Source organism: Micromonospora sp. NPDC048894 (assembly GCF_040649765.1).
Lineage (GTDB): Bacteria > Actinomycetota > Actinomycetes > Mycobacteriales > Micromonosporaceae > Micromonospora > Micromonospora antibiotica.
In genome coordinates this window covers 113,388-167,992 of the sequence record NZ_JBEZFY010000013.1, presented here as the reverse complement: position 1 = coordinate 167,992, position 54,605 = coordinate 113,388, and the positions used below count along the sequence as shown (strand labels likewise).

General features: G+C 70.9%; 41 protein-coding genes and 4 pseudogenes (1 of these 45 only partly in view). 30 read left to right on the top strand and 15 right to left on the bottom strand.

What is annotated here, in order from left to right:
* Nucleotides 1-100: 100 nt before the first annotated feature.
* Both AB0C22_RS25110 and AB0C22_RS25105 read right to left on the bottom strand, forming a co-directional pair.
* Complete coding sequence (locus AB0C22_RS25110) at nucleotides 101-328, bottom strand: hypothetical protein (protein ID WP_219460154.1); 228 nt, start codon at nucleotides 326-328, stop codon at nucleotides 101-103.
* Nucleotides 329-366: 38 nt separating this feature from the next.
* On the bottom strand, nucleotides 367-591 hold the full coding sequence (locus AB0C22_RS25105) for a hypothetical protein (protein WP_219460158.1): 225 nt from the start codon (nucleotides 589-591) through the stop codon (nucleotides 367-369).
* Between the two features lie 159 nt (nucleotides 592-750).
* Here AB0C22_RS25105 and AB0C22_RS25100 point away from each other — a divergent pair, with 159 nt between their 5' ends.
* The 3 genes from AB0C22_RS25100 to AB0C22_RS25090 are packed head-to-tail and all read left to right on the top strand — an operon-like array spanning nucleotide 751 to nucleotide 2,923.
* Complete coding sequence (locus AB0C22_RS25100; RefSeq protein WP_219460161.1) at nucleotides 751-1,227, top strand: XRE family transcriptional regulator; 477 nt, start codon at nucleotides 751-753, stop codon at nucleotides 1,225-1,227.
* Nucleotides 1,217-1,729, top strand: a complete 513-nt coding sequence (locus AB0C22_RS25095) for a hypothetical protein (RefSeq protein ID WP_219460163.1) — start codon at nucleotides 1,217-1,219, stop codon at nucleotides 1,727-1,729. The genes AB0C22_RS25100 and AB0C22_RS25095 overlap by 11 nt, the downstream gene beginning before the upstream one ends.
* Nucleotides 1,730-1,744: 15 nt before the next feature.
* Nucleotides 1,745-2,923: an MAB_1171c family putative transporter gene (locus tag AB0C22_RS25090; protein ID WP_219460167.1), complete on the top strand. Its 1,179-nt coding sequence runs from the start codon at nucleotides 1,745-1,747 to the stop codon at nucleotides 2,921-2,923.
* Nucleotides 2,924-3,285: 362 nt separating this feature from the next.
* Here the strand turns inward: AB0C22_RS25090 and AB0C22_RS25085 are convergent.
* Nucleotides 3,286-3,574, bottom strand: a pseudogene (locus AB0C22_RS25085) (hypothetical protein).
* A gap of 305 nt (nucleotides 3,575-3,879) precedes the next feature.
* On the opposite strand from AB0C22_RS25085, the gene AB0C22_RS25080 reads away from it, so the two are divergent.
* The 4 genes from AB0C22_RS25080 (at nucleotide 3,880) to AB0C22_RS25065 (ending at nucleotide 11,904) form a co-directional block, all read left to right on the top strand.
* Nucleotides 3,880-5,322: a hypothetical protein gene (locus AB0C22_RS25080; protein WP_357537350.1), complete on the top strand. Its 1,443-nt coding sequence runs from the start codon at nucleotides 3,880-3,882 to the stop codon at nucleotides 5,320-5,322.
* A 72-nt stretch (nucleotides 5,323-5,394) separates the two neighbouring features.
* Complete coding sequence (locus AB0C22_RS25075; RefSeq protein ID WP_357537348.1) at nucleotides 5,395-9,180, top strand: AAA domain-containing protein; 3,786 nt, start codon at nucleotides 5,395-5,397, stop codon at nucleotides 9,178-9,180.
* A complete protein-coding gene (locus AB0C22_RS25070) occupies nucleotides 9,177-10,367 on the top strand; it encodes a hypothetical protein (RefSeq protein ID WP_219460177.1) in 1,191 nt (396 codons plus the stop codon). The genes AB0C22_RS25075 and AB0C22_RS25070 overlap by 4 nt, the downstream gene beginning before the upstream one ends.
* 19 nt (nucleotides 10,368-10,386) lie before the next feature.
* Nucleotides 10,387-11,904 carry a phospholipase D-like domain-containing protein gene (locus tag AB0C22_RS25065; RefSeq protein ID WP_219460181.1) on the top strand — a complete coding sequence of 506 codons (1,518 nt, stop codon included), beginning with the start codon at nucleotides 10,387-10,389 and terminating at the stop codon, nucleotides 11,902-11,904.
* A 151-nt stretch (nucleotides 11,905-12,055) separates the two neighbouring features.
* Here the strand turns inward: AB0C22_RS25065 and AB0C22_RS25060 are convergent, their stop codons facing one another.
* From AB0C22_RS25060 to AB0C22_RS25050, 3 genes are all read right to left on the bottom strand, one after another.
* On the bottom strand, nucleotides 12,056-12,613 hold the full coding sequence (locus AB0C22_RS25060) for a dihydrofolate reductase family protein (protein WP_219460185.1): 558 nt from the start codon (nucleotides 12,611-12,613) through the stop codon (nucleotides 12,056-12,058).
* Between the two features lie 106 nt (nucleotides 12,614-12,719).
* On the bottom strand, nucleotides 12,720-12,950 hold the full coding sequence (locus tag AB0C22_RS25055; RefSeq protein ID WP_219460189.1) for a hypothetical protein: 231 nt from the start codon (nucleotides 12,948-12,950) through the stop codon (nucleotides 12,720-12,722).
* 2 nt (nucleotides 12,951-12,952) lie between these two features.
* The gene (locus AB0C22_RS25050) at nucleotides 12,953-13,252 is read right to left on the bottom strand and encodes a tetratricopeptide repeat protein (RefSeq protein WP_219460192.1); all 300 of its coding nucleotides are present in this window, start codon (nucleotides 13,250-13,252) and stop codon (nucleotides 12,953-12,955) included.
* An 860-nt stretch (nucleotides 13,253-14,112) separates the two neighbouring features.
* Between AB0C22_RS25050 and AB0C22_RS25045 the strand changes: the two genes are divergently transcribed.
* On the top strand, nucleotides 14,113-15,036 hold the full coding sequence (locus AB0C22_RS25045; RefSeq protein ID WP_357537345.1) for an AEC family transporter: 924 nt from the start codon (nucleotides 14,113-14,115) through the stop codon (nucleotides 15,034-15,036).
* A gap of 116 nt (nucleotides 15,037-15,152) precedes the next feature.
* Here the strand turns inward: AB0C22_RS25045 and AB0C22_RS25040 are convergent, their stop codons facing one another.
* Nucleotides 15,153-16,604 carry a transposase gene (locus tag AB0C22_RS25040; protein WP_357537343.1) on the bottom strand — a complete coding sequence of 484 codons (1,452 nt, stop codon included), beginning with the start codon at nucleotides 16,602-16,604 and terminating at the stop codon, nucleotides 15,153-15,155.
* A 547-nt stretch (nucleotides 16,605-17,151) separates the two neighbouring features.
* Between AB0C22_RS25040 and AB0C22_RS25035 the strand changes: the two are divergent.
* Together AB0C22_RS25035 and AB0C22_RS25030 are read left to right on the top strand one after the other, a co-directional pair.
* Nucleotides 17,152-17,667, top strand: a pseudogene (locus AB0C22_RS25035) (AAA family ATPase); the annotation flags it as partial.
* Between the two features lie 392 nt (nucleotides 17,668-18,059).
* A pseudogene (locus tag AB0C22_RS25030) lies at nucleotides 18,060-18,367 on the top strand (transposase family protein); the annotation flags it as partial.
* 102 nt (nucleotides 18,368-18,469) lie between these two features.
* On the opposite strand, the gene AB0C22_RS25025 reads toward AB0C22_RS25030, so the two are convergent.
* A complete protein-coding gene (locus AB0C22_RS25025) occupies nucleotides 18,470-19,384 on the bottom strand; it encodes an alpha/beta hydrolase (RefSeq protein ID WP_308290673.1) in 915 nt (304 codons plus the stop codon).
* A complete protein-coding gene (locus AB0C22_RS25020) occupies nucleotides 19,381-20,070 on the bottom strand; it encodes a TetR/AcrR family transcriptional regulator (RefSeq protein WP_357537340.1) in 690 nt (229 codons plus the stop codon). Before AB0C22_RS25020 ends, AB0C22_RS25025 begins: the two co-directional genes overlap by 4 nt.
* A gap of 284 nt (nucleotides 20,071-20,354) precedes the next feature.
* Between AB0C22_RS25020 and AB0C22_RS25015 the strand changes: the two genes are divergently transcribed.
* From AB0C22_RS25015 to AB0C22_RS24945, 15 genes and pseudogenes are all read left to right on the top strand, one after another.
* Entirely contained in the window at nucleotides 20,355-21,005 is a 651-nt protein-coding gene (locus tag AB0C22_RS25015) for a hypothetical protein (RefSeq protein WP_357537338.1), read from the top strand.
* Between the two features lie 49 nt (nucleotides 21,006-21,054).
* Nucleotides 21,055-21,323: pseudogene (locus AB0C22_RS25010) on the top strand (transposase family protein); the annotation flags it as partial.
* Between the two features lie 362 nt (nucleotides 21,324-21,685).
* Nucleotides 21,686-23,173 (top strand): cell wall anchor protein, encoded by a 1,488-nt coding sequence (locus tag AB0C22_RS25005; protein ID WP_357537336.1) that lies wholly within the window; start codon nucleotides 21,686-21,688, stop codon nucleotides 23,171-23,173.
* Between the two features lie 230 nt (nucleotides 23,174-23,403).
* The gene (locus AB0C22_RS25000) at nucleotides 23,404-23,883 is read left to right on the top strand and encodes an SDR family NAD(P)-dependent oxidoreductase (protein WP_357537334.1); all 480 of its coding nucleotides are present in this window, start codon (nucleotides 23,404-23,406) and stop codon (nucleotides 23,881-23,883) included.
* 1,631 nt (nucleotides 23,884-25,514) lie between these two features.
* Nucleotides 25,515-28,391, top strand: coding sequence for an AAA family ATPase (locus AB0C22_RS24995; RefSeq protein ID WP_357537332.1), 2,877 nt, complete (start codon nucleotides 25,515-25,517; stop codon nucleotides 28,389-28,391).
* 74 nt (nucleotides 28,392-28,465) lie between these two features.
* Nucleotides 28,466-28,702: a DUF5988 family protein gene (locus AB0C22_RS24990; RefSeq protein WP_219460225.1), complete on the top strand. Its 237-nt coding sequence runs from the start codon at nucleotides 28,466-28,468 to the stop codon at nucleotides 28,700-28,702.
* Between the two features lie 146 nt (nucleotides 28,703-28,848).
* Nucleotides 28,849-30,351, top strand: a complete 1,503-nt coding sequence (locus tag AB0C22_RS24985) for an acyltransferase domain-containing protein (RefSeq protein ID WP_357537330.1) — start codon at nucleotides 28,849-28,851, stop codon at nucleotides 30,349-30,351.
* The gene (locus AB0C22_RS24980) at nucleotides 30,348-36,284 is read left to right on the top strand and encodes an SDR family oxidoreductase (RefSeq protein WP_357537328.1); all 5,937 of its coding nucleotides are present in this window, start codon (nucleotides 30,348-30,350) and stop codon (nucleotides 36,282-36,284) included. The genes AB0C22_RS24985 and AB0C22_RS24980 overlap by 4 nt, the downstream gene beginning before the upstream one ends.
* A gap of 17 nt (nucleotides 36,285-36,301) precedes the next feature.
* Complete coding sequence (locus AB0C22_RS24975; RefSeq protein WP_357537326.1) at nucleotides 36,302-37,321, top strand: 3-oxoacyl-[acyl-carrier-protein] synthase III C-terminal domain-containing protein; 1,020 nt, start codon at nucleotides 36,302-36,304, stop codon at nucleotides 37,319-37,321.
* Nucleotides 37,322-37,324: 3 nt separating this feature from the next.
* Nucleotides 37,325-38,779, top strand: coding sequence for a cytochrome P450 (locus AB0C22_RS24970; protein WP_357537324.1), 1,455 nt, complete (start codon nucleotides 37,325-37,327; stop codon nucleotides 38,777-38,779).
* A gap of 10 nt (nucleotides 38,780-38,789) precedes the next feature.
* Nucleotides 38,790-39,998, top strand: a complete 1,209-nt coding sequence (locus AB0C22_RS24965; RefSeq protein ID WP_219460240.1) for a Rieske 2Fe-2S domain-containing protein — start codon at nucleotides 38,790-38,792, stop codon at nucleotides 39,996-39,998.
* A gap of 61 nt (nucleotides 39,999-40,059) precedes the next feature.
* Complete coding sequence (locus tag AB0C22_RS24960; protein ID WP_255597531.1) at nucleotides 40,060-40,950, top strand: 3-hydroxyacyl-CoA dehydrogenase family protein; 891 nt, start codon at nucleotides 40,060-40,062, stop codon at nucleotides 40,948-40,950.
* Nucleotides 40,950-41,252: an acyl carrier protein gene (locus AB0C22_RS24955; RefSeq protein WP_219460244.1), complete on the top strand. Its 303-nt coding sequence runs from the start codon at nucleotides 40,950-40,952 to the stop codon at nucleotides 41,250-41,252. Before AB0C22_RS24960 ends, AB0C22_RS24955 begins: the two co-directional genes overlap by 1 nt.
* Nucleotides 41,245-42,378: an acyl-CoA dehydrogenase family protein gene (locus AB0C22_RS24950; protein ID WP_357537321.1), complete on the top strand. Its 1,134-nt coding sequence runs from the start codon at nucleotides 41,245-41,247 to the stop codon at nucleotides 42,376-42,378. The genes AB0C22_RS24955 and AB0C22_RS24950 overlap by 8 nt, the downstream gene beginning before the upstream one ends.
* Before the next feature lie 74 nt (nucleotides 42,379-42,452).
* Nucleotides 42,453-43,562, top strand: coding sequence for an HAD-IIIC family phosphatase (locus AB0C22_RS24945; protein WP_357537319.1), 1,110 nt, complete (start codon nucleotides 42,453-42,455; stop codon nucleotides 43,560-43,562).
* 43 nt (nucleotides 43,563-43,605) lie between these two features.
* Here the strand turns inward: AB0C22_RS24945 and AB0C22_RS24940 are convergent, their stop codons facing one another.
* The 5 genes from AB0C22_RS24940 to AB0C22_RS24920 form a co-directional block, all read right to left on the bottom strand.
* Nucleotides 43,606-44,274 carry a class I SAM-dependent methyltransferase gene (locus AB0C22_RS24940; RefSeq protein WP_357537317.1) on the bottom strand — a complete coding sequence of 223 codons (669 nt, stop codon included), beginning with the start codon at nucleotides 44,272-44,274 and terminating at the stop codon, nucleotides 43,606-43,608.
* A gap of 94 nt (nucleotides 44,275-44,368) precedes the next feature.
* Complete coding sequence (locus AB0C22_RS24935; protein WP_357537315.1) at nucleotides 44,369-44,749, bottom strand: hypothetical protein; 381 nt, start codon at nucleotides 44,747-44,749, stop codon at nucleotides 44,369-44,371.
* Nucleotides 44,750-45,237: 488 nt separating this feature from the next.
* Nucleotides 45,238-46,938: a helicase-associated domain-containing protein gene (locus tag AB0C22_RS24930; protein WP_357537313.1), complete on the bottom strand. Its 1,701-nt coding sequence runs from the start codon at nucleotides 46,936-46,938 to the stop codon at nucleotides 45,238-45,240.
* 372 nt (nucleotides 46,939-47,310) lie between these two features.
* A complete protein-coding gene (locus tag AB0C22_RS24925) occupies nucleotides 47,311-47,595 on the bottom strand; it encodes an acyl carrier protein (protein WP_357537311.1) in 285 nt (94 codons plus the stop codon).
* Nucleotides 47,596-49,206, bottom strand: coding sequence for an amino acid adenylation domain-containing protein (locus AB0C22_RS24920; RefSeq protein WP_357537309.1), 1,611 nt, complete (start codon nucleotides 49,204-49,206; stop codon nucleotides 47,596-47,598).
* A gap of 277 nt (nucleotides 49,207-49,483) precedes the next feature.
* Here AB0C22_RS24920 and AB0C22_RS24915 point away from each other — a divergent pair, with 277 nt between their 5' ends.
* Genes AB0C22_RS24915 through AB0C22_RS24895 form a run of 5 tightly spaced genes read left to right on the top strand, consistent with a single transcriptional unit; the run spans nucleotide 49,484 to nucleotide 54,217 of the window.
* Nucleotides 49,484-50,443, top strand: a complete 960-nt coding sequence (locus AB0C22_RS24915; RefSeq protein WP_357537307.1) for a hypothetical protein — start codon at nucleotides 49,484-49,486, stop codon at nucleotides 50,441-50,443.
* A 19-nt stretch (nucleotides 50,444-50,462) separates the two neighbouring features.
* Nucleotides 50,463-50,705 (top strand): phosphopantetheine-binding protein, encoded by a 243-nt coding sequence (locus AB0C22_RS24910; RefSeq protein ID WP_219460270.1) that lies wholly within the window; start codon nucleotides 50,463-50,465, stop codon nucleotides 50,703-50,705.
* Between the two features lie 7 nt (nucleotides 50,706-50,712).
* Entirely contained in the window at nucleotides 50,713-52,431 is a 1,719-nt protein-coding gene (locus AB0C22_RS24905; RefSeq protein ID WP_357537305.1) for an AMP-binding protein, read from the top strand.
* Nucleotides 52,428-53,462: a hypothetical protein gene (locus AB0C22_RS24900; RefSeq protein WP_219460278.1), complete on the top strand. Its 1,035-nt coding sequence runs from the start codon at nucleotides 52,428-52,430 to the stop codon at nucleotides 53,460-53,462. Before AB0C22_RS24905 ends, AB0C22_RS24900 begins: the two co-directional genes overlap by 4 nt.
* The gene (locus AB0C22_RS24895; RefSeq protein ID WP_219460282.1) at nucleotides 53,459-54,217 is read left to right on the top strand and encodes a hypothetical protein; all 759 of its coding nucleotides are present in this window, start codon (nucleotides 53,459-53,461) and stop codon (nucleotides 54,215-54,217) included. The genes AB0C22_RS24900 and AB0C22_RS24895 overlap by 4 nt, the downstream gene beginning before the upstream one ends.
* A 120-nt stretch (nucleotides 54,218-54,337) precedes the next feature.
* On the opposite strand, the gene AB0C22_RS24890 is transcribed toward AB0C22_RS24895, so the two are convergent.
* Nucleotides 54,338-54,605, bottom strand: partial view of an FG-GAP-like repeat-containing protein gene (locus AB0C22_RS24890; RefSeq protein ID WP_219460286.1) — the end only. It continues 3,005 nt past the right edge of the window; 268 of the gene's 3,273 nt are visible here — the last part of the coding sequence; its start codon lies off the right edge, out of view; it ends in the stop codon at nucleotides 54,338-54,340.

Sequence of the window (54,605 nt, the reverse complement as noted above, 5' to 3'; positions counted from 1 at the left end):
GCCTTAGGGCGCGGGGGCGGGCGGGGGGGGGGGGCGCGCGCCCCGCCCCCCCCCCGCCCCCCCCCCCCCGGCCCCGGGTGCTGCTACCGCGATCGGGTCATCACTTCGGGACCGGCCTGGTCCCGCCGAGGTTGCGCCCGGCGACGTAGCCGGCGCCGAAGAGCGCCGCCACCGAGCCGACCAGGCCGACTCCGGCCGCCACGGTGACGATGGTCGCCGGAGTGGCAAGCACCGGCATCCCGCCGACGTGGTTGCGCGCCTCGTCGCTGTGGATCGGGATGGTGGCGAGGGCGGGGTCCGCGTTCACCCTGTTGGCGAGAACGGACATGGATCACCTCCTGACTGGGGGTACGGGTTGTCGGGCGACTACTTCGGCTGTGGCCTGGTGCCCTCGGCCATGTTGCGGGCGATGCCCACCATGTAGCCGGCGTGGAACGCCACGGCGCCGACGGCGACGCCGAGCGCCACCGCCGTCGGGGTGGCGAGCACCGGGGTGAGTCCGGCCAGCCCGTGGGCGTTCCGGTCGGCCTCGGTGAGCTCACCGAACATCTCCAGGGAGATGTCGTTGGTGTGGTCGACAAGTGCGGTCATCTGGTTCACCTCCTCCGGAAGCTCTCAGCCAGTGTGAAAGGCGGCGCGCGCGCCGTTCATCTCAGCTAAAAATCGTGAATCGCTAGGATGTCCGAGGGGGTCGCCGCCGTCAACCACGGGAAACGGGGTCCACCCGATCCGACGAGGGGAGGGCACCACATGGACCACCCGACCACGGGCACCCTCGCCGAGAAGATCAACAGACTCTTCGAGGTGGTCCGCCGCCCCGACCGGGAGCAGTACCGCAACGAGGAGGTGGCCACCGCCTGCCGCGCGGCCACCGGGGAGAGCTTCTCCACCACGTACCTCTGGCAGTTGCGCAACGGCCGGCGGACCAACCCCACCAAGCGGCACCTGGAGGCCCTCGCCCAGTTCTTCCAGGTGCCGGCGGCGTACTTCTTCGACGACGAGCAGGGCGCGCGGATCGTCGAGGAGCTGGAGCTGCTCGGCGCGCTGCGCGACAGTGCCGTGCGGCAGATCGCGCTGCGTGCGGTCACCCTCTCCCCGGAGGGGCTGGACACCATCAGCGACATGATCGAAGCCATCGGGCGGCGGGAGGCACGCCGCGCCGGCCCGGCCGGCGTGGAGCTGCCCGGGCCCGGTACGGGCGGGCCGGTGGGGCGCGATGGCGGTTGATCGGGGCATGTGGCGTCGGTGCCAGCGGATTGTCGACGCGCTGTCGATCCCGACGCCGTTCGAGCCGACCCGGTTCGTCGACGCGCTGGCCCACCAGCGGGGCCGACCGGTCGAGCTGGTGCCGATGCCCGGTGGGGCCAGCCAGTGCGGCGCACTGGTCGCCACCGACCAGGCCGACTACCTCTTCTATGCCACCAGCACCACCCGGCTGCACCAGGAGCACATCCTGCTGCACGAGGTTGGGCACCTGCTCTGCGGCCACGTCGACGACCGCTCGCTGGCCGCCCTGCCCGCCCTGCTGCTGCCGAACCTCTCCACCGACCTGGTCCGCCGGGTGCTCGGCCGTTCCGACTACTCGGCCGCCCAGGAGCAGGAGGCCGAACTGGTCGCCTCGATGATCGCCCAACGCGCCCGCCGGGGCCCGACCGGCGGCGTCGGCCCGGTCACCCCCGAGGTCGCCGACGGGCTGGCCCGACTCGGCTCGATCTTCGACACCGGCTGACCAGGGCCGGGCGCCATGCTGACCTGGCTCAACTTCACCGCCCTGGCGCTCGCCGTCGTGGTCGCCGCCTACAAACTCATCCCGGTACCCGGCCGTCGGCGAGCCGCCGGCACCCGGTACCTCTCCGCCTTCTTCCTCTGTATCGGCCTCGGTCTGGCGGTGATGGCCCACCCGGTCCTGATCGCGATCAGCCACGTCGAGCCGGTGCCGAACCTCGGCCGGCTGCTCGGCAACGGCCTGGAGATGCTCGCCGCGTATTTCCTCGGCGCGCTCGGCCAGAGCATCGCCTGCCCGGCCGGCACCCGGCGTTGGCTGCGCCGGCACGGTGTCCTGCTGGTCGGCGCGGTCCTGGTGATGGCGGTGCTGCTGGCGAACGCCGACACCACCTTCACCTTGAACTTCGTCAACGCGTACTCGCGGGATCCGGTCGTCGTCGGCTACCTCGTGGTCTTCTTCAGCTACATCGCGGTCTGCCTGGTCACCTTCATCACCAGCGTGGGCGGCTACCTGCGGCACGTGCCGGCTGGCGTACTGCGGACCGGACTCAGCTTCGTGGTCACCGGCACCGCGCTGGGCATCGTCTGGGCGGCCTGGTCCGGGGTCCGGCCGGTGGTCACCCTCCTCACCGGCCGGTCCCTGGCCACCACGCTGCCGATCGGCGCCACCCTGGGCTCGATCTGCATGCTGCTCTGGCTGATCGGGGCGACCCTGACCGCCTGGGGCGACCGGATCACCGCGCCACTGCGGTGGCTACGTGCGCTACACCGGCTGCGCCGCATCGACCCACTCTGGCGGGCGCTGCGGACCGCGCTGCCGCAGATCGCCCTCAACACCAGCGGCGGCTGGCCGTTGCCCGGCGCGGAGTTCGCGCTCTACCGGCGGGTGATCGAAATCCGCGACGCGCAGTTGACGCTGCGCCCCTACGCCCATCCCGACGTGCCCCGCTGGGTCGACCCGGCGGCGGACCCGGCCACCGTGGAAGCGGCGGTGATCGCCGCCGCCCTCGTCGGTCACGCGCACGGCCGGGACTACCGTGCCGAACACCCCTTCCAGGACGTGGACGCCTCGCTGGCCTCGGAGAGCGCCTGGCTGGCCCGGGTGGCCCGACAGTTCGCCAGCTCGGCGGAGGTGGCCCGGGTCCGCCAACGCGCTGCCGCCGAAGCCACCAAACCCCAGAACGCCGACCAGGCGTAGGCCTCTCGCAACTGGGTTTCGGCTGGCCGCTGAAGCTGCGGGTGTCCTTCGCCCGCGTCAACCCCGGTGATCCCCCCGGGCACACCGGCAGAACCGACGGTCCGGTTTGCCGGAATGGCACGCAGGGATGTCAGCGTGGCTTCCTGATCACAAGCTGCATCGCCAACGGTGAATGCCCGTATTGACCGAGCACTGTCCCGGCCTGATCGCCGCGACGGACTCGCTGATCTGCTGCCGTGCTGCCATCGGCCGCCGGGCACGCCCGTGTGGTGAAGCGCGATGGTGGGGTCGCTCGCAGAGACAGCACCGTACTCTCGGAAGCGAACAGCCTGGCAGGAAACGACTTCGCCCGGCTACCACCCTCAATGGCCTTCATGCGGTTGGCGGCTGCGCGCCAGGAGGCAGCCGGCAAAGGCCGGTCAGCGCCACGGCTGCCAACGTCGCGGACGGACCGACGAGTGCGCGGGAGCCCATCACGGCTCCGAAGGACTGGTCAGCCATCAATGACCAGCGAGACCGCCACGACAGGGCCGACCCGATCGAGAGCGCGACTCCGATGGACAGGACCGATCCGGCGGAGCCGATGCTGCCGACGGAGGCAATCGAGCCGACGCTGCCGATGCCTGCTGTGGAGATGTCGTGACCCGGGATGGGCCATGAGTCGTAGGAAGGGTCCGCGCGCGGACGGGCCGCGAAGCCGGCCCGGCACCGGCAGCCGGGATGTCGGAGATGCCTGATCGACAAGCTGTTTCTGGAGGATCGATCTGCGGGATCGGAGTTCGGTTCCCTGACGGTTCACCAGCAAGGTAAAGCCCTGAACTGGTGATTCCACTGGGTCCGAGCTTCTAGACCTACTGTATCGGCCGAGGTTCCTACGTTGCGCACCGATCACGTTCGAGCCGAGATAGGCGGCGGGTCTTGTCAGGACTACCCTCCGTGGGCTGGAATCATCAGCGATGACCACCTTCCTGCAGAAGCGCGACCGTATGCGGCGGATCTTCCGCGGCGAGGACACCTTCGGCGAGGGGACCGCCGCCGAGCAGGCGACCCGGTTCCGGCTCGCGGAGATGTATCCGGAAGTGATCGAGATAGCCCGACGGAATTCGCGGGACGTGGACTGCCCACAAGTAGATCTGCTGGTGAGCCTGGCCGGGTTTTCACCGGAGACGACCGTGCTGGCCTTCGAGCTACTGCGACCAGCCCGGTTGCTGGTGATCTCCTCGGACAACTCCCGGTCCAAGGTGAACGTCATCTCCGAGATGTTGAGCGGACGGATCACCTTCTCCGACTTCCAGCACCAGTACGTCGATCCTGTCGATGTGAGTGAGATCTACGACATCGTGAAGAAGGCGGTCTTTCCTCGTCCCGGGGCGAGGCCGATCTCCGCGATCATCGACATCACCGGCGGGAAGAAGGTGATGAGCGCGGGTGCCGCGCTCGCCGCCGCCCAGTTGGACCTCAGGATGTGCTACATCGACAGTGAGTTCGACCCGGAGATGCGGCAGGCCGTGCCCGATACCGAGCGGTTGTGTGTGCTGCAGAATCCGACTGTCATCTTTGGCGACAAGGGCATGGATGCGGCCCGGGAAATGTTCCGCTCCGGCGTGTACGCGGGTGCTGCGGCCCGTTTCGGTGAGCTCAGTCTCTCCATGTCGGAGCCGGCGCAGGCCCGGTTCCTGTGCGACCTGTCAGCGCTGTACCAGGCATGGTGTGACCTGGATACGCCGGCACTGCCGGACCTGGTGGCGCGGGTCCGGACCCGGCTGGTCGACCAGCGATCCGGGCTGAAGCCGGAAGTCGGGCAGCGGTTGCTGCAGCAACTCGACTTCGTCCACCGGCTCGTCGAGCGCGACCGCTCTGCCCTGCTGCTCAACTACTTCCTCCTCGGTGAGCACTACCAGCAGTTCCATCGGTACGACTTCGCCGCGCTGCTGTACTACCGGACCATCGAGGAGAGCCTCTCCGAGCGGATGCGCCGGGCATACGGTGGATTCGAAGGTGGGCATCCCGACTACCGACTGCTTGACGCGGACGTCGACGGTTTGACCGCCCGCTACCAGGCGGCCAGCCGGGAGCTCTTCGGCGGCCGGAGGGGGACCGCTGCCCTGCCGTGGAAGGTCGGGCTGATCGACGCCCTGCTGTTACTGCACTGTGTGGATGATGCGCTGCTGCCTGCGGCCAAAGTTGCTGACCTGGGTGGTGTGGGGCACATCCGAAGCCTGGTGGAGGTGCGTAACCGTTCGGTTCTTGCGCACGGTGACATGTCGGTGACGGTAGACCAGTCCCGGATCCTGCGAGCTCGGGCCCTGCAGAACCTGCGTGCCTTCTGGGCCTTGCACCACCCGGAAGAGCGGATCGACCAGTCGATCGGCATCCTCCGCTTCCTCGACGAGGCATGAGGCGTGTCCGACACCCTGTTGGCATGCCCCGGTAGCTGGACGGAGCAGAGGCAGCGCGTCTTGATCGGCGAGATGACGATCAGTCGGCCACCGCATCTGTCACCGCCGCCCGACCGCTCCTGGGACGGCGTGGCCCGAGACCTGCTTGCCGGCTTCTGGTTGGCCCGGCGTCCATCCCGACATGGCAACGAGCTCTTCCAACTCGGCGGCACCGAGTTCGAGCTGCGACTGCGGCGACGGCAGGGCAAGAATTCGGGAGTCTGGCTGGCCGAGGCAGTATCGATCACGACCGCCACTACGGTGCCGCGGACCTTCCGGGCAGTACCCGAGCAGGTGACCTTCGGGATGGTCTGGGACGAGCCGGAATGCGACCTGGTCGAGATCGAAACCGCCCTGCTCGACCGGAAGCGGCAGGTCCGCAGTTCGCGACAACGCCCGTCCAGGCAGGGCAACGGCGACCTCCACGCCCAGGTGCGCCTGCAGTACGGCGAGCTGGGCACGCTGATCGACCTGCTCAAGCAGCGTGCTGAAGAGCCCGAGGAGACGATCGGAGGGCTGGCCCGTCCGACGCACCCGAAGCCGGGCCGACAGGCGGCGATCTTGGTCGACTCGACCGATGACGGTGTGGACGGCTTCCGCGGTAAGCGGGTCCGGCTGACCCGGGCAGATGGCGGGGCGTACAACACCGAGGTTCTGTCGGTGCGGCGCGGCCAGGTCCAGGTGGCCCAGCCGTCCGACTGTGTGTTCGAGCGGGATGAGGCAGTCACCCTGTCGGTCGTCCGCCCCTTCGGCATGCGGCAGAACGCCGAGGCGCTGGCCCGGTTCCGAGATGAGAACGTGGAAGGCGCCTGGGACGACCTGGCCCGGCTGCTCTGTAAGCCACAGGCGTTGTCCCTCCCAGAGCTGGCCCCGCCCCCTGTCTACTTCTGCGACGACGATCCGGATGTGCCGGCACTCAACGACGAACAGCGTCGGGCAGTGGTCGGTGCGATCGGCAGCCCGCACGCCTTCCTCGTCCAGGGGCCACCGGGCACCGGCAAGACCGAGGTGATCGGCGAGGTGATCCGGCAACTGGTAGCCCGCGGTGAACGGGTGCTGTTGCTGGCGCCGACCCACGTCGCGGTCGACGAGGCCCTGCGCCGGATCGGGCGGAAGCCAGGCATCCGGCCGCTCCGGGTTACCTGGAGCGACGACCGGGTGGACGAGGATCTGCACGCTTTTCTGCCGAGCCGGGTCGGTGCCGAGCAGGCTCGGCGGATCATGCGCCCCGGCGACCACGGGCAGCGGGGGCGGTGGGAGCGCGAACTGTCCAGAGTGCGGGAACGGTTGACCGAGGTCGCGACAGCCAGCGCGGCGGTGCACCGGTTGACGGCGGCCCTGGCCAACCTGACGGCGGCCAGCCAACTGGCCAGCGAGGCCGACGAGCGGCTCACCGTCGGGCGGGACCGGCTCCAGCCGGAACTCGACCGCTTGCGGGTGGCACAGGAGCGGCAGGAGGCCACGTTGTCGGCCGCCGCTGACGCGTTCAACCAGGCGGCGGAGTGGGAGGCCAAGGAGCGGGCCGAGATCGAACCGACCCTGAGGATCCTGCGTAAGGCGGCTACCGACCTCGTCGCCGTGAGCGGTGCTCTCCCTCACCTGGCACAGGCGTACCGGTACGCCGACGGGGCGTGGCGAGCGTCGATCTCGCGGCACGAGAATGCAGTGGCCCGGTCGACTGCCGCGATCGTGCAAACGGAGCGTGCCGTCGCCCATGCCGAGGAGGCGCTGTTGTCCGCCCGGGAGGTGGCGATGCAGGCACGGATGCACTTCGACGTGGCGAAGCAGTGGGCGACTCCGTTCGACCGGATGGCGGACCGGCTGGGCCGCGGCCGGATCGCCCGGACACGGCGAGAGGACGCCAGGGCCGAGCGGGACGTCGCCAGATGGCAGGAGGCAGTGGTCCACCAGCAGGCGAAACGGCGATGGCTGGTGGAGACGCACGAACGGCTGCTGCGCGACGGCCGTGCCGAACGGACCCGGCTGGGAGAACAGAACGTGGTCGCTCGGGACAGGCTGCAGACCGCAAACTCCCGGTGCACCGCTGCGGTGGATGCCGTCGAAAGTGTGGTCGCGGCGCTCGGTGGCCAGCTGCCTCGACCCCCTCTCGGCGATGCCGTGGCCGTCCGGCGGATCGGCGATGCGTTGAACGCGCTCCTGGCCGTCGACGGCCGGCTGGCGTACGGGTCGGACCGTCAATCACAGGTCGGTCTGGCACCGGTCGTCGACATGGTGGGGCGACTCCGGCTGGCGGCAGCGCAGCGGCAGGCACACGATGACAGCCTCCACGCGGTCCGTCAGGCGTTCGACGAGTCGGTGACGGCACTGCGTTCGAGGGCGGAGGCGCTGCACGCGGAACTCGTCGACCTGGGTTGGCAGGCGGACATGGCCGTCCAGGGAGTGGCGGCGGCCCGGGCCGTGGTGGAGACGGCCACCCGGGAACGTGATCGGCTGGTGGCGGCCGGCGAGGATCCGGTCGAGCTCGAACGGCAGCTACAGCGCCGCCAGCATGTGCTGGAGCGGCTGCCGGCCCTGGACGCGCGCTGGCGCGAGTTGGTTGCCGAGCGCACCGACGAGCAGTTCGTGGACGATGTCACACAGTCCCTGATCCGAGCCACCAATCTGGTCTGCGCGACCACCAAGGGCATCGTGGGCCGTGGCAGCGACATCGTTCGGCACACCGACTACGACACGCTGATCGTCGACGAGGCCAGCCGGGTGACCGAGAGTGAATTCCTGATCGGCGCCGTTCGCAGCCGCCGCTGGGTGCTGGTCGGCGACGAACACCAACTTCCGCCGTACGTCGAGCAGCGGGACGAGCACTTCCTGCACGCGCTCACCGCGCTGCACCGCCTCGCCCGCACGGCGGCACCGACCCTCGACCGGGCGGTTGAAGACCTCGCCGAGCTGTGGCAGGAGGACGAACGGGAACGCGCCTTCCGGACGGATTCGGTGGGTCGGGAGGCCGCCGCGTTGGAGGCGTCGGGGCAGTGGGCCACCGTCTTCCGGCACCGTTTCGCCGAGGTCCACAAGCGGTTCAGCCGGAACGGGGACGAAACGGAGATCGACCGGCGCCTCCTCCTGTCGATGCGCCGCTACCTGGCGCAGAGCCTGTTCCAACGCGTGGTGGGGGTGTGCAGCCCGCGACTGCGACAGCCTCTGGTACTGCAACGTCGGATGATCGCCCCACTGGCCCGGATCGTGGACGGACCCGTCTACGGTGGCCGTTATCGCTCGCCGTCCGACGCCGAACTCGCCGCCGCCGGGGTCACCCCGCTGGTGCTCCCGCGTCGGTTCGAAAGACCCGCCCTGTTTTTGGACACCAGCCACTACCAGGATGCCGCCGATGAGCAGGTACGCCATGGGTTCGTCAACGTCCGCGAGCAGGAGATGATCGTTCGGGCGTGCCAGATCTACAACGCGGAGCTGCGGGCCCCGATCAGTGTCAGCGTCCTGTCGTTCTACCGCGCGCAGGCCCGGGCACTGGAGAACCGGTTGCTCGGCCTGCGGCTTCCGATGCTCGACTGGGAGGTGATCGACGTCGTCGACCGCATCCAGGGCCAGCAGAGCGACCTGGTGCTGCTGAGCTTCACCCGGGCCAGCCTGTCCCGGGTGGGACCCGGGTACGGCAAGTGGTTGCAGGACATACATCGGCTGAACGTGGCCTGCACCCGGGCCCGCCGCGCGCTGGTGCTGGTCGGCCACGGCCGGACACTGCGGCAGTTGCGTACTGACGACCGCGCCCGTCGGTTCTATGCTCACCTGCTCGACCTGTTCGACACCGACGACAACTTCCAGCGGATCGAGCAGTTGGGATGATCACCTTCAAGTGGACGCCCCCGATCCAGGTGCCCGAGAATGCGACGGTGGTGGTGCGAGAAGCCTTGGTGCCGATGCTGTTCTGGACCTCGGTGCCGGTCGTCCGCCTCGTCTACGAGGAGTTGACGGTCGTCGATCGCCTAGTCGTCGAGTCGGCGATCATGCTGGCACCGATGCGGCCCGAGGACGTCGCGGAGGTGACCGGGATACCGGCCGAGGTGGTCACCCGGATCGCCGAGCGGCTGACCGGACTGGGCCTGCTCGACGTGGACGGCGGCGGGTACCGGGCGGTCGCCGAGGTGGCCGGCGCGGCGCTGGCGCGGCTGACCGTCCCCGAGTACCGGACCGTCACCATGACTTTCCTGTTTCTGCCGCACACCGGTGACCTGGTCGCCTACTCGCCGGGATCGCGCGGCACCACGCCACCGCCGTTGCACCGGGGCGCCCCGGCCGAATATGCACCGATGCCGGGGGAGATGTCCGACTTCACTGATCTGCTGCGATCACGCATCCGGGCCAGGGACGTCATCGGACTGCCGGACGACATCGTCGACGCTGTCGAGCCGGCCGAGCCCATGAGGATCGAGGCCGACTGCCCGGCGTACCGTTGCTCCGGCTGGATCAGCGGTGCCGGTGTCGCGCGGAAGCTGGTCCTCAAGGTGCGGGAGTCTGGCGGGAAGGCACCCGTGTCGCTGCCGCTGGACGGGGCGACCCGGCAGGCGGCCGAGTGGACGGCGCTCGCGGACCAGGCAGCTCACGCGGGCTCTGCCTGGGTCGACTCCGGGGGTACGGTGACAGTCGAACGGGAAGGCCCGCTCGACTGGGTGTACCGCCTCGACGCCGCCGCAGCCGAGGCCGCGGGGTCGGAGCTGCCGCTCACACCCACCGTTGGGCTTGAGATTCGGACGGAAACCTGCGTTCTGGGGGTCAACGTCCGGCTGATCGCGGCCGAACCGGCCGCCCGGCGGGTCTTCGCGAGACACGACGCCGTCCGCCGGCTTCGCGACCCCGGACCCGGCTCACTCGACCCCGACGCCCTGCGCGGCGCTATCGAGCAGGCTCGCGCCGCATACGAGTTGGCGGCGGACGACGTCACCGAGGACGACGTGGTTGACCTGCTGTGGACAAGCGGACACTGGCCGCAGGTCTACGCGCTGCGCCGTGACCGGGACTTCTGCTATGACTGAGGCGGCTACCGACCGGCAGGTGGTCACGCTCGCAGACCGGGTGGTGACCGGTGGTTTCTTCGTCCACCGATCGTCCGCGCCGCGACGGACCCCGTTCGACGGCGCAGTTGCCGACCCGGCGGAGCCGTACCGCCACTGCTGGACGTACCAAGGTGGGGGTTCGACGATCCGCGGAGAGCTGCTGTCGATGCTCGACGGCGCTCGCGAGAAGATCTTCGTTGGCACCCTGTTCCTCGGCGACCGCGCGGTCCGCGAGGCGCTGGTTCGCGCCGCGACAAGGCTGCGAGGCGGCGTGTACGTGCTGTCCGCCCTCGACGACAAGGGCCTGGACAAGGCGATCAACGAGGTCGACGACGGTATGTCGATCGACGACCAGACCGAGTACCGGAACTTCAAGGAACTGACCCGCCAAGGCATCTACGTGCGCGGCCGGCCCGGTGTGCACGCGAAGTTCGTCGTGGTTGACGACCGTGTCGCGCTGGTCTCCAGCGCCAATCTGGTGACCCGGTCCTTCGACGTTGTGGGCGAAAACGGCGTGGTCGTCACCGACCCCGCCCACGCCGGATACCTGGCCCGACTCTTCGCTCGGTTGTGGGCGGAGAGCCCATGGGAGATGCCCCCCGACCGGGATCACTACCTGGTCCAGTCCCGGGCGGTGGACCGGCACGGCACGATCGCTGAGCCAGCTGGCAACGGCCCTATCTGGACGTACGGCAAGCAGTTCGCGATCCTCCAAGCGATCCGGGAGACCGTCGACAACGCCCGCAGCGACTTGCTGCTGGCCACCTTCAGCGTGGCGAACATGACGTACCCGCTGCTGCGGATGACGGCACGACCGGAGATCCTGTTCGAGCCGATTCGTCGGGCAGTCGAGCGCGGGGTGCGGGTCCGGTTGCTGATGCGCGGTCGAAACCACATCCGCGCGGCGCGTGCGGAGGCCACCGCCTTCGCCGCCGCTGGCGTTGAGATCCATGCCGACCGGCTCACGCACGCCAAAGCGGTGATCGCCGACGGCCGCGACGGTGCTCTGTTCTCGGCGAACTTCCTCACCGACTATGGCCTGCTCGGTGGGGCAGAGGTGGGCATGCGGCTAGACGGCACGGCGGCGTTGGCCGACGCGGACCGCTACTTCCGCCACGTGATCGCCGAGGCAGACCTGGAGTTCGTCCGCGATCCGACCCTCGGTCGACTCGCGGAGTCGATCTACGCCGAGGCGCTCAACACTAAGTGGCGGCCGTCGGTGGTCGAGGTGCAGCGCGGTCCGGGGTTGGCGGTGTTGGCTGCCGGCGACGGGCCGGTGCTGTTCGAGCAGCAGCCGGACAGCGCGGAGATCCTTCTGTACAGCGGTCGTGATCAGCTGATCCTGACGCCCTCGCGGGAACCCGGCGGCTATCAGCTCGATCTGCTGCCGGGTAGTACGCGCTCCTCGGCGGAGCAGTTGGAGTTGTGGCTGACTGCCGCCCGCCCGGCCCGGGCTGCGGGACCCAGCCCTCGTCGAGGCCTCTGCGCCTCCCCGTTCAGGGTGCGAACGCCCTGAACGGTTGACGTCTTGCCCAACCGACTTACCAACTTCGTCATTGCCAGTTCGCAGTTCAGGCCGTCCTGCAGGGGTACGTCGCTCCACGGGGCGAGCCGGGGTGCATTGGTGGATGCTCCACCGGTGCTCGGTTGCAGGCGGACTCCGGCGATCAGCCGGCGCGGCGGTAATGCAGGGCCACTACACCATTGCGCATCGGCTTCGCCGAGAGCAGTTCGAGTCGGCGTGTGCTGGGCAGCCCGCCCTGGTACAGCCTCGGGCCGTGACCGGCGATCCGGGGGTGCAGGAGCATCCTGTACTCGTCGATCAGGTCCAGCCGGTCCAGCTCGGTCGCGAGGTTGCCACTGCCGAGGAGGACCCCGTCCGGGGTCGCGTCCTTGAGCTTCTGCACGCCCTCGCGCAGATCGCCGACGATGTGGTGGCTGTTGGTCCACGGGAAGTCCGTGCGCGTCGACGACACCACGTACTTGGCTTTGGCCTCCAACTTGGCCGCCCACTCCTGCATCGCCGGCGGCGCCTCCTGGTCACCGCGGGCGACGGCCGGCCAGGCGCTCTCCATCATCTCGTAGGTGACCCGACCCCACAGCATCGCCCCGGCCTCGTCCATGAGCCGGGTGAAGAAGGCGTGCGTCTCGTCGTCGACGACCCCCTCCTGATGGTCGGCGCAACCGTCCAGGGTGATGTTGAGGCCAAAGGTGAGCAGTCCCATGGCCGGCGAGTCTAACGCCCCCGGTGTCGCAGTTCGGGCGCGACATGCAGCCGAGAACAGCACTGAAGGACGATGCACATAGTCGTGCGTTGCCGGAGCCCGTGAATCACACATCCGCGAAGGCGGGTACCGCCTTCCGTCGGGCCCGGGCAATGCCCTCATGCGCGTTTTCCTGCTCGTCGTGGTCACCGGTCGCGGTGGCGATCGACAACGCAACGGCGTACCGGGCTACCGCCTCGGTGGTACGCCCCGCGGCCGTCAGGACGTCACCCAGGATGTTGAGTGCGCTCGCCTCCCCGTAACGGTGCCCGATCGAATGCAGAATGCGGATCGCCACGGTCAGGTCACCGATCGCCCGCGCGTGGTCGCCGCGAGTGCCGTGCACCGGCCCAGGTTCGTCAGCGCGACTGCTTCGCCGTAGACGTGGCCGGCCGACCGGAAGATGTCACGTGCCGCCGACAAATGCCCGGCTGCCTCGTCGTGCCGCCGGAGGCTGGTGCACACGTCGCCGAGGTTCGTCAGGGCCGCGGCCGCTCCGACTACGGCGCCAGTCTCGCGGAACAGAGCGGCGGCGCGGAGCAACTGGTCGTACGCCTCGTCGAAGTGGCCCGGGCGGGTGTTGGCGTTGCCGAGGTTCACCAGCGTGGACGCTTCGCCGTATCGGTCGCCGACGCGGCGATAGGCGGGGAGCGTTGTCGAGAAGGATGAGCAGCCTGCGGCCTGCGGTCTCGGCCCGGTACCTGGCGGCCCGGCGGTCGAGGTCGGTCGGGATGCTGGTGGCGGGAACGCCGAGGGACTCCAGGAGGTGTCCGAGCGCGGCCCGCCGACGGCGGCCGGCGTACACCGATCCCGGGCAAGGGCATCCTCCGACCGCTGTGGGATGTCGGCAGGCGCACGGCCGCGGGCGATCCCGATCTGCTCGTGGCACGCCTCTGGGTGGAGCCGGCAGCGACGCTGCCACCAGGCGCCACCGGGTCGGTCCGCCTTGGCCCGCTGTCCCCGCCCCTCTGGAGACACCTGCAGCCGGGCATGACCATCACCATGCACGAGGGTCGGCCTGCGGTAGGAACGGCCACCGTCATTGGGGCGTCGAATACGTTTTGACCTTGGCCACGACACCGAGGCGGGAACGATCGGGTTCGGCGACACGCGTAGCGGGCGTTGTCCGGCAGGCGTACACGTAGGTGATGAGCTCGCCCCGTGGAGCTGCGGATGAGTGGATGTTTGCCCGGTCCGGACGGGATGCGACGCTGAAGGCATGGTCTCCCGATCGACGTGCACGTGGGTGGCTTCGGGCTGCCCGGCGACTTCCCGGGCCGTGGATGCGTCGATGTCTCTGACGACCGTGACAGCGTGGTGGAGGGCCAGGGGACCGAGTCCACCCTGCGGCAGGTCGATGACACCCACGCCCGAGCGGAGATCGGGCTTCTCGGCTCGTCCGCCCCGAACACTCGCCGGTCACTGGATCAGCGCGACGTCCGCCCGCCGGTGACACCCGGATGAGCCTGGTGTCGGCGTTCGTGCCGATCTGGATTCTCACCGTGGTCGGCTATGCGGCCTGTCGGTGGGGTCTGTTGGGCGAGGCGGGGGCGGCGGTACTCGGCCGGTTCGTGTTCCAGCTGGCGATGCCGGCCGCACTGTTCCTGGCACTGTCCCGGATGCCGCTGTCCGGGTTCGCCGGCCGCCCGCTGCTCGCCTTCGCGGCGAGCACCGCTGTGGTGGTCGGGTTCGGGTGGTTCGGTGCGAGCCGGCTGTTCGGTCGCGAGCCCGGCGAGCGGCCGATCTGGGGTATGGCCGCCGGGTACGTCAACTCGGCGAACCTCGGCATCCCCATCGCCACCCAGGTACTCGGCGACGTGGCATTCCTGGCGCAGGTGGTGCTGCTACAGGTACTGGTGGTGGCACCCGTGATCCTGGTCGCCCTGGACCGGCACCGCGACCCCGCCGGGCGGATACGGGTCCGGCGGATCGCCTCCCTGCCGGTACGTAACCCGGTGATCCTGGCGTCGCTGCTCGGTGTCGCCTGCTCGGCTGCCGGCCTGCGGCTGCCGTCGGCGGCCGACGCGACACTCACCCTGCTGTCGGGCGCCGCAGCTCCGGCCGCCCTGGTCGCGCTCGGCGCGTCGCTGCACCACACGACGCCGTCGCGCAGCGATCGGGCCGCGCCGGCCGAGCTGGCCGTGATCACCGCGCTGAAGCTCGTCGCGCAGCCGGCCGTCGCGTACGCGGCAGGGCTGGCCCTGCACCTGCCCGCGCCGCAGCTGCTCGCCGTGGTGGTGTGCGCGGGCCTGCCGACAGCGCAGAACACGTTCATCTTCGGCCAGGAGTACGGCGTCGGCGAGGCGGTGACCAGCCGCGCGGTGCTGCTGACCACGACACTGTCGCTGGCCACCCTGGCCGCGGCAGCGGCCCTGCTCAGGTAGGTCCGTCGGCGGAGACGTCCGGTAACGATGCTGAGCGATACCGACCGTGGCGCTGGCGGCCAGACCTGCCGATCATCGCCCGGCGAGCTGGTCCGGAGAATCTGGCCGGGGGGAGCCTAGCCCAGGATCGCCTCGATCAGGCGCATGGTGCCGTCGCGCTCCCAGGTCGACTGGTAGTTGGCGACGGTCGGGCCGGGTGGATAGTGCGCGGGCATGTTCGCCCAGGTGCACCCGGTGCGTCTGCGGTGGTAGATCGCTTCCACGATCAGCCGGCGGTCGTGCAGCCGGCCCCGATGCGAGTCGCCGCCCGGCAGGATCGCCGCGACCTGCCGCCACTGCTCGTCGGTGATGCCGGCCAGAGTCGACGGCCCGTGCTGCTCGACCCGCTCGGGCCGGCGGGACGGTGGTCGCGGCGCCTCGACGGCTCTCGGCGTCTCGACGGCTCTCGGCGTCTCGACGGCTCTCGGCGTCTCGACGGCTCTCGGCGTCTCGACCGGTTCCGGCGGTCCCGCACCACCCTGCCGGCTCTCCCTGGCCGACAGCCGGGCCCGCGCCGCCGCCGCGATCTGTTCCCGGACCGGCAACGGCTGGGCCGGCGGATATCCGGTGAAGCCGGGTTCGAGGGCGGCGGTGAGGAGCCCGCAGGCCTGGCGGAGCTGCTCCCACTGCGGGGCGAGGGCCAGCAGGTGGGCGGTCGCCGGATCGTCGGGCTGCCCCTGCGGCCCGCCGAACGCCTGGAGGCGACCCAGGATCACCGGTTGACGGTGGGCGTACCAGGCCAGGACGCGGGCGATGGCGTCGTGCACCGATGACCGGTACTCCTCCTGGTACGGCCCGGCCAGGCTGAACGCGTACGCCTGCGTGTTGTAGTCGGCCATGTCGGCGGCGAGGTCCGGGCAGTCCGCCAGCACCTGCGGGAACTGGTCGGGGTCCAGGTAGTCCAGCCACCGGGTCGCCGGCTGGTCGCCGCCGTCAGGTGCCGGGTCCCCGGGCTGACCGGGCAGGTCCGGTTGCGCGACGGTGGCGGTCAGGTACCACTGCCGCAGGTGCTCGTCGCAGGCTGCGGCGAAGTACGGCAGGTACGCCCCGGCGATCTCGCCGGCGAGGGCCTCGGCGGCCACCGACCAGAGGGCGAACGTGAACCCGGTGTCCACCTCGAACACCTGCGCCAACCGGGCGACCAGCGCGAACATGTCGTCGATCTGGGCGACCTCCGCGACGAGCGTCGGATCGACCTCCCCGAACGCCACCGCCAGGGGGTGGTCGACCCACGGCGGCCGGACGGTGTCCACCAGCGCGACGATGAGCTGGTCCCGGTCCAGCTGCCCACTGGCGTGCTGCTGGAGCAGCGTGATCGTGGCCAGGCTACGGCGCAGCTGGTCGACGCCGGTGTGGGCGGCCTGCTCGTCGGCCCAGGCATGGAACATCGCCAGGCAGGTGCTGTTCTGCTGGGTGTCGGCCCAGGTGAGGCGCTGGAAGAACGCCGGCTGGTGCTCGGCGATCCAGGCGAAGGTCGTGGCGAACGTGTGTTGCCATGGTGCCGGCTGGACGTCCTGATGCGGATGCACGCCTGTCTCCCGGTCGGTGGGCGGGTCCGCACCAGCGTGCGCCGGATCTACCGGCCCGTTCCCCGGTCGCCGGCCGGTCCTGCGGGCAGTCCGGGTTGCCCCTGCGGGCAGCGCGGCCACGGTCGGTGCGGGCGCGGCGACGTCGAGACACGGTACCCACCGCCGAAGGCCAGCTGGACAGATCCGTCGAGACGAGTAGGTCCGAAGTCGGGCCAGTGGTCGTAGGCGATCCGGACCTGGTCACGGGCTGGCCGTGGCCCGGTTGTGTCAGATCGCGGCGGTCATCGCGAGGAACTGAGGCCGGATGCGTACGCCGAGCGGATGGGCACGCGATGATGGTGGCGTGAAGGCGATCTACCCTGACGACGGCGGTGGCGACCGAAAGGCGGATCCCGGGGCCGTGCCCGGCCTGCGCCCCGCGCCCGAAGTTTCGGCCGACGCCGCGTCCCGCATGCCTGAGGTCGATGGGTAGACGTTTGTGCTCCGCTCGAACGGGCTGGGCGGCACCGACTACGCCTGGGTCAGCGGGATCGTGAAGGATGGGGCAATGAGGGTCGCGATCTCGGGGACGCACGGAATCGGAAAGACCACCCTTGTCGAAGCGTTGTGTGCGTGTCTGCCGGGACATGTCATGCGCGACGAGCCGTACTACCTCCTGGAAGAGCAGGGGTACGAGTTCGATTTCCCGCCGTCGCGGGAGGACTACCGGGCGATGCTGGCCTGCTCGGTGCGGAGCATGCGGTCGCTGTCACCTTCCAAGGTCGTGTTCGACCGCACACCGCTCGACTATCTCGCCTACCTGGCCGCGACCGGAGCGGACCCGGTGGAGGAGGCTGACGCCTCCGCGGTGCGTTCCGCGTTCGCGACGCTCGATCTACTGGTCATCGCGGTGATCACGCTGGAGAGCGAGCGGGTTCTGCCCGCTGCGGAGCTGCCCGGCCTCCGCTCGCGAATGAACGACGCGCTTCGGGAACTCGTCTACGACGACCCCCTCGATGCCTGGAACGACACTCCTGTCCTGGAGTTGGGTGGACCGCTCGACAACCGGCTGAAGGCGGTCCTTGACGTCCTCGAACCACCAGCGGCGGGTCCAGGTCCGGGGACGACCGAAGGCGGGGCAGGAAGGCCCTGGCCAGGGTTTTCACCATCAGCCGCGCCTGTCCCACCCGGTGACCGTCAGCGCGGCGGACCAGCATAGGGATCATCAGCGACAGCCACGAGTCGTCCCGGAAGCGGTCGGACCTCTCTCGCCGGTGCCCGCAGCCGTTGCCCGGGGTTGGGCATCTTGAGCGGTTGTCATCGAGCTCAAGGGTTCCCGAGCAGGTGCTCAGCGGCGCGTCATTGCTTCAGGCAGGACGGAACCCCGGTAGGGCAGCGGTTGGCCAAGACGCGCTGCCGGGCACGGGGGCTTCGGTGCTGACTGTTCCTGCGAACATTCCGCTGTCCACGTGCAGCCTGACCTGCCTGATCGAGCTCATCCGCGATCGACGTCGCACATTCGGCGGCCGCCGGCGCTAGCTACCGGGGCGGCAGCGCGTACTGATGGTCCTGAGCACCTGCGCGACGGCGACATCCCCACCCGCCTCGCGGTCGGCTTCGCAGTCTCGGTGACTACCGGGTGGCGCTACCTGCTCCAGGCCGTCGACGCGTTCGCCGCCTGCGCCGACGACCTCACCGCCACCATGCGCCGGGCCGCACGGTTGGCCTACGCGGTCCTCGACGGCATGCCGATCACGATCGACCGGGTCGCCGACCAGCGGCCCTGCCGGTCAGCGCACGTGCCACGGGGTGCGCCACCCCGACCGCGCAGACCGTCATCGTCCTCCCCGCCGCCGGGGACGGCCGTCGCCCACGATGAACATGGCTCATTCTTCGGTGCGATGGCGGGCGGCAGGAGCGCGGGTGGCCAGCGCGGTGATAAACGCGACGATCTCGTCGGGGTTCTCCTCGGCCATGAAATGCCCGCTGCCGGTGGCCCGGTAGGTAAGGTCCGGGGCCCATGCGCGCCAGAGCGCGGAGGCGTCGAAGCCGAGCTGGGAGCCCCAGTCCTGGGAGATGACACCGACGGGCATCGTGAGTTGCGCGCCGCGTTCACGGTCGGCGATGTCCATGTCGAGGTCGATGCTGGCCGTCGCGCGGTAGTCGGCCACGATCGAGTCGATCGCGGCGACGGAGCTGTCGACGTAGTAGTCACGCTCTTCGCGGGTGAAGGTGGTGCCGGTGGGGTCCCAGGCGTCGAGGAAGGAGCCGAAGAACTCGGGACCGACGGCGGCGATCATCTTCTCGGGCAGGCCGGCTGGCTGGGCCATGAGGTAGAGGTGCCAGGCGACCTTGGCATTGACACCGTGCAGGACGGCCCAGGTGTCCAGGGTCGGCAGGACGTCGAGGATGCCGAGGTAGCGCACTGCTTCGGGGTGGTCGAGCCCGGTGCGGACGGCGACGAGCGCACCGCGGTCATGGCCGATGAGCCCGAAGTGGTCAAAGCCGAGCTGACGGGTGATGGCGATGACGTCGTTGCCCATCGTGCGCTTGGAGTACGTGCCCGGGTCGTCGGCGGCGGGCTTGCCGCTGGCTCCGTAACCGCGAAGGTCGGGGATGATGACGGTGTGGTCGGTCGCGAGCTTCCCGGCGACGTGGCGCCACATGTAGTGGGTCTGCGGGAAGCCGTGGAGCAGCACGACGGCCGGCCCCTGGCCGCCGACGGCGACGTTGAGGTCCACGCCGGTGTCGCCGGTGATCGTGCGGTAGGTGACGTTGTCGATCACGAATGGTGTGGTCACGAATCCTCCTGGGGTCGGTTGGTGGCGCGGGCTTCGGGATGGCCGGAGAAGAGGCCGGTAGGCAACGTGGTGGCGCTGGTGGAGGAGGCGACGAGCGCAGGGATGATCACGGTGTCCAGGAGCGCGGACAGGTAGGCGTCGTCGACCGCAAGGCCGTTCGCGTGACGGAGCAGCAGCACCGACCCGACGACCTCGTCGAAGGCGAACGGGCTCGCGCCGGTGGGCAGTTCGCCACGAGCAACCGCGGCGTCGATGACCGCCTGCGGCAACCTGGCCCCCGTGGGACCCGCGGAACTCTCGATGGCGTCGCACAGCTCAGGGTCTTTCAGCCCCGCTTGAAGCAGCATCAATGCGGTGCCGATGTCGGCGGCAGCCATCGTGCGTTCCAGCCGCCGCACCAGGCTCAGGAGGTCCTCGCGCAGGGTTGCCCCCTGCGGTAGCGGGGACGTCGAGTGCTGGGCGGGCCCTGCCTTCACTGCGGCGATGACCATGTCCCGCTTGGATCCCCATCGCCGGTACAGACTGGCCTTCGACGTCTGGCAGCGTCGAGCTACCGCCTCGAAGGACAGGTCCTCGTACCCGTGCTCAGCGAGGACCTCGAGTACGGCCGCGGTGATCCGACGCTCAAGCTCGGCATCGCGCGGTCGGCCGCGGGCCCCTGACGACTCTTCATTCCGATACGCCACGTGTCGTATCGTATACCAGGATGTGGGGACCGTCGACCGACACCCCCGCCGGTACCTCGCCCAGAAGCGTTGATCGGGCAGCTCACCGCATCAGAGGGTGTGGCCGGGCGGCCTGTCTCCCGGCATCCGTGCTGGGAGGTGACGTCTGTCGGGTAGACGACGGCCGTTTCACCACCCAGCAATCCAGGGCGGACGCTGAGAGCGAGACGAAGCCCTTGATCGGAGGCACGAAGCCGCGGCAGCGGCGCGCCGGGGCGGAGGGTGGCACCGCTCGGTCACGCTGGGTGTTGGCTGACACGGCAGGTGGCAGCCCCGGACCTGAGCGCGGGCAGACCCGTGCAACGAGGAAGGCGGTTGCCATGCTCAACTCGTTTCTCCAGGCCCTTGCGACCAAACTGGTCGAGGAGATCCTCAAGCGGCTCGTCGAGTGGCTTTCGCCGAAGGTCCTGCACGCCGTGCCGCACCGTGCGTCGCCCAACTGCCCTCGCTGCGGCGGGTACGGCGTCCGCCGATGGGCCACCGGCGGCATGTGGGTGTTCCTGCCGTCGGTGCTGGCCTTCGCGTTGGGCTTCGGGTTCACCCTGCTCGGTGTGCCGCTGGCCGTGTTCACGGTCGTCGCCGCATTGGTAACGGACGGGGCCGGCGGGATCGTGCCCGCCCTGCTCGCGCCGCTCGGTCTTCTGGTCCCTGCCACCCTGATGATCGCAGGCGCGTTCGGTCTTGCCCACTACAACAGCTACCCACCGAAGTGGTGCGCCCGCTGCCACGCCCGGTGGCCGCGCCGTGAGCGAAACGAATACCTGCGGGCGTCAGCCCCGGTGTTGACCTGCGATTGCGGTCAGCGACTGCGGGTGCCCCGCACGGCTGCCGGAACGCGACTGCGCTGCCCCCGCTGCCGAACCGAACACGCCACCCCAGCCCCGGCCCGCCCCTGACACAGGGTCAGTGGTGCCACCGTACCGTTTGGCCCCTGGACCTGGCGGTGTGGGCGCACTCCGCACTCGGCCGGTCCGCCAGGAGGGGATCATCCCGTTCGCTGGGCTGGCCCCCGACCAGTTCCGCAAGCTGATCCGTCTCGTCGCCGAGCGTGACGGGGACGGGATCGCTGACGGTCGGCCGGGCCGGCAGTGGCCCTCGATCTGCCCGGCCGGGTGCTGCTGGTGGCCGTCTACTGGCGTAGGAACCTGGCGATGCGGCAGGTCGGGCCGTTGTTCGTAGTGTCGCATCCCGCCGCGCGCCGAGTCATCGACACGGGTGAAGATCTGCGCCGGCATTCGACGTCGAGCGGCCGGGGTCGGGCGCGCGGTGGTTCGACGCGAGAAGGACACGCGACCGTTCGCGAGCATCTAACTCATTCGACTCGGCTATTTATCTCCACGTTGTACGGGTCTATATTCTGGTTCACGAATCCCTGTTGCCTGAGCCGCCTGCCAGGGAGGTGATATCTACTCAAATTCTCGTGTTATCCCTGCCGCCCCTCACCCCTATCCCCGTTCTGGTCTTGCCTGTGCGGCCTGCCGGATTCGGGGCCCGTGCAGCTGTGCGCCTGATCCGCCGCCAAGGTCCGGGCAGTCAGGTGGCCAGGAATTGAATTTGTCTCGGTCAGGAGAGGGAGATGGGTAAATTCTGTTTTCCCGAAGACATGTCCGCCGTGATGATCGGCAGTGCCCGACGCGCTGCCGTCACCAGCGTGCTGGCGGTGCTGACTCTGGTCGTGGTGGTCGGTGACGCCTCGGTCGGTGGGGCGAACGGGAAGCCGGTCGGTCGAACCGCCGCGCCTGCGGTGGCCCAGCGACTGGTGGCCCAGCGACTGGTGGCCCAGCAGGCTCCGGCCGAACTCGGCGCAGTGACCGCCATCGCCGCCGGTTACGGACACAGTCTTGCCCTGCGCTCGGACGGCACCGTCCTCGCCTGGGGCCGAAACAGTGAAGGTCAGCTGGGTGACGGCAACCTCGACCCGAGTGTCACTCCGGTGCGGGTGTGCGCCGTCGGTCAGGCCGCCCCCTGCACCCGGTTCCTCACCGGTGTGATCGCCATCGCCGCCGGGTTCGTGCACAGCGTGGCCCTGCTCCGGGACCGCACGGTCGTCGCCTGGGGGCAGAACGTGACAGGTCAGCTTGGTGACGGCACCTTCACGAGTCGTTCGGTTCCGGTGCGGGTGTGTGCGGTGGGGGAGGTCGCACCGTGTAGCCAGTTTCTCAGCGGGGTCAGGGCCATCGCCAGCGGCGACTCAGACCACAACCTCGCTCTGCTGGGCAACGGTGCTGTCGTCGCCTGGGGTTTCAACGCCTTCGGTCAGCTCGGTGACGGCGGGTACGCCGGGAGTCCGGTTCCGGTGCGGGTGTGCGCGGTGGGGGAGTCCGCCCCCTGCGGCCGGTTCCTGACCGGGGCCAGGTCCATCGCGGTAGGTGAAGGGCACAGTCTGGCCGTCGTGGGGACCGGCCACGCCGTCGCCTGGGGCTTCAACGGCGCCGGTGAAGTCGGCGATGGCACCAGCGACAATTTCCGTACCATTCCGGTGCGGGTGTGCGCGGTGGGGGAGACCGCCCCCTGCGACCGGTTCCTGAACGGGGTGAGCGCCGTGGCGGCTGGCGCTTTCCACAGCATGGCGTTGCTGGGCAGCGGCAGTGTCGTTTCCTGGGGCTACAACGTCGAGGGTCAGGTCGGTGACGGCACACGCGATAACCACCGGCTCGTTCCGGTGCGGGTGTGCGCGCAGGGGCAGGTCGCACCCTGTGACCGGTTCCTGTACGGGGTGCGGCACATCGCCGCCAACGGTTTTCACAGTATGGCGCAGCTGAGTAGCGGTGGCGTTCTGGCGTGGGGCTACAACGGCTATGGACAGCTCGGCGACGGCACTCGCGTGAATCGTCTGACGCCGGTGCGGGTGTGTGCGGTGGGGGAAGTCGCGCCCTGCGGTCGATTTCTGTACTTGATTCGGGCGATCGCCGCCGGCATCGATCACAATCTCGCGCTACAGCCGAACTACACCGTCGTCGACTGGGGCTTGAACAACCACGGCCAGCTGGGCGACGGCACTACTAGTGACCGTCCCGTTCCGGTGCAGGTCCTGGCACCCCAGGGCCCGGCTGTCGTCAGGTGATGCCGGGTAGTGCCAGCGGGCGGATGCCGTCTCGGGCGTGATGTCGGGTGGTGGCGGCGATGTTGGTGACGCTGGTTGAGTTCCCCCCGCTTTGATGGAGCAGAGGAACGGTTCGGCGGAATCGACGTGCTCGTCAACAGCGCGGGCCGTGGCTGGTACGGCTCGATCGAGGGGGCCCCGACGAGACCATCCGCCGCACGTTCGACCTCAACCTGTTCGCCGTCGTCGAGGTGATCCGCGCGGTCCTCCCCGGCATGCGGGCACGCGGCGACGGCTGGATCGTGAACATGTCGTCGGTGGCCGGCCTCGTCGGCGCACTGGGGTTCGGCTACTACGCGGCGGCGAAGTTCGCGATCGAAGGACTCACCGCGACACTGCGCGAGGAAGTCGAGCCGTTCGGGGTGCGCGTGCTCGCCGTAGCGCCGGCAGCCTTCCGCACCAGTGCCTTCTCCTACTTCCAGAACGAGACCGTCGACGCCTACGTGCCGATGGTCGAGGCCGTCAAGGCGGCGTTCGTGGACGCTCACGGCAAGCAGGCAGGTGACCCCGTTCGTGGCGTGCAGGCAGTGATCAGCGCGATGAACGCACCCGTTCCACCGCACCGGATCGTGCTCGGCAACTCCGGCTACGACGCCGTAGTCGCGATGCATGAGAACGCACTCGCGGAGCTGCGCGCGAACGAAAAGCTCTCACGCAGTGCGGACTTCTGAGCCTGTCGCCACAGCGGTGCCGGAGACCCGCGAGGGCTGCCATGCCGCGACCAGGAGGAGGGATCGAGTCACCTACACAGCCGACCCGATGAAATGCCCCGCATGTCTGTGCCGACCTGACCCTGGTCGGCGCCTCAAGCCAGTCCCGTGCTGCGCGGCCCGCATCGTGCCGCTGAGGTACCGCAGGGACACACCAGCACGCCCTCGCGTCCTGGCACCGAGAAACCGGAGAGTGGAAATGAATGACATCACGCTGCCCAACGTGGTCGAGAACTTCATCGCAGCCACCAACGCGCACGACGCGAACGCGCTGGCCGCGGTCTTCAGCGACGGGACCACCGTGCGCGATGACGGGAAAACCTGGACCGGCGGGACCGAGATCCGCGAGTGGATCCAGGGACACCTGATCACCCCAAGATCGTGCTCACACCGACCTCGTTCGCGGACGACCGGCTGGTGGCCTCCGGGGACGGCGACTTCCCCGGCGGGCCACTGTCCTTTTCGTTCGAGTTCGGCATCACGGACGACCAGGTTACCGACCTCGCGATCGCCCCCGCAGGCAAAGGTCGGCCGACACCCCCGCCGTCAGCTGTCGGAGCGGGTGGACGCTGAGGTGCAGCCACTACGCCGCGCTGGCCTGCGCAACACCGCGTCCCGGCGCGGGAGCGCTCGACCAACTCGCCCACGCCGTAGGCGGCGACTGCGGCAGCAGTCGGCCGAGGCAGGCGCGGGGCTGCCGACGCACCAGCATCCCGGAGTGTCTCGGTGACACAGTGCGCGCCGTACGCCGCCGGGTCCGGCGCAAGGGGAACGGCGGTGTGGGGCAGGTTGACCGCCACAACGATCATCGCGGCACCCTCGAACCCTGCCGGCTGCGGAGGAAGGAGGGCGGCTGGGTCTTCATCCGTCCGCCCTGGCCCGGTCCGCTGTCCTGCCCGGTCAGACGATGCGGACGGGGCCCGCCGCCTGCGTTCGTTCCACACGTTCACGGCGAGGGACGGGGGAGTGGTCGGTGGCCGTTACCGAAGGTGGGTGAAGATTCACTCAGGGCTATCGGATTCGACGGGCAGCGTTGTAGCATCGAACTCGACCTTGGGAGAGCAAGCCCCTTTTCGAAGTGGCGATTGGTGTGCTGATTCGGTGACCTCGCCGGAATCGACGTGAAGGCGGGTGGGAATTCGGGAATTCCTCGCGATGACGATGTGAATTCACCTCGCCCGTCTCGCGTCCTCCGGGTGCGGCGTAGGGCTGCTCGGTGGTACGGCACCGCCCGTGCGCCGACCCGGCGTCGGCCGACCATCACAAATTAACCTGACCGAAACGTATTGTGTGATCCGGCAACTGCCCTGTTGGTTCGCCGGGAGGCGACTCCCTGCGGACTCGACGAGCTTCCCTTGATTTTTCGACTAATTCCTATCAGGATGGCTCATCGTAGGGTGTCGGAACGAATGATCTCAGGCATTTCGTTGATCTGGTGGAGGTCGATCAAGGCCGCCTGCCAGCGTATTGCGGGCCCGGTGCGGCGGCCACCATAGAGTTGATTTCCCGGTCGACACGGTGTGACGGTAGTCGGCTCGGCCGGGAAAAGGATATCCGTCGTCGGGGAGATTCCCGGCGGCAATTCACCTTCGATGGGAATGCTGAGAATAGGCCCGGAGTCCGGGTCCGAGGTATGGGTCGGGCGAGCGCGTGAGCGGAACCTCACGCAGACAGCGCTGACCCGGCTGGCGCGGGGAACCGGCGCGGCGCTCCGGCTGGTGGGTGAGCCGGGCATCGGCAAGACCTCACTGCTCACCATCACCGCCCGGGCCGCAGCCGACCGCGGCTACCAGGTGTTCCACGCCGTCGCCGACCAACTTTCCCAGCAGTCACCACTGAGCGTCCTGCTCGCCTGCCTCGGAGTCCGCCAGCGGCCGGACGACCCGTCCCGGGCGGAGATCACCCAGACCCTGGTCGGCCAACCGCCAGCCTTCCCCGCCAACGGGTCGGCCCTGGCTGCCGTGGCCGAGATGCTGGCCTCCCTCGTCGACGACCTGTGTGCGACGGGCCCCACCGTCCTCATCGTCGACGACGCGCACTGGATGGACGAGGCGTCGACCGTGGTCTGGCGACGCCTTGCCGCCAGCGTCGAACACCTGCCCCTACTCCTGATCGCCGCGCACCATCAGGACCCGTCCCGTCCGACCCGTACCCCGGCCAACACCCTCCGGGGCCACGAACACCTGCTGAGCCTCATGCCGCTGGACGAAGCGGAGGTCTCGCAGCTACTGACCGGGCTGCTCGGAGCGCCACCCGGCCCGACCCTCAGCCGGTGGTCGGGCGCGGCGGTGGGTAATCCGCTCTACCTGCGTGAGTTGGCCGACGTCCTGGTGCGGGAGGACCTGGTCCAAGTCGTGGCGGGACACGCGGACCTACGTGACGACGACGACCGGATACCTCCCGCCCTCACCGCCGCGTTGACCAGCCGGCTCGGTCTGGTGCCGGACGCCGGGGACGTGTTGCGGACCGCCGCACTACTCGGCACCGAGTTCACCGTCACCGACCTGAGTGTCGTGCTGGGCCGGCCGGTGCGGGTCCTCGCCGACGTGCTGCAGCGGGCGGTCGCGGCCCGGATCCTCGCCGGCTCCGGGGAACGAATGACCTTCTGCCATCCGCTGATCCGCCAAGCCCTGTACGACGCCGTCGCGCTGCCGTTGCGTCGGGCGCTGCACCTCGACCTGGCCCGGGAGTTGGCCGCCGCAGCCGCCGAGCCGCTCACCGTGGCACACCAACTGGTGGCGGCGGGCGGCGTCGAGAACCGGTGGGTGCCCGACTGGCTCCACAGGTCCGTCCCCGCGTTGGCGGACACCGACCCGGGACTCACGGTCCGGCTGCTGCGCGCACAGCTCGGACAGCTTCCGGCAAAGGACCCGCACCAGCCTTCGCTGAGCGTCGCGCTGGCCCGCTCACTACAGATGCTGGGCCGGTGGGAGGAGGCCGCCGACCGGGCCCGCGAGGCCCTCGCGTCGTCGACCGGGCTGGACGCGCACGGCGAGCTGCACTGGCTGCTGATCCGCGCGCTCACCAACAGCGGGAAGACCGACGAGGCCGAGCTGATCCTGCGGCAGGTGCTCACCCGACAGGCGATACCCGAACCGTGGCGCGGACGCCTCCTGGGCACCCTGGCCCTGATCAGCCGGGCCGGCACCGGCGGGTCGGACGAAGCCGAGGCACTGGCCGGCGAGGCCCTCGACGCCGGTCGCCGCTCCGGCGACGACTGTGCGATCGCGGGCGCCAGCGTCGTGCTGTCCCTCACCCGCTCCGACCGGCGTGACCACCCGGCCGCACTGCGGCACGCCGAACAGGCACTCACCGCCCTCGTCGGTCACCCCGACCACCCGGAACTGGAAATGTTCGCCCTGCACTGCCGGGTGGTGAGCCTGCAGAACATGGCCCGGTGGAGGGAAGCCGACAGGGTGCTGCGGCTGTCCCATGAGATCCGCCGCCGGGCACACGACGTCGCCGCCGGGTCCATCGGCGTCACCGAGGCGATGCTGCACTACTGGCTCGGCCGCTGGGACGAGGCGTTGACGGCACTGACCCCGGTCGCGGACGATCCCTGCGGGCCGTTCTATCCGGGTCTGCACCGGGGTGGACCTGCGCTACTGCGGCGGGGCGTCACCGCGCTGATCGCCGTCCGCCGTGACGACCGCGCGCTCGCCGAGGCGCACCTGCACCCCGCCACGCACGTGTCGGCCGACCGCAGCACCGACGAGGACAGCGAGGGTTTCCTCCTCGCCGCCCGGGCCGTACACGCCGAACAGCAGGGCGAACCGGAACGGGGCGCCGCCCTGCTCGCCACGATGCTGCAACACCGCCCCGACTCCGGCACGGGCCCCCACCACCCGTGGTTCGCCGACCTCATCCGGATGGCGGCGGCCTGCACGGACTCCTCGACCGTGACCGCTGCCCTCGAACTGACGCGGGTCTGGACCGAGGCCGAGCCAGTGCCGGGGCGGGCCGCGACCATGCGTCAGCGCTGCGTGGGCCTCGCCACCGAGAACCCCGAGCCGCTGCGTACGGCCGTGCAGCACTACCGGTCGGCCGGCCCCCGCACCGAGCTGGCGGCGACCCTTGAGGACCTCGCGGTGGTGCTGGCCGGCCACGGTGCGACCGACGAGTGCCGGGCGGCCGCCACCGAGGCGATCGACCTGTACACCCGGGTGGGCGCGACCTGGGACGTGCGACGCACCGAGGCGCGGCTGCGGGGCAGGGGCGTACGCCGAGGGGTCAGCGGCCCCCGCGCAGCCCGGCCGGTCTCGGGCTGGGCGGCGCTCACCGCCACGGAACGACGCGTCGCCGTGCTCGTCGCCGAGGGCCGTTCGACGCCCGAGATCGCCGCCGCGATGCTCCTGACCCGCCGGACGGTCCAGACGCACATCTCCCGCGCCCTGCACAAGCTCGGGCTGCGCAGCCGTAACCAGATCGCCCAGGAGGTGCTCCGCAACGCGGGTCCCGATGACGGATGACTCGACGAACCCGGGCCGGTTTTGTGGGTCAGCTGACGCATGTCTCGTTCGTCCTCCCCGGGGAAGCTATCCGCATGACCGTGTCCCCCCAGCCGGACGACACCACAAACCCCTGCACCACCGTCCTGATCGCACTCGAAGGCGGCCCGGCGAGCCTCCCGCCCGAGCTTCGCACCCAACGGGTCTCGCCGGACGCACCGAAGGTGAAAGTCCCGCACAACGGTGGTTACGAGCACTTCGAACGCCCCGACGACGGCGACGGTGAGCCGCTCGTCTTCCGCTGGGCGTACCGGTCGCGGATCGCGGAATAGCCGGCCGGAACCTGCCCGGCCGGGCGGCCCGGGCCGGGGGTGACGGCAGGGCACACCGGACCCGCAGGTCGCACGTCGTCGATTGTCCCTGCGCCGTCACGGCGCGCCAGAGCCCGTTCACCGGGACGGAAACGAGGGTGACGCACATGGTGGATTCTGTCTTCGTCATGCCCGGCACAGTGGCTGCTCCCCGTACGGGCATCCTGCGTGACCTGCACAGCCGCTACGAGACGGTACGGGAGGCACTGACCCGCATCGACAAGGCGGCCCGGGAACTGGGGTTGCCCGACATCAGCACCCGCCTGATCGAGGACGTGGCCGGCGAACGCCCCTACAGCCCCGAGGTGCAGTACCTGGAGATCTTCGCGGTCAGCCTCGCCACGTACCACCTGCTCCTCGCCGAGGGCGTCGAACCGGTGGCGATCGTCGGACAGAGCATCGGGGAACTCTGGGCCCTGGCCGCCGCCGGACACGTGTCGGTCGGCGACGCCGCGCGCCTGGCGGTGGCCAGGTCCCGGGCACTGACCCGGCAGGCGTGGCCGGGCACGATGCTCGCCGTCGGGGTGGACGGCCGCCGCGCGGAGTCACTCGCCGGGCTGATCGGCCACCCACACCTGGTGCTGGCCTGCGAGAACACACCCCGGCAGAGCGTCCTCAGCGGTCCGCGGCGGCAGATCGACGAGGCGGAGCGGGTGGCCGAGGCGCTCGGCTGGCCGAGTGTCCGCCTCGACGTTCCGCATCCCACCCACACCCCGGCGGTCGCGCAGGCCGCCCGGGACCTGCTGGCCACCGCCCCCCGGGTGTCCTACGGCGGTGGACGGTGGCGGGTGTCCTCACCGTGGCTGGGCCGGGACATCGGCGACGAGGACCCGGTCGAGCTGGTCGCCGGCGCGCTCACCGCCCAGGTGAGGATGTTGCACACGGTGCGTGCCCTGCACGCCGCCGGTGCGGACACGTTCATCGAATGCGGGGAGTGGCCGGTAGTCACCCGGTTCGTCGAGGCGTCGGTCCCGGGCATCCATTCGGTGGTGCCGCTGAGCGAACACGACCCGGTCGCGGCGGTCCGGGCGCTGGTCGCCGGCCGCACCGAGACGATGTCACCGCAGGTACGGACGCCAGCGTCGCCGCCTGTCCTGGCGGCCCCTCCACCCGTCACGTCCGCGCCACCGACGCCGCCGCGACCGGCTCCCCCCGTCGTGGTGCCGCCACCCGTGGCGACCGCACCCGCCCCAGCCGTCCCGGCGGTGCCGGTCGTCCCGGCGGCCCCAAGCGCCCCGGCCGCACCCCCTATCCCGTCCGTCCTGGCACCGCCGACCCCGCAGTCACCGGTCGCACCGGCCTCCCCAGCCACGGTGGCCCCCTCAGTCTCCACATCGGACACCGAGGGGCGGTACGCGGTGGTGCTGAACGAGATCCGGGCCCTGTACGGCGACTACCTGGGCTATCCGCCGGAGCTGCTCGGCGACGACGACGGCCTGGAATCCGACCTGGGCGTGGAGTCACTCAAGCAGGTCGCCCTCCTCGGCCGGGTCGCCGACCGGTACGGCCTGCCGGACCTGCGGGCCAACACCTCCCTGCTGACCGTCGGCACCCTGGGGCGGATCGCGCAGGCCGTCGTCCAGGCCCGGGGGGAGGCGACCGCCCGATGACCGACACACCAAGCCTGCACGGTCGGATCGCGTTGGTGACCGGCGCGGCCAAGAGCCTCGGCGCGGACATCGTCCGTCGACTGGCCACCTGCGGCGCACACGTCATCGTCAACTACTTCCACTCCGTCGAGCAGGCCGAACTGCTGCGCGCCGAGCTGGCGCAGGCCGGCCTCAGCGCGGAGTTCATCCGGGCCTCGGTGGCCAAACGCACCGAGATCGACAAGATGTTCGACCTGGTCCGGCAGCGGCACGGCGGCCTCGACTTCCTCGTCAACAACGCGGCCGGCGGGGCGTTCCTGCCCCTGTTCGACGTCGACGACACGTACTGGCAGCGGGCCTGGTCCACCAACGTCATGGGCGCCTACCACTGCTCCCGCCGGGCGGCCGAGCTGATGGTGGGCCGCCCGGGAGCAGGCATCCTCTGCCTGTCCAGCGTCGGCGCCCACCAGCCGGTCCCCGGGTACGGCCCCGGCGGCGTCACCAAGGCCGCCCTGGAATCCATGGTCCGGTACCTGGCACTGGAACTGGCCGACCAGGACATCCGGGTCAACACCGTGCTGCTGGGCTCCGTGGCCAGCGAGATCGTCGTCAACCTCGACGACCCGGCCGCCGCGCTCGGAGACTCGCCGCGCACCAGCGACCTGATGCGCCGCACCATCTCTACCCCCGAAGCGGCCCGGCTGCTCGTCCACCTCCTGCACCCGGACACCGGATTCATCACCGGGCAGACCCTCGTCGCCGACGGCGGCATCAGCATCGGCGGCATGCAGAGCCTGCGACTGCACAGCAAACTCGCCGCGCAGGTCGGTGTGCCCACCCGCACCCCACCGGTCCGCCCCACCGCAGCAGCCACGGCACCCGAGACGCACCCCGCGACCACCGAGGCCGCCGCCGTACCCGAGGCCGTCGCCGTGCCCGAACCGGCCCCGGCCGCGACACCACGTCCGGTGCGCGACCCGCAGCCGCGCCGACCGGAGGTCGGCCCCGGCCCCGGCGGGCACGACCCGGACGCCATCGCGGTGGTCGGCCTCGGGGTGGTCCTGCCCGGCACCAACAACCCCGCCGACCTCTACGACCGGCTCCGGGAGGGCGCCCTGCTGGCCAGCGAACCGTCCGCGTTCGACCTGCGGCACTTCTGGTCGGCCAGCGCGGCGGAGACCGACAGCTTCTACATCCGGGAAGCCGGCTACGTGCAGGGCTTCGTCCCCGACCCCGCCTCGATCACCGAACCCGACGGGTTCCTGGAACACCCCGGCTGGCCACGCACCACCCGATGGCTCCGACACTGCACCGTCCAGGCCCTGGCCGGAGTACACCGCCGGCCCGGCGACCGGTGGCTGGCGGCGACCACCGGCATCCACGACCAGACCGGGCTCGGCACCCAGGGCGTCGTCCTCGGCGACGAGTACCAACGCCTGATCCGCGACGCCATCCAGAGCAGCGGCGGCGACGACTGGCTGGCCGAACTCGCCGACCACGCCATCAGCGCCCACTACGGCGGCGACGGCGGCAACCCGCTGGCCTACCTGCCCGCCTCAGTCTCCCGCAACGCGCTACGCGGCCTGATCCCGGACGACGCCCAACACCTGACCCTCGACGCGGCCTGCGCCACCGGCCTGTTCTGTCTCGACGCCGCCGTCAAGGCCCTCCGCGAGGGAAGCTGTGACGTGGCGCTGGTCGGCGGCACGTCGGTGATCGAACCGATCGGCTTCACGCTGTTCTGCCGGGCCCAGGGAATCACCGTCAGCGGCCGGATCCGCCCCTTCGACCAGGCGGCCGACGGGACCCTGATCGGTGAGGGCGCCGTCATGCTCGCGCTGAAACCGTACGCCCGCGCGGTGGCCGACGGCGACCACATCCACGGCGTCGTCCTCGGCACCGGACTGGCCGCCGACGGCCGCGGCAAGGGCATCCACGCCCCGGCCACCCGGGGACAGGAACTCGCGATCGGCCGGGCCTGGGCCGACGCCCGCATCGACGCCTCCGACGTGGACTGGGTGGTGGCCCACGGCACCGGCACCCCCGTCGGCGACGAGGTAGAACTACGCTCCCTGCTGTCACGACTCGGCGAGCGGGACCGACCGTGCCTGTTGACGTCGAACAAACAGGTCTTCGGCCACACCGGTGTCCTGGCCGGGCTGGTGTCGGTGGCGCACGCACTGGTCGCCCTCGCCCACCGCACGATTCCCGGCCACACCGTGGTCACCGATCCCCACCCGCTGCTGGGCGGCGGCACCCGCCTGACGGTGCCCGTCACCGATGCGCCCTGGCCCGTCGACGAGGCCCGCCCCCGGATGGTCGGGGTGTCCTCGTTCGGCCTCGGGGGAGCCGACGCCCACGTGGTGCTCGCCGACCGGGTGCCGTCGACCCGACCCGCGCCCCGACCGTCGGTGCCCGACCGCACCCCGGACACCGAGGACCTGGTCGTGGTGGGCTGGAGCACCCACCTGCCCGGCCTGGACCGCGACCGGGTGCCCGGCTGGCTCGCCGGCGACGGCCCGGCCCCGCAGCTCAGCTTCGGCAGCCCGTACCCGCTGCCGTCCCCCCTCGACGTGCGGATCCCACCCCGGACGATGCGGCACATGGACCCCGCTCACCTGATGATGCTCCAAGCCCTCGGGCCGCTCCTGGCCGACCTCGGCGAACCGGGAACCACACTGCGACCCACCACCGCGATCCTGGTGGGGGCGAGCCTGCCGACCACGCACAACGCCCGCGCCGCCCTACGGGTGCACGCACAGGAGTGCGCCTCGACGTTCGACCTGCTACCCGACCCCGGGCAGGCCCAGACCCTGCGGGAGTACCTCGCCAAGGCACTCGCCGACGCCGGCGACGTCATACCCGACGAGCTCAACGAGGACGACTTCACCGGCGCCGTCTCCTGCATCCTGTCCGGCCGGGCCGCCAACTACTACGACCTGCGGGGCTTCGGCACCAGCGTCTACGCCCACCGCGACTCCGCCCACAGCGCCCTCGACCTGGCCCTGCGTCAACTCCGCCACCGGGCCTGCGACCTGGCCCTCGTCGGCGCGGTCAGCCTGCGACCGATCAGCGGATGGGACCGGCACCTGGACACCCTCGTACCGGCAGGCCGGTCGGTCGCCGAGGGCGCCGCCGTCGTCGCCGTCGCCCGCCGCTCCACCGCCCGGGAACACGGCCTGCCCATCCTGGGCACCCTCGGCACCGCACCCGGGGGCACCGCCGACGACCCGGCGCACACCCTGCCCGCACCGGCCGGCACCGACCGCACCTACCTGGCCCTCGACGCCCTGCTGGCGGTGCTCCGGGCCGTCGTCACCGGCACCGGCACCGTCGTGTCCCCGGCCGCCCCCGGATCACCCACGATCCGGTTCACCAGGCCGGCCGGTCCCGACCCGGACCCGAGCAGGCCCGTCCCGGAACCGGCCGAACAGCCGATCGGCCGCCGGCAGACCCTCCACCTACGCCCCCTGACCCCACCCGACCCGGACGGGCCGGCGATCCCCGCCGGGAGCATCGTGCTCACCGACGCCGCAGACCTCGCCGCCGCGGTCACCGGACCGGACATCGCCGTCTGGTCACCGCAGCCAGGAGTCGACGCCGCCACCCACGTACCACCCGACGCCGCCGCCGACGCGCTGGCCGACCTGCCGTTCGTCCCACGCCACATCCGGATCCTCACCCGGCTCGAAACCCCCGACGACGGCGCCGACGACACCCAGGCCGCCCGGTCGGAGGACCTCCAGGACCTGGCGTTCACCACCATCCAGGCCGCACTGCCCGCGCTGCGCGCCGGCGGGTCGCTCGCCGCGTTGCTGCTCGCCGCCCTGCCGCAGGGAACGACCCACCCGCTCGCCGGTCTGTTCAGCGGACTCGTCCGCTCGGTACGGGCCGAGGTCCCGCAGTGTAGCGGGAACACCCTGATCACCGACACGTCGCAAGCCCCGACCGCGCTGGCACAGCTGGCCCGGGCGGCGACCGCCCGGGTGCCGACGCACACCCTGGCCTGCCACGGGCAGACCTGGTCCGAACTGGCCGTCGGCGACGACGAGACCCGACCACACCACACGGCAGAACCCACCCTGCCACCGGGCGCGATCGTGGTCGCCTTCGGTGGCGCCCGCGGCATCACCCCCGAACTCCTCGACGCCGTGGCCCGCACCACCGACCGACCCCACCTGTACCTCGTCGGCCGCACCCCGCTACCCGAGACCGACGACGAACTGCCACCCCAGGCCGAGTTCATCGCCGCCGGACGCCGGGAACACCCCGACGCGTCGGTGCGGGAACTCAAGACCAGCTACGAACGCGCCCAGGCCCGCCTGGAGGTACGCCGCACCGTGAACCGGCTCGCCGAACTCTGCGGCCCGGACCGGGTCCACCACCGGGTGTGCGACGTCCTCGACGCGGACCGCACCCAAGCCGTCCTCGACGAAGTCATCGACCGGCACGGACGCATCGACCTGCTCGTCAACACCGTCCTCGACCTGCGCTCCCGGGCACTGCACGCGAAGACCCTTGCCGACTTCCGGGCGGTACGGGCCACCAAAGCCACCGGCTACCGCAACCTCAAACGCGCCCTGGCCGGCCGGCCGCCCCGGACCTGGTGCAACTTCAGCACCCTGGCCACCCTCGCCCCCGCCCCCGGAGACGTCGACTACTGCGCCGTCAACGAATACCTGGCGTACGCGAGCGCCTGGGCCGACCGACACGCACCCGAGGGACACCGCGAACTCGCCATCCTCTGGAGCGGCTGGCGGGAGGTCGGCGTCGCCAGCAGCACCGCCATGCAGGAAACCCTGCGCCGCAACCGGATGGACGCCTACATCAGCAGCCGGCAGGGCGCCGCCCAGTTCCTCGATGCGGTGACCCGGCCCGGCAGCGGGGCGGCGGTCTTCTACCTCCGGCAGGAGGAACGCGTACTGCTGGGGCAGCGGGGAATCAGCACCGACACCACCAGCGGCCGGCTGCCACTGCCCGTACCCGACGCACCACCACCGACCCCACCAGACCCCTCCCTGGCCACGCCGCTGCTCGACGGCGTACTGCTGCGCGGCCGCCGCTGGGCGGTGTTCACCAAAACCTGGGAACCACACACCCTCGCCGAACAGGACGGCCGGTGGATGCGCCACCACCGGGTCAACGGGGAGTACGTCCTCCCCGGCACCTTCGCCCTCGAGGCCGCCGCCGGCGCCGCCGGACACCTCTGCCCCGACCTCGTCGTCACCGGATTCCGGGACCTGGTCTGCCGGACGTCGGTGACGGTCAGGTCCGCCGGACCACCCCGCACCATCACCGTGGAGGCCCAACTCACCGACCGGTCCCCGGACCGGGCCGTGGTGGCAGTCCGCATCACCACCAACCGGGTCGGCCGCAACGGCAAGATCCTGCGCTTCAACGACCTGCTCTGCGAGACGACCGTCATGCTGGCCGACCGGCACCCCACACTGCCCGCGCCGACCGACCAGGTGACACACCGCCCCGAACCGGACTTCACCATGCCGGTCTACTCCGCCGACCTGCCGATCACCCTCAGCGGCCCGTTCGCCGGAACCGGCGAGTACGCCCGTGGACCGGACGGCACGAGCGCCACGTTCCGCCTGGACCACGAGGCGTGGAACCCGGCCCTGGCCGGGATGACCGTACCGGCGATCCTGCTGGACGCGATGGTGCACCTGCTGCTCCTGCCGCCACCCGGCGACCGGCCACCACTGGTCGGCCCGATGGCCGGCATCGAGGCGGTGGACCTCGGCGGACCGGGCAACGACTGCCAGCTCAGCGCCGCGCACCCGACGATCCGGCTGCACTGCCGGTTCGCCGACGGCGCGTTGACCGCGTCGACCACGGACGGCCACGTCCTGGCCCGGATCACCGGGGTCAGCGCGCACGCCACCGACCACAGCGGGAGGTTGATCCGGCCGCACGCCGACATCCCCCAGCCGGCCCTTCCCTGACAGTCGAGGAGACAGCGGTGTTGTGGCACGACATCACGATCGCCGGAACCGGTTCCTGGATACCCCCGATCCGACCCGAACACGACCCGTGGGACGCCACCCGGGCCGGTCCATCGTCGTTGGCCTCGGCCAACGGGTTCACCTCGGCGGCAGTCTCCACCGGGGAGACCGCCACCCAGATGGCGGCCCGGGCCGCCCTGCTGGCCCTGCGCCACGCCGAGGTCCCCAGCGCCGATGTGAGCCTGCTGGCCCACGCCACCTTCCAGGACGAGGACCACTACACGCCCGCGCCGTACCTGCTGCGGGTCCTCGGAGCCACCCGTACCACCGGCATCGAGGTCGGCGCGGCCAGTGACGGCGGCGCGGCCGCCCTGGTGACCGCCGCCGAACACCTCACCGCCCAACCCACCGCCCCGGCGGCCCTGGTCACCGCCGGAGCCCGCTTCCCCCACCAGCGGTGGGGCCACGTCCGCGACATCGGCTACGTCGCCGGTGACGCCGGCGCCGCCGCGGTACTCACCCGGGGCACCGGCTTCGCCCGGCTGCTGGCCACCGCGCAGGCCACCGAACCGGAGCTGGAGGTGCTGACCCGCGCCGGTGAGCGGGGCACCGCCGCCGGCGACGGCCGACGGTTCCTCGCCGAACAGACCGGACTCCTGCCGCACATCGGGGCGCTGCAACGCCGCACCCGCCACTGTGTCGACATCGTCCTCGACGAGACCGGCCTGGCCGCGGCCGACATCTCGCACGTGGTGGCCATCGCGATCGGGTCAGCCGTGCTCGACCTGGTGCTCTCCGGACCCCCGCTGCACCGCCGCGCCACCGACAGCAGCTGGACCTTCGGCCGCCACCTCGGCCACGCCGGCCCCTGCGACGTGCTGCTCGCCCTGGACCGGATGTTCCGCACCGGCGCGCTGCGGGTCGGGGACCACGTCCTCGTCGTGAGCTTCGGCCTCGGCTTCCGCTGGACCACCGCCCTGCTCGAGATCACCCGCCCACCGCCCGGTGCGACGACGTCGGACCGGAGAACGAGGTAACCCATGACCGAGACGACCACGACGACCACCGCGTCGATTCCCCTGGCACCAGGCGCACTACCGCTCCTCGGACACGCGTTGCCCCTGTTGCGGGATCCACTGGCCTTCATCCGTTCCCTGGCCGGCTACCCCAGGATGGTGCGGGTCCGGTTGGGCCCGACCTCCGCGGTGCTGATCTGCGACCCGACCCTGACCCGGCACATCTTCGTCAACGACCGGACCTTCGACAAGGGCGGCCCGATCTACGACCGGATTCGGGAGGTCATCGGCGACGGGCTGTCCACCTGCCCGTACCCGCTGCACCGGCGACAACGGCGACTGTGCCAACCGTCGTTCCACCCACAGCGCCTACACGGGTACGCGGCGGTGTTCGGCCGGGCCTCCCACGCCACCGCCGGCTCCTGGCACGACGGTCAGGTGCTCGACGTCACCCGGGAGATGATGACGCTGACCACCCAGGCCACCATGGAGACGATGTTCAGCGGGTCCCTCCCCGCGGACACCCTCCGCCGCGCCCTGGCCGACACCAACACCGTGGTCAGCGCCTTCTTCCGCCGGATGATGACCCCGGCCCTGCTACGCCGGCTGCCGACCCCCGCCAAACGACGCTACGACCAGGCCCGCAGCCGGCTCTTCGCCACCATCACCGAGATCGTCGCCGCCCGCCGGGCCGACCCCACCGACCACGCCGACCTGCTCTCCGCACTGGTCGCGGCCGTCGACGTGGAAAGCCGTGACCACGAGCAGCGGCTCAGCGACTCCGAACTGGCCGACCAGGCCCTCACCTTCTTCCTCGGCGGCATGGAGACCACCGCCATCACCCTGGCCTGGGCACTGCACCTGTTGGCCACCCATCCGGAAATCCAACACGCACTACAGGCCGAAACCGACACCGTCCTGGCAGGCGCGCTCCCCGGCCCCGAACACCTGCCCCGGCTCGACCTGGCGACCCGGGTGGTCACCGAAACCCTCCGGCTCTACCCGCCGGCCTGGATGATGACCCGCACCGTCGCCCAGGAGGCCGAACTCGACGGGGTACGGCTACGCCGCGGCGACACCCTCGTGCTCAGCCCGTACCTGATTCACCGGCGGCCCGACCTGTACGCCGACCCGGACCACTTCGACCCGGACCGCTGGCGCGGCACCTCACCCGACCGGACCGGCTACGTCCCGTTCGGCGCCGGCGCCCGCAAGTGCATCGGGGACCAGTTCGCGCTCACCGAGGCGATCCTGGCCCTGACCGCGGTGGCGGCCCGCTGGGAGTTGTCCCCCGTCGGCGAGGAACCCTTCCGACCCAAGGTGGAGACCAGCCTCAGCTCCCGAGGGCTGCGCCTGCGGCTGCGGCGTCGCCTGACGGAGCCCTCCGGGACCGACGCGCCGCCGGTCGCCACGTCGCAGCCCCTACCTGTGCCGTCGCCCCCCGGACCGGGCCCTGACGCCTGCCCGGTCGCCCACTAGGAGAACAACCATGAGATCACTGGTCAAACAGCTGCTTCGCAACCGTGAGATCCGCCGGCACACCGCCGCACCCGCCGACCGGCTCCACCCGCCCACGCGTCCCGACCCGAACGGGTGGTTCTGCGTGGCCTTCTCCGACGAGGTCCGCCCCGGGGCCATCACCACCCGCCCGTTCATGGGGGGCGAGGTGGTCGTCTACCGGACCCCCCGCGGGTTGCTGCGGGCGGTCCGCCCACGCTGCCCCCACCTCGGGGCACACCTGGGCGTCGGTGGAACACTCGACGGTGAGGAGATCGTCTGTCCCTTCCACCGGTTCGCCTTCGACCCCTCCGGGGCCTGCGTACGGACCGGGTACGACCTGCCACCGCCCAAGGCGACCCTCACCCAGTTCCCCGTCTGCGAGGCCAACGGGTCGATCTACGTGTGGCGGCACGCGCTCGGCCTCGCACCGCAGTGGCAGGTGCCGATCTTCGGCCTGGACGAGCGGCAACCCTTCAGCCACAACACCTTCGACATCGCCGGTCACCCGCAGGACGTCATCGAGAACGCCTTCGACTGGGGGCACCTCCCGGCGCTGCACGGGCTGCGGGACCTGGTCATCGAGGGCACGCCGGTGATGGGGGAGCCGATCAGCACGGTCACCGCGACCGCCCGGGGAACGGTCATGCGCCAGAGCCGCCAGTCCTACACCCTCACCGTGATCGGACTGGCCACCATCGCGGCCCGCACCCGGTTGCCCAACGGCGCGGGCGATCTCCACGTCATGCTGCACGCGACCCCCACCACCGCCGGTCGGATCCAACTGCGGTTCGGCACCAAGCTGGAGCTTGCCGGTCTGCCGTTCCTGCCCGAGCGGGCCGCCCGCGCGACGGCGATGCCCGTCGCGCGGCTGCTCGGCGCGATCGCCCAACGGGTGGCCTCGGTCGACACCGGCGCGGACCTGCTGATGTGGCACCACCAGGAGCACGTCGAACAGCCGAAGCTCGCCCGGGGCGACGGCCCGATCGGGCGGTACCGGCAGTGGGCGCGGCAGTTCTACACCGACCCCACCCCGTCCGGTGATTCCACCGACGCCGCCGCCTCCAGGACGTCCACCACCAACGGTTCGCCGGCTGTCAACGGATCGTCGGTCGCCAACGGATCGTCGGCTGTCAACGGCTGGCCGGTCGCCAACGGATCGTCCCTCGACGAACGGAAGGCCGGCCGCTCCGAGGTGTGACCGTGGCCGTCGTGGCCTGCGAACCGTGCCGGTGCCGTCGCGGCAACGAAGGGAGACCCTCTTGACGGGGCAGAACACAACGCCGGGTGCCGCGCAACGACTGGTGGTGCTGGGCGCGGGAGTGATGGGGACGGGCATCGCCGCACTGGCGGTCGGGCACGGGATCGCCGTGTCCATGATCGACGTGGACCGCCGTCGCCTGGCCGAGGCCACCGACCGGGTCGACCGGCAGGTCCGGACGGCCCGGCTGATGGGTGCCCTACCGGAGGACACCCGACCCGGTCCGCTGGACGTCGGACTGTCCCTCGCGGACGTCCCGACCGGGCGGACCGGCACCTTCACCGCGGTGGTCGAGGCGGTCACCGAGGACCCCAACGCCAAGGCGAAGGTACTGGCGGACGTCTCCGCCCTGGTGGCACCCGGCATCCCGGTGGTGTCGAACACCTCCTCGATCCCCATCGGCGAACTGGCCCGGTCGGTGGCACGACCGGAAGACCTGATCGGCAGCCACTTCATGAACCCGCCCTACCTGATCCGGACCGTCGAGGTGATCCGCGGCCCGCGTACCGGTCCGCACACCCTGGACGCGGTACGCGGGCTGCTCACCACCCTGGGCCGGGAGTCGGTGGTGGTCGAGGACGCCCCGGGCTTCGTCACCAGCCGGATCCTGCACCCGATGATCAACAGTGCGGTCCGGGTGGTGGCCGCCGGCACGGCGAGCGTCGAATCCGTCGACAGACTCCTGCAGGGATGTCTGGGGCATCCGACCGGTCCGCTGCGTACCGCCGACCTGATCGGCCTGGACAACCTGGTCGACTCCCTGTGGGTGCTGCACGAACGCACCGGCGACGAGAACTGCCGCCCCTGTGAGCTGCTGCTGACCAAGGTCCAGGCCGGCCACCTCGGCCGCAAGAGCGGACGGGGTTTCTACCACTACGAGGGAGACCTGTGATGACTGTGCCATCCGACCAGGAGGTGTCGGACACCGGCGACCGGGTCGACACCGCCGCGCCGGAACTGGTGCGCTTCCTGACGGCGCGTACCGGGCGGACCTGGCCGCCGGACACGGACCTCTTCGCCACCGGTGGGCTGTCGTCGCTGTTCGCGATGGAGTTGGTCGTACACCTGGAGCAGACGTACGGGGTCTCCGTACGCGGCACCGACCTGCGGTTGGACAACTTCCGCACGGTGCGCCGGATGGTGGCCCTGGTCGACCGGCTCCGCACGAGCGAACCCGGCGACCACGGTGCCTGAGACCATCGCCGCCACCACGCCCACCGTCACGCCCGCCCAGGCCGCCACGCTCGTCGCCCGCCTGGTCGGCGACCGGGCGGGCGACTGGGACCGGGCGGGCCGGCTACCCGTGGACGTGGTGCGCGCACTCCACACCGCCGGCCTGCTCGCCCCCCAGATCCCGACCGGGTACGGCGGACCGGGCTGGAGCAGCCTGGACAGCGGCGAGTTCACCGCCCGGGTGGGCAGCCTGTGCAGCTCCCTGCGCAGCGTCATGACCTCCCAGGCGATGGCGGCCTGGACCATCGAACGGGTGGCCGACCAGACCCAGGCCAGGTCGCTGCTGCCCCGCCTGGCCGCCACGGACACGGCCGCCGTGGCCTTCAGCGAACCGCAGGCGGGCAGCGACCTGTCGGCGATGACCACCACCGTCACCATGACGGGCGACACCCTGCGCCTCGACGGCCACAAGGTGTGGGTGACCGCCGCCGACCACGCCGACCTGCTCCTGGTCTTCGCCCGCCTCGGCGACCAGGGAGCCGTCGTGGTGGTGCCCCGGGCCACCCCGGGGGTACGGGTGCACCGGCGGGCGGATCCGCTGGGCTGCCGGGCCGCCGGCCACGCCGACGTGTGGTTCGACGCGGTACGGCTACCCGCCAGCAGCCTGCTCGGTGCCGGCGGGCAGTCGCTGTCCCTGCTGGTGACCACGGCGTTGAGCTACGGCCGGATGTCGGTGGCCTGGGGGTGCGTGGGGATCCTGCGGGCCTGTGTGGCGGCAGCCGTCGCACACGCCCGTTCCCGCCACCAGTTCGGCCGCCCGCTGGCCCGACACCAGCTCGTCGCCCGGCACCTGGCCGACCTGTGGGCTGCCGAGCAGGTGGCCACCCGGGTCTGTGAGCACGCCAGCCGCTGCTGGGACACCGGCTCACCCGACGTGGTCACCGCCACCGTCCTGGCCAAGTACGTCAGCGCCGGGCACGCCACCCGGGCCGCCGCCGACGCGGTCCAGATCCTGGCGTCGGCCGGTGCGGTCGACGGGCACCCCGTCGCCCGGGCGTACCGCGACGCCAAGCTCATGGAGATCATCGAAGGCAGCACCGAGATGTGTCAGCTGATGCTGGCCGACCACGCGGTGAACCGCCGGTGACCCCACCGCCGCGCCGCGCCGCCCGCCCACTCATCCCATACTGCCCAAGATCGGCAGTCCACGAAGGAGTCGACGTGACCGACACCGTCCCGACGGTCCCGCCCGTGACCGTGAAGTGCCTGGTCTGGGATCTGGACGACACCCTCTGGCAGGGTGTCCTGCTGGAGGACGAACAGGTCGTGCTCCCCGACCCGATCCGGGCGGTGATCACCGGGCTGGACGCCCGGGGCATCCTCCAGTCGGTCTGCAGCCGCAACGACCACGAGCCGGCCTGGGCCCGGCTGCGCGCGCTCGGTGTCGCCGAGTACTTCGTGGCACCGCAGATCGGATGGGGACGCAAGTCCGACGCGGTCCAGCGGATCGCCGACCGGCTGGGCTTCGCGCTCGGCACCGTCGCCTTCATCGACGACCAGCCGGCCGAACGGGCCGAGGTCGCCTTCCACCTCCCGCAGGTACGCTGCTACGACGCCGACGCCGCCACAACCCTGTTGGACCGGCCCGAGTTCACTCCGACGTCGGTGACCGTGGACGCCCGGCGACGCCGGCAGATGTACCAGGCCGGTCAACGGCGGGCAGACGAGCAGGCCCGGTTCACCGGCCCGGCGGAGGACTTCCTGCGCTCGCTGGAACTGGTGATGCGCATCCGGCGCGCCGACGCCGCGGACCTGTCGCGGGTCGAGGAGTTGACCCTGCGGACCAGCCAGATGAACGCGACCGGAGTGCACTACCCGGACCAGGCGTTGCGGGCCCTGTTGGCCGACCCCCGGTACGAGGTCCTGGTCACGACGTTGACCGACCGGTTCGGGCCGCACGGCGCGGTCGGTGTGCTGGTCCTAGAGAAACACCCCGGAGTGTGGCACCTGCGGCTGCTCGCCACCTCGTGCCGGGTGGTGTCCTTCGGCACCGGCACCGTCCTACTGACCTGGCTGGTGGACCAGGCCGCCCGAGCCCACGTGCACCTGATCGCCGACTTCCGCCCCAACGACCGGAACCGGATGATGGAGATCGCCTACCGGTTCGCCGGCTTCGACGAGGAGCCCTGCGCATGCCGGGACCGCATCGCCGTCGACGGCGACCGGGCCGTCCAGCGACTGCACCTGGCGGCATGCCGGCAACCGGCACCGTCGACGTTCCAGCTGACCGCCCCCGACCTGGCCGGCCCGGCGACCGTCGGCGCGGGTTGACCGCCCGCGCCCGGCCCCCACCGGCCGGGCGGCGGTGTGGAGGTCAGCCGGCCCGCCGGCGGGCCAACGTGATGCCGTCGGCCATCGGAAGCAGACACACGTCCACCCGTTGGTCGTCGCGGATCATGGCGTTGACCCGCCGCACCCCGGCGGTGTCCGGATCACCGGCGGTCGGGTCGACCACCCGGCCGAAGAACAGCGTGTTGTCCACCACCACCAGTCCACCGGGGCGTACGAGTCGCACCGCCAATTCGTAGTACTGCGGATAGTTCGCTTTGTCGGCGTCGATAAAAACGAGATCGAAGCTGCCACCGGTGCCTTCGTCGAGCATTTTTTCCAGGGTTTTGACGGCCGCGCCGATGCGTACCTCGATGCGGTCGGAAACCCCCGCGCGGTGCCAGTACTCGGCACCGATCTCCGGCCACCGTGCACTGATGTCACAGGTCACCACCCGGCCGTGCGGTGGCAACGCCCGGGCCATGCACAGGGTGCTGTAACCGGTGAAGGTGCCCACCTCCAGCACCCTCGTGGCCCCGACCAGGGACACCAGCAGCGCAAGGAGTTGTCCCTCCTCGGCCATCACCTGCAGGGACTGACCGCCGGGCAGCTCACCGGTGTGCGTGCGTAACGCCCGAAGGACGTCGTCCTCCCTGAGTGAGAATTCCCGGACATAGGCCAGAAGCTCCGGGCCGACCCCGATCTGATTAGCCATGCCAGCAATTTTAGAGACAATTTGCCGCCGTACTCAAGGTGTGGCACAAGCCATTTTGGTGGCTCCCGAGAATGCGGCGGGGACGGTGGGTGGCTCAGGGTAGAGCGGCGTGGGCCTCGGTGAGGAAGTTGTCGCGGTCGTCCCCGTGGGCGATCGCCGCATCGCGGACGGTATCGATCGTGGCGGCCAGCGGGTCGTGGTTGGCCAGCGCGACCAGGGCGGGGAATGCGACAGCCTGCCGAAGCACCTCGGTGACACCGAACGCGCTGAACACCGGGTCCGGCGAGAGGGAAATCGTGGTGTGGGGCACCTCGGGGTCCGACGTCAGCCGACGGTACGCGGCGGCAGCACTCTGCTCGGTGAGGGCGCGCGGCAGTGGGCGGCCGGCCTCAGCGGCGGCGAGAGCGTCGGCGATCCAGCCGAGCTGCTCCAGCCCGGCCACCCGCATCGCACGGCGGGCCGACCAGCAGGCCACCTCCCGCTGCCGATCGGCGGGCAGCGCGTCGATGCGGTCGAGTAGCCGGCGGTCGATCCGCGCCAGGGACTGCGCGTGTCCGAAGAGTCTGCGGACCCGATCCGACGGGGGAGGACCACCCCACCGCGCGGCTTTCTGTTCGGCCCGGAGCCGGCGGACCTTCTCGGCCCGAGCGGTCGCCTCGGCGGCCTGCCCCCGCAGGGTCTCGACCCACGGGAGTGTCCCGGAGCCGTCGAGCAGATGGTCCCAGATCAGGCCGAGGGCGACGGCGTGCCGGCCCCGTACTCCCTCATGCCGCAGCGTGACGCCGTCGGGACCGGTCGTCAGCCGTACCGTGGTGGGCTCGTCGTCCGGCAGGGCGGTCAGCGGGGCAGGGAAGAGCGGATCTGGTATTCAGCCCCCGCGCTCTCCTCGACGCCCGGTCACCCTCAGCCCTCAAACCCGGAACTCTGCCGACAGAGGAGTGAACCAAGGTGTTCCCCGGCTCGTCAGGCGCGATGGCGGCGGGTCTTCTCGATGACGTCGCGGCCGTCGGCGTCCTGCTGGCGGGGTGCGTAGCCGGCCTTACGTAGGGTGGCCATCGTGTCGGCCGTGGTGGCTTGGCTGGCGAGCACGGTCGGGGCGAGCAGCCGCAGGTTGAGCTTGTCCAGCCGCTTGTCGGCGACGATCTGGGCCAGCAGCGCGGTGTCGTCGCTGACCAGGGTGCTGGCCACGGGCGTGACCCGTACCGACCCGTGTCGGCGGGCGACATCGGCGAGCAGGTAGACCAGTGGTTGTGGCAGTCCGCCGTCGGCGATTTTCCTCAGGGCTCTGACCAGGCGCTGCTCGGTCCAGCCCGCGTCGTATGCGCCGCGTACCGTCGCTGGGCTGAAGCGCCAGGTCGTCGCTGTGCCCCGGGACTCGACGACGGCGGTCGCGTCGAGGAGTTCAGCCAGCTCCGGGCTCGGTGTTCCCGCCACGACAGCGGTCAGGTCCGCCTGCAGCCGGGCCGTACGGGCGACCTCACCCAGGTCGCCCACCGCCTTGGCGATGTCCGTGCCGGCCAGCAGCGCCTGCCCGGCCGGGCTCACGGCCCCCGCGCCGAGCGCCCCCAACGTCGCGGCCTCGTCCAGCAGGCCACGTACGGTCGTGGTACCGCCGAAGGCCAGCGGCTGGCACCACCATATCCACTGCGCCGCGTGTTCCAGATCTGTCGTCGCCCGGTCGCCCAACGCCTGCAGTACTGCCATCCGGGCGCGGGCCGACCAGTTCTGGTGGTGCTCCGCAACCCACGGCCCGGTCTGCGACGACGGCAGATAGTCCAGGTCGCGCCACGCCTTCAGCATCACCGCGAGCCGCTGCTGCAGGCCGAGCTTGAGCCAGCGGTCGTACGCGGCCGTCGGGACCACGCGTTCATCGAGGTCGGCCAGCCCGGCCTCATGGGCCACCGCCAGTAGCAGCCGGGCGGTCGGAACCGTCACGCCCAGCGTCTTCGCCGTCCGGGTCAACTCGCGCACGCCCACGCCGCCAGCCTTGACCGTAGCGAGGGGCTCCCGTCCCGCCCCGTCCAGCAGCGCCGACAACAGGCCGACCACAGCGATACCCTGGGCCTGTGCGTCGCGGCGCACTGACGCAGGCTGCGGCGTATGCCAGGCAACCAGCGGCTCCTGTGGCTGGAACGGAGCGCGGTAGTCCGCTTCTCGCACAGCGAGTGCGACCTGACCTGCCAGCTGATAGTCCTCCCAGGTCACGCGGTAGACCAGTCCGTGCTCCTCGGCCCAGTCCAGCGGATGCACCCGCCGGTAGCGGTCCGTGAACCGACTCCGGTGTGCCATGCTGCTGCCCCCGTAGCGACGGACCTGTCCACCGTCGCGGTCAGCCTCCTCCACCGCCGCCCGGGTCGCGGCCGGCATCCGCTTCACCAGAGCGTGCACGTTGTCCATGTCGTGGAAGAACTCCTCCACCTCCGCCAGCAGTTCCGCCTTACGGCCCTTCGCGGCCAGCCCCAGGTTGCGCGCCACCACCTTCAGGTCATCGGCGCTCAACGCGGCGGCGAGCTGACCAGCGGCCGGGCCGACACCCAGCGGCCGGGAGAAGACCTCTCGCACGACGCCGCTCACCGTGAGTCGGCCCCGCAGTCGCCTGACGAGCCCCGCATCGGTGGCGCGCTGCAGGTACGGCGTCGCGTCGGCGCCGACCAACGCCGACACCTCCGCCTCGGTGACCAGGCCACCCAGCGCCAGAGCTGTCTCCAACACCTGAAGGGTCGGCAGGTCAAGGCCAGCAAGCTGATCAAATGGACTCACGACTGCACTCCCAGAACATCCGGCGACCCCTGGATCCAACCGCGCGAACCCGTTGCGCGTGACGGGACCCGCCCGGCAAGGACACCACGCGGCCAGGGGCGACCTGGGCCGGGTCCGGCTGCTGGTCGTAGGCCAGCGGCACGGTCGACGCGAACAGGTGCTCGGTCGCCAGGCGTGGGTTGCCGATTTTCCGGAGGCCGACCTCCACGAATTGGTGATCCGTTCGACCGCGACCGGACGGGTCCAACCGCACCGGAGCCGTCTGCCGCGCCCGGATCAACCCACGGTCTGCCCGGTGCACGAGGAGGGATCGTCCATCAGGTCCTGGACCACGGCCCACAGGTGGCCGGCACCGGAGAACAACGCGGGGTCGAGCACCTCGTCGCCGAAGTCGACACCGAACTCCTTCTCCAACTCCGCCAGGAGCGCTGTCGCCCGCAACGAGTCCAGGCCGAGGTCGACGAGCGGCTCCGCCGGGATGTCCTGATCCGCGGAGAGCGCCGCCAGGTAGCGGCGCAGGATCGCCTCGAACGGCGCCGGCCAGGTGGTGGGTGACGACATCTAGGTCTCCGTCCTGGGCGGGGCCGCATCGGCATGGTCGAGGAACCGTCGGGTCAGCGCCGGATAGTCGACCTTGCCGTTGCTGTTCGTGTCGATCGCGTCCACTGCGAGCCATCGCGTCGGCAACATGTAGGGGGGCAACGTCCGGGCCAGTGCGGACCGTACCGCCGCGTGGTCCGGCGGCCGGTCGCCGGCGGCCACGTAGGCGATGCCGATCTCGCGCCCGGCGGCCTCGGGTGAATCCACCGCCACGATCGCCACGTCGGCGAACTCCGGCAGTTGCCGCGCCACCCGGGCGATCTCGTCCAGTTCGACCCGGTAACCGCGGGACTTGATCTGCCGGTCACCACGACCGTGGAAGTGGGCGAGTCCCTCCTCGTCGAGGCTGGCCCGGTCCCCGGTGCGGTACCAGCGGGTGGAGTCGTCACCCTCGACGGTGCCGAACACCGCCGCCGTCTCCGCCGGGCTTCGCCAGTACCCCGGACTGAGTCCGACCCCGGCGATGTGGAGGTCACCGACCACGCCGGTCGGCACCGGCCGCCGGTGTTCGTCGAACACTCCCAGGCGTTCACCGGGCAGCGCGGTGCCGATCGGCACGTCGGCACCCGGCGCCGGCATCGACCCGACGTCGTAGTAACTGCTCGCGACGGTGGTCTCGGTGGGCCCGTAGAGGTTGGTGAACCGGACGTGCGGCAAATTCGCCATCCAGTGGCGCAGGCCGTCGACCGGAAAGGCGTCCCCGCACCAGATCAACCGGCGAAGCTCCGGCATGTCCCGCACCACCCCACGGTTGGCCATCGCCATGAGAACCGACGGCACGGACGACCACTGGGTCAGCCGCGACTCACGGATGAACCGCGCCAGCAGATCAGGTACGAGGTTGTAGTGCGCCGGGACAAGGTGCAGCGACGCGCCGGCCGCCACGGCCGAGTAGATGTCGAGCACGGAGAAGTCGAACGACAGGGCCGAGTGGCAGGAGAGCTGGTCCACGCTGGTCAGTTGGAAGTGTTCCCGCGCCCAGGAGGCCAGCCACAGCACGCTCTCGTGCGTGATCGGCACCCCCTTCGGCACCCCTGTCGAACCTGAGGTGAAGAGCAGGTACGCGAGGTCGGTGGGGGTCGGTTCGGTGGCCGGTGGCGTGGCCGGTGCGGCGGCGATCTCGGCCGCCACGACGTCCTGCGGTCGCCGGGCCTCCGGCGGCGGGTCGGTGAGCCAGACCGTCACGGCCGACGGACCGTCCCAGCACTGCCGGAGCAGGCGGTGGGTGGAGGCATCACCGATGGTCAACCGTGGCTCGGCCGCGACGATCCGGGGCCGCAGCCGGGCCGGCGGACCGGCGGTGTCCAGCGGAACGTAGACGCCACGGCATTTCAGGACCGCGAAGATGGCGCAGATCGCCGCGGCGGACCGGGGGAGCAGTAGGACGACCCGGTCACCCGGCCGGAGTCCACGGGCCGCCAGGACGTGGGCGAGGCGGCTGCTCTCCCGCTCCAGGTCGCCGTAGGTCAGCACATCGCCCTCGTCGGCCACCGCCACACTCGACGCATCACGCTCGGCCTGTTCGCGGACCAGATCGACGAGGCTGCCACGCGCCACGGCCGGTATCCCCATGGCGGGCCTCCCCTCCGGACCTCGTAGTCGGTGACGCCGACGAAAATTCCTGCCTTTCTACCACACGAACATGTCCACAGAGGACGCGGAGAAGCACGGCCAGAGCACAGCGAACTCGCTGCCCGAGCAGTGCCCGAGACCCTGCTTGACACCCGGCACCCACTCGCCGATTCTCTAGGTGACCACTGGTCGATGCCGTTCCTCGGGCCGGTCCAACTGCCGGCTGCCACCGGTGCGGCCCCGTGACGCAGGGCGGCCACGGGAAAGGAGTCCCACGGTGACGGCCGTTCTCGACGAACAGCTCATCGACGACCGGGAGACCACTCCCGAGAGCCTGTACCTGCGCTGGGAGCGGCAGAACTGGTCCACCCAGGACCTGGCGATGGCCGCCGACCGACCGGCGTGGCAGGCGCTGCGGCCCTTCCTCCACCAGGAACTCAGGGCCGCTCTCGTCGAACTCGCCGTCGGTGAGGTCGCCGTCGCCCGACTACTGACCCCCCTGGTGTACGCGGCCCCCACCCAGGCCGCCCAGTTCTACCTCTCCAGCCAGCTCGTGGACGAGAGCCGGCACAGCATTTTCTTCCTCGGCTACCTCCAGGCGGTGGAGGGATCCACCGAGCCAACCCACGCGTACGCGCGACGGTGCCGGGCGGACGCCTCCGCCGCCACCGTGGAGCTGTTCGACGCGTACCTGCTGGAACAGACCGAACGGGTACGCCGCGACCCGGACGACCTCGACGCCTGGTACGCCGCGGTGACCACTTACCACGTGGTGGCCGAGGGGGCCCTCGCGTTGGTCGTGCTCCGCTCGGTGGCCGAAGCGGTCCGCCGTTGCGGGCAGTTGCCCGTGCTGGCCGAGGGACTGCGCAACGTGATCCGCGACGAGTCCCGGCACGTCGGTTTCGGCGTCTGGGCGATGCGCCACGGGGTGGTCGACGGCCGCCGCCGGCTCGTCGGCGACCAGGTCCTCGACGCCGTCCCGTACGTGGTCCACGTGCTGGTCGGACCGGAGCGGCGCAACCCGTCGGCGCTGCCGATGGTGGTGCGGGCCCGGGGCCGGCAACTGCGTGACCAGTGGGACACCGCCCGGGACGCGCTGCTGCGCCGCGTGCGCGCCGCCGGTCTCGACGACGTCGACGCACAGGTCACCGAGGTGTGGCATGCCGCCGAGGAGCGGGCCGTCGCCGACTACGAGAACCGTCACGGCGTGCCACATCCGATCCGGAGCCTGAGCTGAGGAAAAAGGAGAAAGTCCGATGGCAGAGCCCGTCGAGGTGACGGTCCGCCAACTGGTGGCCAGCATGGCACCCCACCCGGCCGGGGACGTCACCGACGGCCAGCGGCTCGTCGACGACCTGCACTTCGACTCGCTCGCACTGATCGAACTGGCGGTCGCGTTGGAGAGAAGGTTCGACCTGGCACCGATCTCCGACGACGAGGCGATGGACGTCGTCACGGTCGCCGACGTGGTGGCGCTGGTCAGCCAGGCGACCGGATGACGACACCATGAGCCTGACCGGCTGGCTCACCGAGCCGCGCACCGGCCACGGGCTGCGGGTGGCCACCGACGACGCCGGTTGGGCCCGGCACGACTTCCCCTCGCTCGCCGCCGCCGCACTGACCGTGGCCGGACTGCTGCGCGACACGGGACTGCGCCGGGGTGAGGTGGTCTCGCTCCTGCTGGTGTCACCGGAGACGTTCCTGGCCGGCTTCTTCGGGGTGCTGGCAGCCGGTGGTGTGGTCAACCCGATGCCACCGCCCGCCGGCCTCGGCGCGGGTGCGGCGTACCCGGAGCAACTGACCCACCTGATGCGGGTCGCCGGCACCCACACCGTGCTCGTCGACCCGCACCTGGCCGGGACCGCCCGCAGCGCCGCAGCCGCCGCCGGACTGGCGGTGACCGTGCTGACCGTCGCGGGTCCCGACCAGCCGGGCGACGTGCGGCCGGGCCGTCCCGCCACGCCTGCCGTCGACGACCCGACGCCACCGGCCGGGGACGAGGTGGCACTGGTCCAGTTCACCTCCGGATCGTCCGGCCACCCCCGGGCGGTGGCGATCCGCGCCGACAACCTCCTGGCCAACATCACCGCGATCCGCCGCTGGCTCGACATGGGCGCTGCGGACGTGACCGCCACCTGGCTGCCGACCTACCACGACATGGGGCTGATCGGCTGCACGTTGGCCCCGGTGCTCAATCAGAGCGACATCCTGGCCATGCGACCGGACCAGTTCATCCGTTCGCCCCGACGCTGGCTGTCCTGCTTCGGCGAGTGGGGGGCGACGCTGACCGCCGCACCCACCTTCGGCTACGCCTACGCCGCCCGGCGGATCGGCCCCGACGACCTGGCCGGAATGGACTTCAGTCACTGGCGGGCCGCGATCGTCGGAGCCGAACGGGTCAGCCGACGCACCCTGGAGTCGTTCGCGGCGCTGCTCGGCCCGCACGGGTTCCGCACCCGGGCCTTCCTACCCGCGTACGGGCTGGCCGAGAACACCCTCGTCGCGACCGGCCTGCACCTGGCGCCACCACCGGTGGCGCTCCGGGTCGCCGGCGAGCTGAGCCCCGGCGAGCCGGTCGAGGTGACCGCCGTCGAGGAGGTCGGGACCGACCCGTCGGCCGACGACGACTGGCTGATCGGCTGCGGCGATGCCCGCGACGGTGTCGCGGTGACCATCGTCGACGACGAGGGCCGACCGCTGCCGCCCGCCGTCGTCGGGGAGATCGCACTGACCGGCCGGTCGATGGCCGCCGGATACCACGGGGCCGATGCCACTGACGCCGCCTTCGTCAGCGGCCGGCTGCGCACCGGCGACCACGGCTTCCTCCACGACGGCCAACTGTTCGTCCTCGGCCGGGCCGGCGACAGCCTCAAGGTACGCGGACGCAACCTCTACGCGGAGGACCTGGAGGCCCGCCTCGCCGGCGTCGACGGCCTCTCCCCGGAACGCGTCGTGGTCCTGGCCGGTTCCGCCGGCCACACACCCGTACTGCATGCGCTGATCCGGCAGCGGCCAGGTCCGTGGGCCGCGGAGGTCGCGCGGATACTCGGCCGGGAGGGCGGCCCCGGCGTACGGGTCCGGGTGCTCAGCGTGCCCGCGCCCGCGGTGGCGCGTACCACCAGCGGTAAACCACGACGGCGGCCCATGTTCCGGGCCGCCACGGACGGCTCCCTTCCCGGCGAGGTGCTCTACGACTCCGCCGACCCCGGGGCGTGGCCGCGGTGAGCGCGGTCACCGTGGCGGAGACCGACAGGTGGCTCGCCGCGCTGCGCCGCATCACCCTCGTCCCGCCGGCCCACCGCGAGGTCACCGTCGACCAGGCGGGCGCGCTGGGGCTGCTGCGTTGCTCCGCCGAGACGCTGGAGCTGCTGGTCGAAGCCGGGCTACCGGTCACCGGCGCGGGCGACGAACGGCGATTCTGCCACTACGACCTCATCAATCTGGGCCTCTACTCGGGCACCGGGAACAGCCTCCCGGAGATCGGCTGGGAGTTCGCGTTCCGGTTCTCCCTGAAGCCCGCCGCCACCTGGACGGAACCGAGGTCCTGGCGGATGACCGCGACGATGAGGTGTCCGGACGGCGGATGCGGCACGGGCCCCGGCTGGCTGCTGCACCGACCGGTGCCGGAGCGTAGCGGTGGCACGGCCTCCGGCTGGACCAGCGCCGCCGGGCCCGTGACCCTGACCGACGACGAGGTACGGCTCCCGGCCGTGCCCGACCTGGTCGCCGTCGAACTGGACCTGGTCACCGCCGGCCGGGCGGACCGGATCGTCTCCCCCCGGTTGGCCCGGCTCTTCGCCGGTATCCGCCATGGCGGGCCGCGTTTCCAGATGCTGCCGTCCAGTTGGCAGGTCGACCCGGACGACACGCTCGCCAACGGGGTGGTCAACTGCGTCTCCGCCAGCCTGTATCTCGAACGGGAGTGCCGGGCCATGGGCTACGAGGCGTACGCCCGGCGGGGTTGGCTGATCGGGATGATGGACCTCGACCACGCCTGGCTGGAGGTGCGCGACGACGACGGCCGGATCAAGGCGGTGGACCCGGTGATGGCGCTGCTGGCCCGCCTGCTTCCCGGCGACCGGACCGCCTACGAGGATTTCTGCATCGGCTCCAGCCTCAACCGGGTGTTGCCCTGCGCCTGCCGGGCGGAGGGCCCGATGGCGGTACACCACTGCGGGGGCCGGACCCGTCCGGTCGCGGTGAGCACCACCATCAAACCGCGGCGGCCCGGCCGACCGCAGGGGCAGCTGCCGTGACCGTCGGGTCCAGGGTGTACCGCGCGGGCACCGAGGCGCGCTATCCGGCCATCACCCAGCGGGGCACCCTGAAACCGACCCAGCTGGTGCACCTCCTCGACGAGGTCTCCGCCGGCTGGTGGCAGGAGATGGCCGGCCTCGACCGCTGGTCCTACTTCGAACGGCACCGGGTCCGTGCCGTGGTGCGGTACGTGGAGGCGTACACCCCGCCGGTGCGGGTGCTCCCCGGAGCGCCGCTCGACGCCGAACTGGCCGTCACCCTCGGTCCTGACCGGCGTGGCTGGTACGGCGGGCACGACGAGCTGACCCTGCGCGCCGCCGACGGCACCGTGGTAGCGGTGTGGACCAGCAGGTGGACCTGGCTGGACAGCGGCACCAGCGCACGACCCACACCGCGCACCGAGGCACCCCCGGGCTTCGGCGGCGACTCGCCGCTGCTGCCGGAGTCGCCGCGACGACCCCGCAGCGGCGGAGCCGAGACGGCGGGCTTCACCTTCAGCGACCGCGAGACGGATCTGAACGACCACGTCTTCTTCGCGTGCTACCTGGAGCGCGGCGAGAACGCGCTGGCCGACGCGGGGGTGCCGCCCGGCCGTACCGACACCAGCCGGTGCTGGTACCTGCGACCGGCGCGGGCCGGTCAGTCGATCACACCAGCGGTCACCAGGACCGAACGCGGGCATGTCGTCGAGCTGCGCTTCGGCCCGGGCGGTTTTCCGGCGGCGGTCTGTGAGTACACCAGCATCGAGCCGTGACCGACCCGGAGCCGTGGCGGGCCGGACAGGATCACGCCGAAGGCGACGCGATCCTGCGGAGGCGGGCCGGCTGGTCGGGGAGGCGCGGAGGTTGCCGCGCCTCCCCGACGGGTCAGCCCGTCAGTGCGGGCACCGGTTCGCGACGCAGAGCGGCAGGACGTTGGTCTGCCGGGATCCGTTGTCGTTGGGGGGAGCGGGGGTCGGGTCGCCCGGCATCACCGGGGGGTTACCCGGCGCCGGGCCACCGGCAGCCTCGTTGTTGAACCAGGCCCGTACTCCGCCCTGGTCGTCCAGGACCAGGTAGTCGGCACGGCGGTCGCCGTTGATCTCCGCCAGCTCGACCTGGCTCCGCGGGTACCCCACGCCCGAGGCGATCTCGCCCCGGGAG

Bases quoted from the DNA above. Each gene is read 5' to 3' on its own strand.
- AB0C22_RS25110 (WP_219460154.1), bottom strand. From the start codon at position 328: ATGTCCGTTCTCGCCAACAGGGTGAACGCGGACCCCGCCCTCGCCACC.
- AB0C22_RS25105 (WP_219460158.1), bottom strand. From the start codon at position 591: ATGACCGCACTTGTCGACCACACCAACGACATCTCCCTGGAGATGTTC.
- AB0C22_RS25100 (WP_219460161.1), top strand. From the start codon at position 751: ATGGACCACCCGACCACGGGCACCCTCGCCGAGAAGATCAACAGACTC.
- AB0C22_RS25095 (WP_219460163.1), top strand. From the start codon at position 1,217: ATGGCGGTTGATCGGGGCATGTGGCGTCGGTGCCAGCGGATTGTCGAC.
- AB0C22_RS25090 (WP_219460167.1), top strand. From the start codon at position 1,745: ATGCTGACCTGGCTCAACTTCACCGCCCTGGCGCTCGCCGTCGTGGTC.
- AB0C22_RS25080 (WP_357537350.1), top strand. From the start codon at position 3,880: ATGACCACCTTCCTGCAGAAGCGCGACCGTATGCGGCGGATCTTCCGC.
- AB0C22_RS25075 (WP_357537348.1), top strand. From the start codon at position 5,395: ATGACGATCAGTCGGCCACCGCATCTGTCACCGCCGCCCGACCGCTCC.
- AB0C22_RS25070 (WP_219460177.1), top strand. From the start codon at position 9,177: ATGATCACCTTCAAGTGGACGCCCCCGATCCAGGTGCCCGAGAATGCG.
- AB0C22_RS25060 (WP_219460185.1), bottom strand. From the start codon at position 12,613: ATGGGACTGCTCACCTTTGGCCTCAACATCACCCTGGACGGTTGCGCC.
- AB0C22_RS25045 (WP_357537345.1), top strand. From the start codon at position 14,113: ATGAGCCTGGTGTCGGCGTTCGTGCCGATCTGGATTCTCACCGTGGTC.
- AB0C22_RS25005 (WP_357537336.1), top strand. From the start codon at position 21,686: ATGGGTAAATTCTGTTTTCCCGAAGACATGTCCGCCGTGATGATCGGC.
- AB0C22_RS24995 (WP_357537332.1), top strand. From the start codon at position 25,515: ATGGGAATGCTGAGAATAGGCCCGGAGTCCGGGTCCGAGGTATGGGTC.
- AB0C22_RS24990 (WP_219460225.1), top strand. From the start codon at position 28,466: ATGACCGTGTCCCCCCAGCCGGACGACACCACAAACCCCTGCACCACC.
- AB0C22_RS24985 (WP_357537330.1), top strand. From the start codon at position 28,849: ATGGTGGATTCTGTCTTCGTCATGCCCGGCACAGTGGCTGCTCCCCGT.
- AB0C22_RS24980 (WP_357537328.1), top strand. From the start codon at position 30,348: ATGACCGACACACCAAGCCTGCACGGTCGGATCGCGTTGGTGACCGGC.
- AB0C22_RS24970 (WP_357537324.1), top strand. From the start codon at position 37,325: ATGACCGAGACGACCACGACGACCACCGCGTCGATTCCCCTGGCACCA.
- AB0C22_RS24965 (WP_219460240.1), top strand. From the start codon at position 38,790: ATGAGATCACTGGTCAAACAGCTGCTTCGCAACCGTGAGATCCGCCGG.
- AB0C22_RS24955 (WP_219460244.1), top strand. From the start codon at position 40,950: ATGACTGTGCCATCCGACCAGGAGGTGTCGGACACCGGCGACCGGGTC.
- AB0C22_RS24940 (WP_357537317.1), bottom strand. From the start codon at position 44,274: ATGGCTAATCAGATCGGGGTCGGCCCGGAGCTTCTGGCCTATGTCCGG.
- AB0C22_RS24925 (WP_357537311.1), bottom strand. From the start codon at position 47,595: ATGTCGTCACCCACCACCTGGCCGGCGCCGTTCGAGGCGATCCTGCGC.
- AB0C22_RS24920 (WP_357537309.1), bottom strand. From the start codon at position 49,206: ATGGGGATACCGGCCGTGGCGCGTGGCAGCCTCGTCGATCTGGTCCGC.
- AB0C22_RS24910 (WP_219460270.1), top strand. From the start codon at position 50,463: ATGGCAGAGCCCGTCGAGGTGACGGTCCGCCAACTGGTGGCCAGCATG.
- AB0C22_RS24905 (WP_357537305.1), top strand. From the start codon at position 50,713: ATGAGCCTGACCGGCTGGCTCACCGAGCCGCGCACCGGCCACGGGCTG.